The sequence below is a fragment of the Amycolatopsis kentuckyensis genome (assembly GCF_002155975.1).
Taxonomy (GTDB): Bacteria; Actinomycetota; Actinomycetes; order Mycobacteriales; family Pseudonocardiaceae; genus Amycolatopsis; species Amycolatopsis kentuckyensis.
The window spans coordinates 1-42,155 of sequence record NZ_MUMI01000268.1 but is presented as its reverse complement, the minus strand read 5'-3'; the positions used below and the strand labels follow the sequence as shown (position 1 = coordinate 42,155).

Sequence of the window (42,155 nt, the reverse complement as noted above, 5' to 3'; positions counted from 1 at the left end):
AGGGCCACCTGGGCGCCGGGGCCGACGCCGACGTCGTCGTTCTCGACCCGGACCGCATCACCGACACCGCCACCTACGCCGACCCCACCCGGCCTTCGCGAGGTGTCCGGCACCTGTACGTCGCCGGAGTTCCGGTGGTCCGGGACGGAAACCTGGACGCGGAAGCGCTGCCCGGCAAGCCGTTGCGGGGTGAGCCGCGGTGATCGACGACATCGGGACGCTCGTCCGGTGCGAGTCGCCTTCGGCCGACCACGATGCCGTCGCGCGCAGCGCCGAGGTCGTCGCCGGGATCGGCCGCCGCCTGCTCGGCGCCGAGCCCGAACGGATCGTCACCGGCGGCTGCACGCACCTGCGCTGGCGGTTCGGCGACGGCGAGCCGCGGGTCCTGCTGCTCGGCCACCACGACACCGTGTGGCCGCTGGGCTCCCTGCGCACCCACCCCTTCACCATCGAAGACGGGATCCTGCGCGGACCCGGCTGCTTCGACATGAAGGCCGGGGTCGTGATGGCCCTGCACGCCGCCGCCGCGCTGACCGACCGCGACGGCCTCTCGATCCTCGTCACCGGCGACGAAGAAATCGGCTCGCCGCTGTCCCGCACCTTGATCGAAGAGGAAGCCAAGAGCTGCGACGCGGTCTTCGTGCTCGAAGCCTCGGCCGACGGCGGCGCGCTGAAGACGCGCCGCAAAGGCGTTTCCCTGTACCGCGTCGAGGTCGAAGGCCGCGCCGCGCACGCCGGGCTCGAACCGGAAAAGGGCGTCAACGCGGGGATCGAGCTCGCCCACCAGATCCTCGCGATCGCCGCGCTCGCCGACGCGGACCTGGGCACCACCGTCGTGCCGACCGCGCTGACGGCCGGGACCACGACGAACACCGTGCCCGCCAAGGCGAGCGTCGCCGTCGACGTGCGGGTGTGGGACGCGGCCGAACAAGAGCGCGTCGACCGCGCCATCAGAAGCCTCGCACCGGTGCACGAAGAGGCCCGGATCCGCATCGTCGGCGGCATCAACCGCGCGCCGCTGGACGCGGGAGCGTCTTCGGAGCTGTTCGTGCTCGCGAACGAACTCGCGGCCGGGACACTCACCCAGGCCTCGGTCGGCGGTGCTTCGGACGGCAATTTCACCGCGGGACTGGGCATCCCGACGCTCGACGGCCTCGGCGCGGTCGGCGGGGGCGCGCACGCCGACGACGAACACGTCGTCGTCGCGGAGCTGCCCCGGCGGACCGCGCTGCTCACCGCGCTCACCGAAACCGTGCTGAGGCGGCGGAGTTCGTCCGCGCCGACGAACACCCACCGAGAATCCCGTACGGGACAACGGTGACCGGCGGCGACCGTCCGGAAAGGATGGTGGGCGTGACAGAAGTCGTGACGAACACAGCCCCGCCGCTGCGGGACGAGGCCACCGCCGCGGCGGCCGGCGCCGCCCTCGCCTCGGGCGTCCGGATCCGGACCCTGGCCGAGGTCCCCGACCTGGCCGCGGTGTCCCGGCTCTTCGAATCGATCTGGCGGCCCGCACCCGGCAACCCCCTGGTCACGGCCGAACTGCTGCGGGCCATGGTGTCGGCGGGCAACTACGTGGCCGGCGCGTTCGACGGGCCGGGACTGCTCGGCGCCTGCTTCGGGTTCTTCGGCGAACCCGCGAAGGGAGGACTGCACAGCCACATCGCCGGGGTCGCCACGGCCGGGCACGGCCGCGGCATCGGCTTCGCGCTCAAACTGCACCAGCGCGCCTGGGCCCTGCGCCAGGGCGTCGCGGAGATCTCCTGGACGTTCGACCCGCTGGTGCGCCGCAACGCCCACTTCAACCTGACCAAGCTCGCCGCCCGCCCGGCCCGCTACCTGCCGGACTTCTACGGCCCGATGCAGGACGGCATCAACGGCACCGGCGACTCCGACCGCCTCATGGTCACCTGGGACCTGGCGAGCCCGTCCGTGCGGACGGCCGCCGCCGGCCGGCCGGACCGGGTGGACGCGACGGCCTTGCGGGCCGGGGGAGCCGCGGTCGCGCTTTCGGCCGGCCCGGACGCCCGCCCGGTCACCGGTGCCGCGGACGCGCCGGTGGTGCTGGTCGCCGTCCCGCCGGACATCGAGGCGCTCCGGCGGACCGACCCGGACCTGGGCCGGGCCTGGCGGGCCGCGCTGCGGGAGGTGCTCGGCGGCCTGCTCGCCGGGGGTGCCTCGGTCACCGGATTCGATCGTGCCGGCTGGTACGTGCTGACCAAGGAGTCTCAGTGAAGCTCACCGGTGTGGAACTCCTCCGCGTGCGGATGCCCCTGGTGGCCCCGTTCCGGACGTCGTTCGGGACGCAGGCCGACCGCGAACTGCTGCTCCTGCGGGCGGTGACGTCCGAAGGCGAAGGCTGGGGCGAGTGCGGGGCGATGGCCGGCCCGCTCTACTCCTCGGAGTACATCGACGGCGTCGAGCACGTGGTGCAGGCCTTCCTCGTGCCCGCGCTCCTCGCCGCCGGAGAGCTGACGGCGAACCGGGTCGCGCCGCTGCTGGCGAAGGTCAAGGGCCACCGGATGGCCAAGGCCGCGCTGGAAATGGCCGTGCTCGACGCCGAGCTGCGAGCGCACGGCCTGTCCTTCGGCACGGCGCTCGGGTCCACATCGGACTCCGTGCCGTGCGGGGTGTCGGTCGGGATCATGGACTCGATCCCGCAGCTCCTGGACGTCGTCGGCGGCTACCTCGATGCCGGGTACCTGCGCATCAAGCTGAAGATCGAACCCGGCTGGGACGTCGAGCCGGTGCGCGCGGTCCGCGAGCGCTTCGGCGACGTCCTGCTGCAGGTCGACGCAAACACGGCGTACACGCTCTCGGACGTCCCGCAGCTGCAACGCCTCGATCCGTTCGGGCTGCTGCTGATCGAGCAGCCCCTGGAAGAGGAGGACGTGCTCGGCCACGCCGAGCTCGCCCGGCACCTCCGGACGCCGATCTGCCTGGACGAGACCATCGTGTCGGCCCGGTCGGCCGCCGCCGCGATCACGCTCGGCGCCTGCCGGATCGTCAACATCAAGCCCAGCCGGGTCGGCGGCTACCTGGAGGCCCGGCGGGTGCACGACGTCTGCGTCGCGCACGGCGTCCCGGTCTGGTGCGGCGGAATGCTCGAAACCGGACTGGGCCGGGCCGCCAACGTCGCGCTGGCGTCGCTGCCCGGGTTCACCCTGCCCGGCGACACCTCGGCGTCGGACCGGTTCTACCGCACCGACATCACCGAGCCGTTCGTGCTCGAAGCCGGACGGCTGCCGGTGCCGTCCGGGCCCGGTCTCGGCGTCACCCCGATCCCCGGGCGGCTGGCCGAGGTGACCACCGCGAAGTCCTGGCTCGCCTAGCGAAACGAGAGGTCCCCATGTCGAAACTCCCCGAACTCTCCGCCTGGCTGCACACCCGGCTCCCCGCCCTGCTGGCCGAGCACGACGTGCCCGGCGCGGCCGTCGCCGTGTACGCCGGCGGCGAGATCGTCGACCACGCCGCCGGGGTGCTCAACAAGGCCACCGGTGTCGAAGCCGACGCCGACTCGCTGTTCCAGATCGGCTCGATCACCAAGGTCTGGACGGCCACCCTCGTGCTGCAGCTCGTCGACGACGGCGGGCTCGACCTCGACCAGCCGGTCCGGAAGTACCTGCCGGAATTCGTGCTCGGCGACGCGGCCGCGGCCGCGCGGATCACCGTCCGGCAGCTGCTGTGCCACACCGCCGGGTTCGAAGGCGACATCTTCACCGACACCGGCCGCGGCGCCGACTGCATCGAGAAGTACGTCGCGACGCTCGGCGACGTCCCCCAGCTGTTCGAGCCCGGCGAGATGTTCTCCTACAACAACGCCGCCTACTGCGTGCTCGGCCGGCTCGTGGAAGTGCTGCGCGGCAAGACCTACGACGAGTGCCTCCAGGACCACCTGTTCACGCCGCTCGGCCTGACGCACGCGGCGCCGAGCCCGTACGAGGCGATCCGGTTCCGCGCCGCGCTCGGGCACCTGACGCCCTCGCCCGGCGCCGCCCCGGAACCCGCGGGCACCTGGGCGCTGGCGCCGTCCAACGCCCCGGCCGGCTCGATGCTCGCGATGCGCCCGCGGGACCTCGTCACGTTCGCCGCCATGCACCTGCGGGACGGCGAGGGCCCCGACGGCACCCGCATGCTCGGCGCGGACAGCGCCCGCGCGATGCGGGAACGCCTGGTGGAGCTGCCCGAGCTCGGCCTCTTCGGCGACGCGTGGGGGCTCGGCTGGTCGCTGTTCGACGCGCCGGGCGGAGTGGTCGTCGGCCACGACGGCGGCACGATCGGCCAGTCCGCGTTCCTGCGCGTGGCGCCGGAGCACGACGTCGCGGTGGCCCTGCTGACCAACGGCGGCGACCCGATCGCCGTCTACACCGAGGTCCTCGGGCACGTCCTGCGCGAGCTGACCGGCATCGAACTGGCCGTGCCGCCGGTGCCGGACCCGGCCGCGCCACGCGTCGACGCCTCGCGGTACGTCGGCGAGTACTCCTCGTCGGTGGCCGACATCGTGGTCAGCCAGGACGACGACGGCCGGGTCTGGGTCGAGCGCGTCCCGAAGGGGATCCTCGCGGAGCTGGCCAAGCCGGACAAGACCGAGCTGGTCGCGCTGAACGGCGACACGCTCATCCTGGCCGAGCCGATGCAGGGCATGTACGTCCCGCACGCCTTCGTCGGCGACGACGGCACCGGGCGCGCGCTGTACCTGCACACCGGCCGCGCCGACCGGCGGGTCGACGCGTGAGCGCGGTCGAGGCGGAGATCGCCGAAGTCTTCGCGGACGCGGGCGCGCGCGGGTTCCTGCACGCGCGGGAGATCGGCGGCGGCCCTTCGGTGGCCGTCGGCGCGGACGATCCGGTGGTGCTGGCGTCGGTGTTCAAGATCCTGGTCGCCGTCGCCTACGCGCGGGAAGCCGCCGCGGGACGGCTGGACGAGACCGCCCGCACCCGCGTCGGGCCGCGCTACCGCATCGGCGGCATCGGCACCGCGGGCTGCGCCGACGACGTCGAGATGAGCTGGCGCGACCTCGCGCTGGTCATGCTGACGATGAGCGACAACGCCGCCACCGACGTCGTCTACCACCGGATCGGGGCGGCGGCCGTCGACCGCGTGCCGGCCGACCTCGGCCTGCACCGCACCCGGCTGATCGGCTGCTGCGAGGACCTGTTCGCCTCGGTGCTCGCCGACGTCGGGGCGCCCGCGGACGCCGGCATCGACGCGGTGTTCGCGGGTGCGACCCCCGAGCAGACGCGGAAGCTCGCGGTGCTGGACCCCGAGCGCACCACGTCGTCGACGCCCCGGGAGATCACCGAGCTGCTCGACGCCGTGTGGACCGACCGCGCCGGCGACCCGGCGGCGTGCGAACGGGTGCGCTCGATGCTGGCCCGGCAGATCTGGCCGCACCGCCTCTCGTCCGGCTTCCCTTCGGACGTCGGGGTCGCGGCCAAGACCGGCACCTTGCCGTCGGTGCGCAACGAAGCCGGTGTCGTGTCCTATCCGGACGGTCGCCGCTTCGCCGTCGCGGTGTTCACCCGCGCGAACTCCCTGGCCGACCGGCAACCCGCCATCGACGCGGCGATCGGCCGGGCCGGCCGGCTCGCCGTCGACCACCTGCGGAAGGAAACCCCATGACCCAGACACGGACGGCGGTGGTCCTGCTCGGCGCGCTCGCCCTCGCGGCCACGGCCTGCGCGGGACCGGGTGACGCCGGCGCGTCCGGCGGCACCCTCGCCGACGGCAAGACCTTCACCCTCGGGCTGCCCTCCGACCCGGGCAGCCTCGACCCGCACATGTCGGTGCTGGCGGTGGCCGGCCAGGTCGGCCGGTTCCTCTACGACTCCCTGCTCGAACTCGCCCCCGACGGCAAGCCGCTCCCGGAACTCGCCGAAAAGTGGGACGCCACGACGACCACGGCGAAGTTCACCCTGCGCCCCGGCATCACCTGCGCCGACGGCAGCCCGCTGACCGCCGCCGACGCCGCCGCGAACATCGGGTTCGTCGGCGACCCGGCCAACAAGTCGCCGTTCGCCGGCCTGACGATCGCGCCCGGCACCAAGGCCGCCGCCGACGAAGCCACCCGGACGATCACCGTCACCAGCGGTGCGCCCGACGCGTTCCTGCTCCGCAACGTCGGCAGCCTGCCGATCGTCTGCGGCAAGGGGCTGGCCGACCGGAAGCTCCTGGCCGCGGGCGGCAGCGGCACCGGCATGTTCGCCGTCTCCGAGATCGTGCCGAACGACCACTACACGTTCACCCGCCGCAAGGACTACACGTGGGGACCGGGGGACTGGCGGGCGCAGCAGCCGGGCCTGCCGGACAAGGTCGTCGCCCGGGTCGTCCCGAACACCGCGACGGCGGCGAACCTGCTGCTGTCCGGCGAGCTCAACGCGAGCCAGATCAACGGGCCGGACCGCCAGCGGCTCGAAGCGCGCAAGCTCTTCCACGCCGACTTCCTCGCCCCGCTCGGGGAGATCTTCTACAACCAGGCCGCCGGGCGCCCCGGCCAGGACGAAACCGTGCGGCGCGCGCTGACCCAGGCGCTCGACCTGGCCCAGCTCGGCAAGGTGCTGACCACCGGTACCGGCAAGCCGTCGCAGAGCCTGGTCACCGCCGAGCCGAAGGCGTGCTCGGGCGACACCGTCAGCGGCCACCTGCCCACGCACGACCCGGCGGCGGCCGCGTCCGCTTTGGACGGCGCGGGCTGGAAGGCCGGCCCGGACGGCGTGCGCGTCAAGGGCGGCAAGCGGTTGACGCTCACCGTCCTCTACGGCACCCAGCTCGGCCCGACGATGGCCCCCACCGCCGAACTGGCCCAGCAGACGTGGAAGGCCCTCGGTGCCGAGGTCACGCTCAAGGCCGTCGACAGTCCCGGGCTGTCCCAGGTGCTGTTCGGCACCGGCGAGTGGGAGGTGTCGCTCGGGCCGCTCGGGCTCACCCTGCCCAGCCAGCTGGTGCCGTTCGTGTCCGGCCCGGCGGCACCGGACGGGACCAACTTCGGCCACATCGCCAACCCCGCCTACGACCAGGGCGTGAAGCAGGCGGCCGCGATGAGCGGCGAGGCCAGCTGCCCGGCCTGGCAGGCCGCCGAGACCGCGTTGGTCGAGCGTGTCGACGTGGTGCCCTACATCGACTCCGTCGTGCCGTACTACGCGAGCGGTGCGCGGTTCGAGGTCAGCCAGGGCAGCATCACCCCGTCGTCGATCCGGATGTACGCGCGATGACCACGGCGGCGGCGCCCGCGCGGCTGCGCGGCGGACCGTGGCCGGCGTTCGCCGCCCGGCGGCTGACCCGGTTCGCCGTCTCGCTGTGGGCGCTGGTCACCGCGGCCTTCCTGATGATCCACCTGGTCCCCGGTGACCCCGTGCGCGCGGCGCTCGGCATGACCGCCCCGGCCGACCTGGTGCGGGCGAAGCGGCTGGAGCTCGGCCTCGACGACCCCTTGTGGGTGCAGTACGGGCACTACCTGCGCGGCCTGGTCACCGGTGACCTCGGGACGTCGATGGCGAGCGGCCAGCCGGTCACGCAGGTGATCGGCGACCGGCTGCCGGCGACGCTGCAGCTGGCGGTCCTGGCCTTCGCGGTCGTCGTCGCCGTCGCGATCCCGGTCGGCGTGACCTTCGCGGTGCTGACCCGCGGCGGCCGCCGGCGGGGCAGCGAACTGGCCTTCACGTCGGTGAGCGCCTTCCTCGCCGCCGTCCCGGAGTTCCTGGTGGCGGTCGCGCTGGTGGCGCTGCTCGCGGTCGGCCTCGGCTGGTTCCCGGTGGCCGGCGGCGACGGCGCGAGTGCGTACGTGCTGCCGGTCGCGGCCCTGGCCACCGGGCCGTCGGCGGTGCTGGCGCGGATCGTCCGGGTGGAGCTGCTGTCCGTGCTGGGCGCCGACTTCGTCCGCACCGCGCGGGCGAAGCGGCTGCCCGCGCGGCTGGTCTACGTCCGGCACGCCCTGCCGAACGCGCTGACCGCGACCCTGACGCTGGGCGGGCTGATGCTGACCGGGATGGTCGCGGGCACGGTGCTGGTCGAGAACGTCTTCGCCTGGCCCGGCCTCGGCTCGACGATCGTGCAGTCGATCCTCCAGAAGGACTACCCGCTGGTGCAGGGGATCGTGCTCGTCTACGGCGTCGGCGTGCTGCTGGTGAACCTGCTGGTCGACGTCGTGCTCGGGCTGCTCGACCCGCGCTCGGCCATTCGGGAGGCGTGAGATGGCGCGACGCGGGACGTGGGCGGCGGCCGTGCGCACGCCGGTCGGCGCGTGCTCGGCGGTGCTGCTGGCCCTGGTCGTCGTCCTGGCCGCGCTGGCCCCGTTGCTCTGGGGCGACGGCGCGGCCGCGATCGACACCGACGCGATCGGCCAGGGACCGTCCGGGGCGCACCCGTTCGGCACCGACTCCCTCGGCCGGGACCTGCTGCTGCGCACCCTGGTCGCGACCCGGCTCTCGGTCGGGCTGGCCGTGCTCGCGACCGCGATCGGCGCCGGCACCGGTGTCGTGCTCGGGACACTGCCGTCCGTGCTGCCCCGGCGGGCGGGCCGGCTGCTCACGGCGGTCGTCGACATCGCCGTCGCGTTCCCCGGGCTGCTGCTGGCCCTGTTCCTCGCGGTGATCTTCGGTGTCGGCACGCAGGGCGCGGTGCTGGCGATCGGCTTCGCGACGGCGCCGGCGTTCGCCCGGCTCGTGCAGACGCTCTCGGCGTCGGTCAGCGGCCGTGACTTCGTGGCCGCGGCCCGGATCGCCGGTGTCGGCCGGGTCCGGCTGCTGGCCCGGCACGTGCTGCCGAACATCGGCGAGCCGCTCGTCGTGAACGCGACCATCGGGGCGGGCTCGGCGCTGCTGGCCTTCGCCGGGTTGTCGTTCCTCGGGATCGGCGTGCAGGCGCCGGACTACGACTGGGGACGGCTGCTGCGCGAAGGCCTGGACGGCATCTACGTCACCCCGGTGGCCGCGCTCGCCCCGGCCGCGGCGGTGGTGCTCGCCGGGCTGGCGTTCAACCTGGTCGGCGAGACGGTCGCCGCGGTGGTCGGGGTCCGGACGCGCGCGACCCGGCGTGGGGCGCCGCCGCTTCCCGCGGCCCGGCCCGCGCTCGGCGAGCCGCCCGCGGACGCCGTGCTCGTGGTGGAGAACCTCCGGGTGGCGTTCCCCGGGGCGGCCGGCTGGACGGTTCCGGTGCGCGGGGTCAGTTTCAGCGTCCGCGCCGGCGAAGCGATCGGCGTGGTCGGCGAGTCCGGCTCCGGCAAGAGCCTGACCGCGCTGGCCGTGTCCCGCCTGGTCGAAGCCCCCGGCGTGGTCACCGCCGACCGGCTCGAGTTCGCCGGGAAGCCCTTGCACACCGCCTCCGACCGGGAGCTCGGCACCGCGCTGGCGATGGTGTTCCAGGACCCGATGACGTCGTTCAACCCGGCCCGCCGGGTCGGCGGCCAGCTGGCGGAGGTGTCCGAGCAGCACCACGGCCTGTCGCGGCGGGCGGCGTTCGCCCGTGCGGTGGACCGGCTGGCCGCGGTGCGCGTCCCGGCCCCCGAGCTGCGCGCGCGGCAGTACCCGCACGAGTTCTCCGGCGGCATGCGGCAGCGGGCGATGATCGGCATGGGCCTGATGGGCCGGCCGAAGCTGATCGTCGCCGACGAGCCGACGACCGCGCTCGACGTCACCGTGCAGCGGCAGGTGCTGCGCCTGCTGGCCCGCACGCGCGAGGCCGAGGGCGCGGCGATCCTGCTGATCAGCCACGACATCGCCGTCGTTTCCCAGACGTGCGAACGGATGCTGGTGATGTACGCCGGCCGGATCGTCGAGGACCTGCCGACCGGCGCCCCGGCCCGGCACCCGTACACGCGGGCGCTGCTGGCCACCACCATCGACCTCGAGACCGACCGCGACCAGCCCCTCGAAGTCATCCCCGGCCGCCCGCCGGAACCGGGCCGGGTGCCCGCAGGCTGCGCGTTCGCCGCCCGGTGCCCGGTGGCCTCGGACCGCTGCCGCACCGAAGACCCGGTGCTCGAACCGGCGGCGGACGGCCACCGCGTCGCCTGCTGGCACCCCCAGGTCAGTGTCCTTTCCGGACAGTCGCACGAGGAGGGTGCCGCATGAGCGCACTGGAGTTCGACGCGGTGAGCGTCCGCTACGGCAAGCTGACCGCGGTCGACGGCGTCCGCCTGACCGTCCCTTCCGGACAGGTCGTCGGCCTGGTCGGCGAGTCCGGCTCCGGCAAGTCGACCCTCGCGCGCGCGGCCGCCGGGCTCGCCCCGGTCAGCGCGGGGCGGGTGCTGCTCGACGGCGTCGACGTGCGCCGGCTGCCCCGGCGGCGTCCGCTGCAGATGGTGTTCCAGGACCCGTATTCCTCGCTGGACCCTCGGATGGCGATCGGGGAGTCGATCGCCGAGGCGATGCCCCGCGGCGCCGGGCGCCGGGCCGAGGTGGCCCGGCTGCTCGACCTGGTGAACCTCGACCCCGAACGGGCGGACCTGCTGCCCGGGCAGCTCTCGGGCGGGCAACGGCAGCGTGTCGCGCTCGCCCGGGCGCTGGCGGGGCGGCCGAAGGTGCTGATCGCCGACGAGATCACCTCCGCGCTCGACGTCTCGGTGCAGGGCGCCGTGCTCAACCTGGTGCGGGAGGTGCAGCGGCGGCTGGCGCTGTCGATGCTGTTCATCTCGCACAACCTCGCCGTGGTGCGGTACGTCAGCGACGTCGTCGCGGTGATGTACCTGGGCCGGATCGTCGAGGCCGGGCCCGCCGGACAGGTCCTCACCGATCCGAAGCACCCCTACACGCGGGACTTGCTGGCCGCCGCGCCGTCCGCGCACCGGAGCCTGCTCGACGACCCCGGCGACGGCGCCGAACCCGGCACCGCCGCGCTCGCCGACACCGAACCCGCCGACCCGCACCACCCGCCGTCCGGGTGCCGCTACCACCCGCGCTGCCCGATCGGGCCGCTCGTGCACCCCGATCGCACCGTCTGCGTCACCGCCGACCCGGCCGGCGAGGCCGCGGGCCGGCCCCACTCCGCGGCGTGCCACTTCGCCGCCGGCCATCCCACGAGGAGATCCGCATGACCCGACGTCCCGGCATCGACGACCTCGACGCCTTCGCCTTCCCCGAGCAGCCGGCGATCTCGCCCGACGGCGCCCGGATCGCGTACGTGCTGCGCACCGCCGACCGCGACCAGGACGAGGACACCCGGTCGCTCTGGCTCGTCCCGACCGAAGCCGGCGAGCCGCGCCGGCTCACCCGCGGCCCGGCCGACCTGGCGCCGGCGTGGTCGCCGGACGGCACGCGCCTGGCGTTCCTGCGCGCCCAGGACGGCCCGGCGCAGCTGTGGCTGCTCCCGGCGGACGGCGGCGAACCCGAACGGGTCACCAGCCTGCCGCTCGGCGCGGGCACCCCCGTCTGGCGCCCGGACGGCGCCGAGATCGCCTTCGCCGCCCCGGTCGATCTCGCCGCGGACGACGGTGAGGACGCCGCTGCCCGAGCCCGCCGCGCGGGCGCTCCCGTGGTCGCCGACCGGCTGGACTTCAAGGCCGACGGCGCCGGGTTGCTGCGGATGCTGCGCAAGCACGTCCACGTCCTCGACGTCGCTTCGGGCGAGGTCCGCCAGGTGACGTCGGGGGACTGGCACGCGGGTGACCCCGCGTGGTCGCCGGACGGCTCGCTGCTGGCCTTCGCCGCGGGGCCGGACGCCGATGCCGACCTGACGTTCCGCTCCGGCGCGTACGTCGTCGAGCCCGGCGGCGAGCCGCGCCTGGCCGGCTCCGGCGACGGGATGTGCGGCACGGTCACCTGGACCGCCGACGGCACCGCGCTGCTGGTCGTCGGCCGCCGCGACACGGCTCCGGGACACCTCGGCCTGCTGCGGATCCCCCTGGACGGCGGCGAAACCACCGACCTGGCCGCCCCGCTGGACCGGAACGTCATGCCGGGGGCTCCCGGTTACCCGGGCGCGCTCCCGCAGCTCGCCGGCTCCACCGTGCTGTTCTGCGCGCGCGACCGCGGCTACACCCACCTCTACGCGGTCGACCTCGACGGGGGTGCGCCGCGGCTCGTCGTCGGCGGCACGGGGAATGCCGTGGCGGCGATGTCGGCCGCGGGCGGCACGGCGGCGATCGTGCTGGCCACGCCGACGTCCTACGGCCAGATCGCGACGGTCGCCCTCCCCGGCGGCGAGGTCGAGGTGCGCACGGCGCACGGACCCGCGGACCTCGAGCCGTTCCCCGCCGAGGAGCGGGAGTTCACCGTATCCGACGGCACGGTCGTGGCCGGCTGGCTGCTGCGCGACCCCGCCCGCACCGGCCCGCGGCCGCTGCTGCTGGACATCCACGGCGGCCCGCACAACGCCTGGAACGGCACCGCCGACGCCGTGCACCTCTACCACCAGGAGCTCGTCGCCCGCGGCTGGGCGGTGCTGCTGCTCAACCCGCGCGGCAGCGACGGCTACGGCGAAGCGTTCTACACCGCGGCGGTCGGCGCCTGGGGGGTGGCCGACGCCCGGGACTTCCTCGAGCCCCTGGACACCCTCGTCGCCGAAGGCGTGGCCGACGCCCGGCGGCTCGCCGTGGCCGGCTACAGCTACGGCGGCTTCATGACCTGCTACCTGACCAGCCGGGACGACCGCTTCGCCGCGGCGGTCGCGGGCGGGGTCGTCAGCGACGTCGTCAGCATGGCCGGCACGTCCGACAGCGGGCACTACCTCGGCGTCGCCGAGCTCGGCGCGATCCCGTCGGAGAACCGGGCCCACTACGCGGCGCTTTCCCCGCTGGCCCAGGTGGAAAAGGTGCGCACGCCGACCCTGGTGGTGCACGGCGCCGCCGACGACCGGTGCCCGGCCGGGCAGGCCGAGCAGTGGTTCACCGCGCTGCGCGGGCAGGGCGTGCCCACCCGCCTGGTGCTCTACCCCGGGGCATCGCACCTGTTCATCCTCGATGGGAAGCCGTCGCACCGGCTCGACTTCAACCGGCGCATCGTCGACTGGGTTTCGCAGTACGCGGGCGAGCCGGGCAGGCCGGCGCGGGTGCCGCTCGACGCCGCGCACTGGCGGCGGCGCCTGGCCGCGCTCGCGCGCAAGCACCGGGTGCCGGGTGCGTCGCTGGGCATCCTCCGCGGCGACGAGCGGGTGGTCGCGAGCCACGGCGTGCTGAACACCGCCACGGGGGTCGAGGTCACCGACGACTCGGTGTTCCAGATCGGCTCGATCACCAAGGTGTGGACGGCCACGGTGGCGATGCAGCTGGTCGACGAGGGCCTGGTGAAGCTGGACGCGCCGATCGCCGACGTGCTGCCCGAGCTGCGGCTGGCCGACCCCGACGTCACCAAGCAGGTGACGCTGCGGCACCTGCTCACCCACACGAGTGGCATCGACGGCGACGTCTTCACCGACACCGGCCGCGGCGACGACTGCCTCGAGAAGTTCGTCGGGCTGCTGGACGAGGTCGCCCAGGTGCACCCGCTCGGGGCGACGCTGTCCTACTGCAACTCCGGGTTCGTGCTGGTCGGCCGGGTGATCGAGCGGCTGACCGGGCAGACGTGGGACGCGGCCCTGCGCGAGCGGCTGTTCACCCCGCTGGGGCTCACCCACACGGGGACATTGCCCGAGGAGGCGCTGCTGCACCGCGCGGCGATGGGCCACGTCGCGGCCGGCGAGGGCGAGCCGCAGCCGGCCCCGGCGTGGACCCTGCCGCGGTCGGCGGGCCCGGCCGGGCTGATCACGGCGTCGGCGGCGGACGTCCTGGCCTTCGCCCGGATGCACCTGGCGGGTGGCGGCGAGGTGCTGTCGGAGGCGTCGGCGGCGGCGATGACCGAGTGGCAGGCGGACCTGCCCGACAAGCACACGCTGGGCGACTCGTGGGGCCTCGGCTGGATCCGCTTCGACTGGGACGGCCACCGCGTCATCGGCCACGACGGCAACACGATCGGGCAGTCGGCGTTCCTGCGGCTGCTGCCCTCGCACGACCTGGCCGTCACGCTGCTCGCCAACGGCGGCAACACGCGCGACCTGTACGAGGAGCTCTACCGCGAGATCTTCGCTTCGCTGGCCGGAGTGGCTCTTCCGCGGCCGATTTCGCCTCCTGCCGTGCCGCCGTCCGTGGCGGTCGCCGACTTCGTCGGGGTCTACGAGCGCGCGTCGATGCGGATCGAGGTGTTCGAAAGGGAAGCGGGCCTGCGGATGCGGCAGACGATCACCGGCCCGATCGCCGAGCTGGTCCCGGAACCGACGACGGAACACGACCTGCTCCCGCTGGGCGGCCCGCAGTTCGCCTTCCGCGAGCCGGGAACGCGGTCCTGGATCTCGGCGACGTTCTACACGCTGCCGACGGGGGAGCGGTACCTGCACAGCGGCGTCCGCGCGACTCCGAAGGCCGAGTAGCTGATCTGAGCCCCCGCTTCCGCTCGCCTTCGCCGGGCGGAAGCGGGACTCAGTGGTGGGAGGCGGGCTGCGGGGCCGGCCCGCGCCGGATGAGCCAGCTGCCGGCGAAGGCGACCAGGCCGACGATGCCGGCGACGATGAACGCCGCCCGCAGACCGGAGGCGTCCGGGCTGGCGGCCGTCGTGTCGTGGCTGCCCAGGGTGGCCACGCTGATGAACATCGCCGTGCCGAGCGCGCCCGCCACCTGTTGCAGCGTCGAGAGGATCGCGCTGCCGTGCGAATACAGGTGTTCGGGCAGCGCGCCGAGCGACTCGGTGAACAGCGGCGTCATCATCAGGCCCAGCCCGGCCATCATCAGCACGTGGATCCCGATCACCGCGATCAGCGGCGAATTCGGCCCCAGCACCGCGAACAGCCACAGCGAAGCGGCCATCGCCGCCGCGCCGGGGATGACGAGCGGGCGCCCGCCGACCTTGTCGAACAGCGCGCCGACCGGGCGGCCCAGCAGGCCCAGCACCAGGCCGCCGGGCAGCACCGCCAGCCCGCTGACGAACGTGCTCGTGTGCAGCACCGTCTGCAGGTAGAGCGGCAGCAGGATCGCCGCGGCGCCGATCAGGCACACGAACAGCAGCGCGGTCAGCACCAGCGCGACGACGAAGCTGCGGTGGGTGAACGGCCGCAGGTCGAGCAGCGCCCGGTCCCGGCGCTGCAGGCGCAGCTGCCGCCAGGTGAACACGACCAGCGCGGCGACGCCGACGACGATCGGCACCCACCCCGGCACCGCCGGCTCGGCCCCGCCCTGCTCGCCGCTCGACGACAAGCCGTACAGCACCCCGCCGAACCCGATCGCGGACAGCAGCACCGACGGCACGTCCAGCGGCACCTGACGGCGTTCGCCGTCGATGCGCAGCAGCAGCCCGCCGACGACCAGCGCGGCGATCGCCAGCGGCAGCACGATCCAGAACATCCAGCGCCAGCCGAGCGACAGCACCGCGCCGCCGATGGTCGGCCCGATCGCCGGCGCGACCGCGATGACGATCGTGATCGTGCCCATGGTCGCGCCGCGCCGCTCCGGCGGCACCAGCCGCATCACCGTCGTCATCAGCAGCGGCAGCATCACGGCGGTGCCGCACGCCTGCACGACGCGTCCGGCCATCAGCAGCCCGAACCCGGGCGCGAGCGCGCTGAGCAGGGTGCCCAGGCTGAACGCCGCCAGCGAGAACAGGAACACCTGCCGCGGCGAGAACCGTTCGAGCATGAACCCGGTCGTGGGAATGACGACGGCCATGGTCAGCAGGAACCCGCTGGTCAGCCACTGCACGGTCGTCGTCGGCACCCGCAGGTCGACGGTCAGGTCCCGCAGCGCGACGCTGAGGATGGTCTCGTTGAGGATCATCACGAACGCGGAGAGCACGAGAATCCCGATGAGGAGTCCCGAGCGCGCCGGGGCGCGGTTCACGTCGGCGGGCGGGGTGGACACGGTTTCGGTCATCGAGGTGGGACTCTCCTGGTCGGCCGGGACGGCCGTGACGAACACGGGGCGTCCCTTGCAGTGTGCCTGTTTCGGGCCTCTTCTGTCAGGCGGTTTTCGGGTCACCGGCCCCCCTGCGAGGCCGCTCGGGGCGTCCGATATGCTTCCGCCAGTACGAAGTTCCGCAGCGCGCGATTAGCTCAGCGGGAGAGCGCTTCCCTGACACGGAAGAGGTCACTGGTTCAATCCCAGTATCGCGCACCACGAGTCCACCCCCGGATTTCGTGGAAGTTCGTACCGCGGGCGATTAGCTCAGGGGGAGAGCGCTTCGTTCACACCGAAGAGGTCACTGGTTCGATCCCAGTATCGCCCACAAGACAGCCAAGAAGGCCCCGTCCGCGGACGGGGCCTTCTTCGTGCGTGCCATCCATTGCGGCCCGGATCACAGCAGGCGCCGCTGGACCACGTCGGCGATGACCGTGTGGACCATTTTCCCGAGTTCTCGGTTGTCGGGCAGGGTTCCCCGGCGACGGCCCGCGAACAGCAGGTGGGCCGCACCGATCAGCGACAGGGCCAGGGAGTCCACATCGGCGTCCGCGGCGATGCGGCCCTGTGCGCGCTCGGCGGACAGGTAGCTCGTCAGCATGTCCCGCGCCTCCGCCAGGATCGGGAGGCCGTTGCGCGTGCGGACGCGGGCGCGAAGCTCGTCGCGGAAGAAGACCAGGCTCGTCAGGGCCACCGAGATCGGGTCGAAGAGCTCGGCCAGGGCATCGATGAGGTTGTCCCCGACGGTCCGCGTTCCCGCTGAGGCCTGGAGGAGGGCGGCCTGGTCCGCCAGCCGGCTGATGCGGGCGCGGACGAGTTCGGCCAGGAAGTCGTCGAAGTCGGTGAAGTGCCGGTGCAGAACACCTTTGGCGACATCGGCTTCCGTGGTCACTGCGCGGCTGGTCAGCGCCGGGGGGCCGTCACGGAGCAGAACCCGCTCGGCGGCGTCGAACAGCTGCTTGCGCACATCGCGCAGGTGGACCCCGGTCGGCATGGTGCCCATTCTCCGGCACGCCCGCCACTTGTCCTAGTGGGCGAGCGCCCACTAAAGTGGGCACATGCCCACTCAACCTCACGAAGCCCGAGCAATGGCGGAATCCTTCGGAACGGACGCGCAACGCTACGACCGAGCGCGGCCGGCATACCCACGCGAGCTGGTGGACCGGATCGTCGAGGCGAGCCCGGGCACCGACATCCTGGATGTGGGCTGCGGAACGGGAATCGAGGCCCGCCAGTTCCGCGAGGCGGGCTGCCAGGTGCTCGGCATCGACCCGGACGCCCGCATGGCGGCTTTCGCGCGCAGCGGCGGAATCGACGTCGAGGTGGCCAAGTTCGAGGACTGGGAGCCGCGAGGCCGGACGTTCGACGCGGTGGTAGCAGGCCAGGCGTGGCACTGGGTGAACCCGGCGACGGGCCCGGCCAAGGCGGCGCGGATCCTGCGCCCAGGCGGGTTGCTGGCGGTGTTCGCGCACGTGTTCCAGCCGCCGTCGGAGGTGGCGGAAGCGTTCGCGGAGGCGTGCCGCCGAGTGATTCCCGCAGCGCCCTTCGCAGGCGACTCCCGTCCGGCGGCGGAGATCTACGACGTGATGTTCACCGGCTTCGCCAACGCGATCACGGAGGCGGAGGGCCTTGGTGTCCCGGACCGCTGGAGCTTCGAGTGGGAGCGCACGTACACGCGCGAGGAGTGGCTCGACTTCCTCCCCACAACGGGCGGCTTGACCCGCCTGCAGCCTTCGGAGCTGACAGAGATCTTGTCCGAGGTAGGGGCGGCGATCGACGAGCTCGGCGGAAGCTTCGTGCTGCCGTACACCACCTTGGCGGTGGTCGCGACCCGCTCTTGACAAAAAAAGTTGTCGGTGAGACGGTGGCAACACCCGAGGACGACCTCGACTTCATCCGGCCCAACTGGGGAGCAACCATGTCTTTTCAGGCCTACCTCGACAACGCGGAGAAGCAGACGGGCATCACCCCAAGACGCTTCCTCGAACTGGCAGAGGCAAGGAACCTCACCAAGACGGCCGAGATCGTGTCATGGCTGAAGACGGAACACGCCCTGGGCCACGGCCACGCAACGGCAATAGCCCGCTTGGTGACAAAGGGCCCGGAGTACGTAGCGGAGAACCACGCAGGAGGAGCCCTCCACCTGGACGGCCTGGCAACCCGCGCCTGAGCAAAGGTGACAACCGCACCCCGCCCCCGATAGCCACCACGGCCACCTCCCATCGGCCACCGCCACCCCACCGACCAACTGCCACCACCGGCCACACCCCCCTGCCAACCCGATACGCAGCCGCATCAGCGGCCGGCACGCCGGGTCAAGGCACGCTTTCCCGCCTTGACGCGGCGTGACGGCCGTTGAACAATCCGGCGTTCGGGTCGGCGGAGGGGTCCCACGCGAGATAGAAGCCGTGTGGTTGAAGCCGCAACTCGCGTGATTGGAGGGTCATCACCGGCGTAGCCCGAAGGGCGGGGACGCGGTCAGCGGCCGGCCGCGACGGCGGGTTCCCGAGTCGCGGCCGCCGGTGACCACCGCGGCAGGAACGCCGCAACGGCCAGCGCGATCAACGCCGCCGCCGCGCCCATGCCCAGCACCAGCCGGAACCCGTTCTGCGACGGCAAAGCCGCCGGTCCGAACGAGATCGTCAGCCGGGCGAGGATCAGCCCGGCCGTGGCGCTGGACACCGACGTCCCGATCGACCGCATCAGCGTGTTGAGGCTGTTGGCGGCCGCCGTTTCCGACACCGGCACCGCGCCCATGACGAGCGCGGGCATCGCGCCGTACGCGAGCCCGATCCCCGCGCCGATGATGCTCGAGATCAGCACCAGGTGCCAGGTCGTGCTCATCAGGACGACGCCGAGGGCGTACCCCGCGGCGACGACCACCGCGCCGAGCATCAGCGTCGTCTTCGGCCCGCGCGTGGCCGAAACGCGCGCGGACACCGGGGCCAGCGCCATCATCACCAGCCCCGACGGCGCCATCACCAGGCCCACCGCCAGCATCGACTTCCCGAGGCCGTACCCGGTGGCCGCCGGCAGCTGCAGCAGCTGGGGCAGGACCAGGGACATCGCGAACATCGCGAAGCCGAACACCGCGGAGGCGATGTTGGTCAACAGCACCTGGCGTCGCGCGGTCGTCCGCAGGTCCACCAGCGGCCGCGCCGTCCGCAGCTCCCAGCGGCCCCACAGCAGCAGGACGACGAAGGCGGCCGCGAACAGGCCCAGCGTCGCCGCGCTGCCCCAGCCCCAGTCGGCACCCTTCGAGATGGCCAGCAGCAAGCACACCAGCGCGATCGAAAGCCCCGCCGCGCCCGGCACGTCGAACCGGCCGCCCGTGCGGACCGGGGACTCCGGCACCAGCGCGACGACCAGCGCCGTGACCACCACGCCGAGCCCGGCCGCGGTCCAGAAGAGCGCGTGCCAGTCGGCGTTTTCGGCCAGCAGTGCTGCCGCGGGCAGGCCCAGTGCGCCGCCGACGCCGAGCGACGCGCTCATCAGCGCCGTGGCGGAGCCGAGCCGTTCGGCCGGCAGCTCGTCGCGCATGATGCTGATCCCGAGCGGGATGACGCCGGCGGCGAGGCCCTGCAGGGTCCGCCCGGCGACCATCGGCACCAGGCTGTCCGACAGCGCGCCGATCGTCGAGCCGGCGACCAGCGCGCCGAGGCTGATCAGCAGCATCCGCCGTTTCCCGTACATGTCGCCGAGCCGGCCCATGGTCGGGGTCGCCACCGCGCCCGCGAGCAGGGTCGCGGTGATGGCCCAGGTGGCGTCGGCCGCGGAGGCGTGCAGCAGCCCGGGCAGCGCCGGGATCAGCGGGATGACCAGCGTCTGCATCAGCGAGACGGTGATGCCGGCGAGGGCGAGGACCGCGACGACGAGGTTCGCGCGCGGCGAAGGCTCCGGCGCGGACGGGGATGGGTCGGGCACGAGCGGTCCTCCGGGGGGAGTGGGCGGCACAGCCGAATTAAATCAGTCGCTTGACTTAGCGTAGCAGTCTTCGGTTGACTGATCACGAACCGATGGCCACGGCGGAGGAACGATGACGACGACCGAAATCCCCGAGTTCCCGATGACCCGGGCCGCGGGCTGCCCGTTCGACCCGCCGCCCGCCGCTCGCGCGCTGCAGGAAGAGCGCCCGCTCGCCCGCGTCCGGCTGTGGGACGGCAGCACGCCGTGGCTGGTCACCCGCTACGCCGACCAGCGGGCGCTGCTGGCCGATCCCCGGGTCAGCGCCGACGTCACCCGCCCCGGCTACCCGAGCCCCGCGCCGCTGCCGAAGGGCGGCACCGGCATCAGCTTCATCCTGATGGACAACCCGGAGCACGCGCGGCTGCGCAAGATGGTGACGGCGCCGTTCACGATCCGCCGGGTCGCCGCGATGCGCCCGGCCGTGCAGAAGATCGTCGACGACCTGATCGACGAGCTGCTGGCCGGTCCGAAGCCGGTGGACCTCGTCGAGGCGTTCGCGCTGCCGGTGCCGTCACTGGTGATCTGCGAGCTGCTGGGCGTCCCGTACGCCGACCACGACTTCTTCCAGGAGAACAGCAAGGTCATCATCCGCCGCGACGCCGAGCCCGAGGAGCGGGCCGCGGGGCACCGGGCGCTGATCGGCTACCTCGACGAGCTGGTGGGGGCGAAGCTCGCGAACCCCGGCGACGACCTGCTGTCCGGGCTGGCCGCCCGCGTCGGGGCGGGGGAGCTGACGCGGGCCGAGGCGGCGCAGATGGGCGTCCTGCTGCTCATCGCCGGCCACGAGACGACGGCGAACATGATCGCGCTCGGCACGCTGGCCCTGCTGGAGCACCCGGACCAGCTGGCGCTGCTGCGCGAGGGCGACGACCCGGCGCTGGTCGCGTCGGCGGTCGAAGAACTGCTGCGCTACCTGAACATCACGCACAACGGGCGCCGCCGCCTCGCGCTGGAGGACATCGAGATCGCCGGCGAGACCATCCGCGCGGGCGAAGGCCTGATCATGGCGAACGACATCGCCAACCGCGACCCGGAGGTCTTCCCGGGCGGCGATCGGCTGGACCTGACCCGCGACGCCCACCGCCACGTGGCCTTCGGCTTCGGCGTCCACCAGTGCCTCGGCCAGCCGCTGGCCCGGCTGGAGCTGCAGGTCGTCTACGGCACGCTGTACCGGCGGATCCCGACGCTGGCGCTGGCCACCGAGGTCGGGAAGATCCCGTTCAAGCACGACGGGTCGGTGTACGGCGTGTACGAACTGCCCGTCACCTGGTGAGTCAGACGCTGCGCAGCACCGACACGACCGCGCCGAGGATCACCGCGCGGTCGCCGTCGATGACGTCGTAGGCCGGGTTGCGGGGCTCGAGGTACACGTGGCCGTCGCGGCGGCGGTAGACCTTGACCGTCGCCTCTTCGTCGATCATCGCCGCGACGATCTGGCCCGAGTGGGCCTCGGACTGCTGCTTGACCACGACGATGTCGCCGTCGCAGATGGCCGCGTCGATCATCGAGTCGCCGCGGACGCGCAGGCCGAACACCGTGCCGCGGCCGGTGAGGTCGCGGGGCAGCTTGAGGACGTCCTCGGTGTGCTCGACCGCCGAGATCGGCGTGCCGGCCGCGATGTCGCCGACGACGGGCACCGGCACCGAGTCGCCGTCTTCGGCGGAACCCGTGCCGGTCAGGAACGCGCGCACGTCGATCGGGCGCGACACCGTGGCGCCGCGGCGCAGGAAGCCCTTGTCTTCGAGGCTGGCCAGGTGCTTCGACACCGACGACGTCGACTGCAGGCCGACCGCCTCGCCCAGCTCGCGCGTGCTGGGGGAGTAACCGTGCTGGACCACCCAGTCCCGGATCGCGACCAGGATCCGCTGCTGCCGCTCCGGCAGGGCCGAGGGGTCGAGGTGCTCGAACGTGTCGTCGTAGGTGGTCACCGGCGTGATCCTAGAGGCACGCGTCCCGCGTCCCGCCGCCGGTCCGGCCGTCGCGGTCCCGCTCAACGGAACACCGGGTGACGGTTGGCGCCTTACCAACATCATTCGTGACTTTGCCAGCCGTTGACCTGGGTAACGATTGGACGTATGGTCTAGACCACAATTTTCCTTCGCTCGTAACCCTTCCCGTCGCGGCGGACCTCCCAGCGAGGCCGGGGCCGCGGCTTCGCCGTGCCCGGCGGCGGGAGGCGAGCCTGTCCCCGAAGGAGCTGGTATGAACCGCAAACTGGTCGCGGCCGCCGTGGGCACCCTCCTGGCCCCGGTGCTGGTGGTGCTCAACCCCGCCGGGATCGCGAGTGCGCACGGCTACGTCAGCTCGCCGGCCAGCCGGCAGGCGCAGTGCGCCCAGCACATCGTGCAGTGCGGGCAGATCCAGTACGAACCCCAGAGCGTCGAAGGCCCCAAGGGCCTGCGGTCCTGCAACGGCGGCGTGGCCCAGTTCGCCGAGCTCAACGACAACAGCAAGGGCTGGCGTGCCGCGAACGTCGGCCGCACGGTGACCTTCAACTGGACCTTCACGGCCCGCCACCGCACGTCGAACTACCAGTACTTCATCGGCGGCCAGAAAATCGCGGAGGTGAGCGGCAACAACCAGCAGCCGCCGTCGACGGTCTCGCACCCGGTGAACCTGGGCAACCGCACGGGCCGCCAGACGGTCCTGGCGGTGTGGAACATCGCCGACACGGCGAACGCGTTCTACGCCTGCATCGACCTGCAGGTGAGCTGACCCGGCGTGCGGTCCGGCCACAGTGGACGCTGTGGCCGGACCGCGCAGCCGGTCGCTTCGGTCAGCGTCGCCAGGGCTTCGTCCTGCCGGTGGTACGGGGCAGGGGGAGATCGCGCAGCCGACCCGCCGGCGGCTCGCGGAGTTCTCCGGTCAGCTCGCACTCGGGGTGCGCGGCGCCGGTACGGAGTACCGGCGGCTGCCCGCCGGGGAAGGCGAGGAGCCCGTCCGCACCGCCACCGGTCGCCCCGGCCCGAGCTGGTCGCGGCGGCGCGGATCCGGCCGAGGGGTGCACGAGCCTGCTCGTCGGTTCGCCGGGCGGGCCGGCGATCCCGGACCTCGGCTTCGCCCGCGACCTGCCCGGGCCGACGCGCCTCCGGCTGCTGCGCGGCGTGGCCGACGTGCCCGGCCTGGCGGAGCTGAGCCTGGCCACCGACTACCGCGGGCCCCTCACCCTCGCCGACCTGACGCGGTTGCGGTTGCTGACGAGCCCGGCCGTGTCCGGTGCTGTCGTGCGGGTGAGCCGCACGGCGCTGCGCACGGTCGCGTTCGCCGGGCGGACGACCTTCCGCGACGGCGACCTCGGCGCGCTGCTGGAGCTGCCCGCGGAGGAAAGTGTGGCGCTGGACCGAGGGCACCCCACCACAGCCACCGGCCCGCCGAGGGCCGGAAGCCGCAGCGCTGTCCACAAGGCAGCGCGCGTCCGGCCGCGGGCGCAGCTTCCGGGGCATCCTGGTGCCATGGCTTTGCACGAACTCGGCGCGGCGGTGCGCCGGCTGCGCGAAAACACCGATCCGGCCGCGGCCGGGCTGCCGGCCGGACGGCGGCGGACCCGGGGGTTGCGGCGGGAGGAGCTCGCCGAACTGGCCGGGGTGTCCGCCGACTACGTGCGGCGGCTGGAGCAGGGGCGCCGCCACCCGTCGGCCGGGGTGGTGACCGCCATCGCCGGTGCCCTGCGGCTCGGGCGGGCGGACTACGAGCGGCTCTGCGCGCTGGCCGGGTACGCCGCGGTCGACGGGCAGGTGCCGCGCGCGGCCGGGGCGGCGGCCGTGCGGCTGCTGGAACGGTTCGGCCACACCCCCGCGTTCCTGGCCGACGCGGCGTGGAACGTACTCGCCGTCAACGGCGCGTGGTTCGCGCTGCAGGCCGGCGGCCCGACCGGGCACGAGCGGGACTGGAACGTCGCCTGGCGCACGTTCTGCAACGCACCCCGCGGGATCAGCCGCGACGACGAGCGCGCGGCCGGGTTCCGGGCGATGCTCGCCGCGCGGCTGCGGGACACGTCCCTGCGCTACCCCGCGGACGCGTCGCTCGCCGGGCTCGTCGACGAACTGCGGACGACGAGCCGGTCGTTCGACACCTTGTGGCGCGCGCCGGAAACCGTTTCCACGTACGAGAACCGTGCGGTCTTCCGGCACCCGGACGGTGGTGACATCGCCCTCGACGGCAACCTCCTGGAGGTGCCGGGGGACGGCCTGATGGCGGTGGTCCTCACCGCGGCACCCGGGTCGCGCGACGCGGCACGGCTCGGCGAGGTCGTCGGCGCCGCCGGGCCGCCGTCCGTCGTCCGGGTGGGCCAAACCGGCCCAGGCTGATCCGGCCCGCGGCCGCGATCCTGGGGGCGAAGTGGATCACGGACGAAAGCGAGCAACCCGATGAAGGCAGTGCGGTTCCACGAGTACGGCGATCCCGGTGTCCTGCGCCTCGAGGACGTGGACCTGCCCGTCCCCGGGGCCGGGCAGGTCCGGATCCGGGTCGCGGCGACGTCGTTCAACCCGGTCGACGGCAACATCCGCGGCGGCTTCATGCAGGGCCCGATCCCGGTCGTGCTGCCCCACACGCCCGGCATCGACGTCGCCGGCACGGTCGACGCGCCGGGCGAGGGCGTGGCCGGGTTCGAGCCCGGCGCCGAGGTCGTCGGCTTCCTGCCGATGGACGCCCCCGGCGCCGCCGCGGAGTACGTGCTCGCGCCGGCCGACGTGCTGACTCCGGCGCCCAAGAGCGTCCCGCTGGCCGACGCCGCCGCGCTGCCGCTGGTGGGGCTCACCGCGCACCAGGCCCTGTTCGACCACGGCAAGCTGACGGCCGGGCAGCGCGTGCTGGTCAACGGCGCCGGGGGCGCGGTCGGTGGCTACGCCGTGCAGCTGGCCAAGAACGCCGGCGCCCACGTGATCGCCACGGCCGGCCCGCGCAGCCGCGACGCGGTCTCGGCCGCCGACGAGGTCGTCGACCACACGACCACCGACGTGGTCGCGGCGGTGACCGAGCCGGTCGACGTCGTGCTCAACCTCGCCCCGGTCGCGCCGGAACAGCTCGCGGCGCTGGTCACGGTGGTCCGCCCGGGCGGGGTGGTGGTCAACACGACGGTCTGGATGCCCGCCCCGTCCGACGAGGAGCGCGGCATCCGCGGCATCGACCTGTTCGTCCGCAGCGACGCCGGCCAGCTGGCGCAGCTGGTGGCCCAGGTCGACCGCGGCGAGCTGCGCATCGACGTCGCCGAGCGGGTGCCCCTGGCCGACCTGCCGGCCCTGCACGCGCGAGCCGCCGGGGGCGGGGTGCACGGCAAGGTCGTCGTCGTGCCGGAGACCGCCTAGCGGGTGAAGGTGAACCAGTTGACGTTGACGAAGTCCGCCGAGCTGCCGGAGAACGTCAGGTAGAGGTCGTGGACGCCGGTGGCCGGGGTGACGATGTTGGCCGGCACCGTCTGCCACTGCTGCCAGCCGCCGTTGTTCGCGAAGTCGATTTCGGCGATCACCGGGCCCGTCACGCTGTCGAGGCGGGCCCGGATGGCGCCGCTGACCCCCGCCGCCGCGCCGGAAGCGAGGCGGGCGACGAACTGGTTCGGCGAGCCGGAGCCGAAGTCGACGCGGGCGTACTTCAGCCAGTCGCCGTCGGCGATCCAGCCGACGTCCACGCCGCCGCCGGTGTCGGCGCAGGACTCGTTCTGGGTGCCGTTCTGGGCGTTGTAGGCCTCCGCCTGGATGGTCGAGTACGCGCTCGTGCCACCCGAGCCGGGCGGAGTGGTGCCGCCGCCCGCGCCCGGGCCGAGCGCGACCGTCCAGGACGTCGGGGCCGGGTCCTGGAGGTGGCCGTCGACGGGCTGGGCGCCGGTCGGGCCGACGTCGTCGTACGGGAAGGCGTAGCCGATCGACGCGTACTGGTGCACCAGGCGGGCGTAGTGGTTCGTCGTCGGGTCGCGGTAGTACTGCGCCGGTGCGACGCCGTCGGGCTGGTTGTTCCCGCCGGCCACCAGCAGGCTGCTGCGGTTCAGCGCGGCGGCCAGCCGGGCGGCGACCGCGCCGCGGGCGTCGCTGCCGGAGTTGTACAGCGGCCCGCTCGCGCAGCCGAAGATGTCCGCCGCGCTCGGCTTGGTGAACGGCACGCCGTTGGTGTTCAGGCCGGCGAACACGATCGCGTCCCCGCTGACCGTGCCGGTGTAGGAGCCGATGCCGCCCTGCCCGTTGATCGTCAGCGGGGTCGTGCGGTAGTGGTCCCAGACCGCGTCGAGGTAGCCGGACCAGTAGCCGCCGAAGTCGACGGGGGAGTGGCCGGGGGCGAGCACCCGCACCACCTGGCCGCCCGAGTCGGTGACGACCAGCCGGTCCCACGGCGCGCCGTCGGCGTTGTGCTGCGCCCGCAGGCCGTCCGCGATGCCGCCGAGGGCGCCGTCCGGCAGCGGGCTGACCGACTGGGCGCCCGCCGCGCCGGTGGTGGCCATCGACACCGGCAGCGCCACCATGTCGACGTAGCTGATGTTCGCGTACAGGTTCGCGCTGTTGTAGGTGAACTCGCAGAACGTCCAGTTGGTCTGCCAGTTCGGGTCCGCGCCGGCGAACCCGGGCTGCACCAGGCCGGGGCCGGGGTTGACGAAGAACTGGATCTTCTTGCCGACCGAGAACCACACGCGGCCGCCGATGAGGTAGTCGGTCAGCGTCACGGTGACCTGGGCGCCCTGCCCGCCGAGCGGGATCGCGTAGTCCGGGACCGGCGTCACCGGCGCCGACGGGTTGGCCAGTGGCCGGAACCGGCCGTCGGCGGTGACGAAGCCCGGACGGCCCGCGGTGTCCGCGCCGCTGATGTAGGCGTAGACGGTGCCACCGCCCGAGTTGTTCTTCAACGTCAACGGCAGGGCCGCGGCGGCGTGCGCTCGCGGCGTGGTGACGGCGGACCACAGCGGCGTGCTCGCCGCGGCGGCGACCAGGCCGGCGGTGACGAAGGTACGCCTCGACAGCATGGCACCTCCTTGGGACGGGCGGTGTCCACGCGGCCGGCCGGCCCCGCGTCCACCGGAAACGGTGTCCGGACGGTAGGTACGCGTTCCGGCGGGGTCAACATCCGGCGGCCCCGGTCGGGTACGGACGGCCCTCGACGGTGCCCTTTCGTAGCCCGGACCACGGTCCGCGGTGGTCCGGTGTTCGTCCGATGTGGACGGTGGGCTCAGCGGTCCCGCGGCGCGGGCAGCCCGGCGGCGGCCAGGGCGGCCCAGAGCGGCTTCGCGCCGTAGCGCCGGGTCTCCAGCCCGTCGACGAACTGGCAGCTGTACGCGGCGGCGGTGAGGGTCGTCGTCCGGCCCTGCGTGTCGAGGAACCGGAGTTCGAAGCTGGGCCCCAGGTCGGCGGTGCAGGCCAGGTCCGCCGGCGGTTCCGGCAGGTCGCACGCCGTGGCGGCGATCTTCCGGATGGCGGCCGCGTCGGTGGTGCGGCTCCCGGCGGGGGTGTGCCGGGAAGGGGTGGGCAACGGCTGGTACAGCGGCCCGCTGACGACGAGTTCGCGGGGTTCGTACGAGGCGGAGCACAGCGCCGACGTCGACCCGGGCCGGGCGTTGGCGCCGCAGGCCACGCCACTCAGGGCGACGAGGAGTACGCCGGAGAGAGCGGACAGCCTTCGCATGGGGGTGCCTCCTTCGGTCCGTCGACCCGTGGACGGAACCGCGCGGCCGTCGGGTTGCACGCGAACCGGATCGGTGCCGGAAGTCGTCCCGGTCCGGGCAGTCCGGCCGGCCGGCGAAGGGTCTTTGGTCCCCACCGGTCGTGACGCGCGGCCGTCGCGGCGGCCGCCGGCCACCGGTGATGCTGGCAGCGTTCGTTCCCCCGGAAACCGGAGCCGACGATGAGCCGACCACTGCCCAGCGTGTTCGACCAGGCACTCGCCTCGGCCGTGCGCGCTCCGTCGCCGCACAACACCCAGCCCTGGCGCTTCGGCGTCGGGCACGAGGCGATCGAGGTGTGGCTCGACCGCGAGCGGGTGCTCGCCGTCGCGGACCCGCATGGCCGGGAGGCGCGGCTGGCCTGCGGCGCGGCCGCCTTCAACCTGCAGATCTGCCTGCGCACCAACGGGTTCGCCACGGTCGTGCGGCTGCTGCCCGATCCGGCCGAGCCCGACCTCGTCGCGGTGATCCGGCTCGACGGCAACCAGAAGGCCACCGCGGCCGAGCGCAAGCTCGCCGAAGCCGTGTTCCGGCGGCACACGAACCGGCGGCCGCTGCTGGACACCGTGGTGCCACCGGCCGTGCGGGCCGCGCTCAAGTCGGCGGCGCTGCAGGAAGGCGGGCAGCTCGAGTACCTCGACGCCTCGGGCCGGTACACCCCGGTCGCTTCGCTGGTCCGGCAGGCGGAATCCCTCCAGGCCGCGGACGGTGCCTTCCGCGCGGAAGCCGCGTTCTGGACCCACCGCGAGCCCGGCAGCCCCGACGGCGTCCCGAAGACCGCGTCCGGCCCGCCGCCGCAGGGCTCCGGCGTCGTGTCGCTGCGCGCGTCGCACGAGAACGAGGAGTTGCCCTCCCGCGAGTACGAACAGGAACCGCTGCTCGGGGTGGTGCTGACCCGGGACCGCGGCCCGCACGCCGAGGTCCGGGCCGGGATGGCGATGCAGCGGGTGCTGCTCGCCGCGACCGCCGACGGGCTGGCGACGTCGTTCCTGTCGCAGCCGTTCGAAACCCCGTACACGCGGGACTCACTGGACCGCCTCTTCGCCGCGGCCGGGCAGCCGCACACCCTGCTGCGCATCGGCTACGGCTACCCGGCCCGGCTCACCGCCCGCCGCCCGGTCGACGAGGTGCTGACCCACCGGACCGCGGCCCGCTGATGTCCCCCGTCGAGGGCCGGGCCGCCACCCCGGGCCGCAGCGGGGAAGCTACGGGTGGACTCCTTCGGCGAGGATGACGTCGGCGAGGTTGTCCATCGCCCGCGTCATGTCGTGGCGCAGCCCCGCCGCGACGATGCGGTGCACCAGCGGGCCGAGCGGCCCGAGGCCGAGGCGGTACTGGACGGCGTAGGTCATGAGCGTGCTCTGCGAACCGTCGCCGCGGGTGATCGGCTCGAACTCGAACACGTTGGTCAGGTCCTGCAGCGGGGCGAAGCCGACGCCCGTGTCGACGCGGCGGGTCAGCGGCTCGATCTCGCGGACCGTCCAGGTGGACCGGGTGGTCAGCGGGCCGAGGGACTTGTTGCGTTCCTGGTAGGTCCGGCCGATCTCCGCGGTGCCGTGGTGGTCGGTCACCTCCAGGACGGTCGGGACCCACTCGGCGTAGCGGTGGGTCGCGGAGATCACGTCCCACACCCGCCGGACCGGGTGCGGGATGATCGCCTGCTCGGAAACGGTGTAGTCGCGCACCATCGTCCCCTTCACTCGTGGCCGAGGACGGCGCGGGCGGCGGTTTCGCCGGAGCGGACCGCGCCGTCCATGTATCCGTTCCAGTGGTCCGAGTGCTCGGCGCCCGCCCAGTGCACCCGGCCGAACGGCCGGTCGCGCCAGGGGCCGAGCCCGGTCAGCACGCCGGTCCCGGGCACGGACGTCGGTCCGCCGCGGGTCCACTCCTCGCCGACCCAGTCCTGTTCGAAGTACTCCACCGGGCTCAGCGCGGCTTTCCCGACGGCGGCGGCGAAGGCGCGCAGGACGGCGGCGCGTCGTTCGCGGGGCGGCCGGGCCGCCCAGGCGTGCCACTGCGGGCCGCCGAGGAATCCCATGAGGACACCCGGCTTGCCGTCGGGCGGGGAGTTGTCGAACATGGAGCAGATCGGGGAGCCGTGCCGGAACACGGCCTGGCCGTTGAGCCCGTCGGCGCGCCAGAACGGCTCGGGGTAGACGGCTTCGCACTTCATCAGCGCACCGAAAGCCATCCGGGAGAACAGCGCGTCCTGCTGCGGGGGCAGCAGCGGGCGCCAGGAGATCCGGGCGGCCAGCGCGGGCGGGACGGCGACGACGACGTGCCGCGCCTGCCAGGTGTCCACATCGGACGTCACGGTCACCCCGGCGTCGTCCTGCTCGATCGCCCGCACCGGGGAGCCGAGCACCACGCGTCCGTCGAGCTCCTCGCCGATGCGCTGCGAGATCAGCTGGGAGCCGCCGGTGAAGCGGGATTCCTGCGCGCCGCCGGTGACGCCGATGCCGCGTTCCACCGTCCCGGGCGTGGTTTCGTTGCCGAAGCCGGCGATGTACCAGAGGCTGTAGAGCAGCGAGGCGTCGGCGGCGCTGCCGCCGTAGGCCGAACCGAGCAGCACGTTGACCAGGTCCAGGGCGCCGGTGCCCGCCGTGGTGTGCCGGATCCAGCTTTCGAACGTCACGCTGTCCCACGCCCGCGCCTTGGGGGCGCGCCACGGCGCGTCGAGGGGGATCTTCCGGGCCAGCTGGTTGATCCGCCGCATGGCGATGCCGAGGTCGGGCAGGGCCAGCGGGTCGGGCGGGATGTCGCCGCGGTACCGGCGGGCCCGGTCACCGTTGACGTAGACCGACGCTCCCTCGGTGTAGGCGGGGAACGTCTCGACGCCGACCTGCTTGGCCAGGGCGAGGATGTGGTCCTGGGTGGGGCCGACGAACTGCCCGCCCGCCTCCACCACCTTGCCGTCGCCGAGGTCGTGGTTCACGGTGCGGCCGCCGACCCGGTCGCGGGCTTCCAGGACGACCACGTCCCGGCCGGCCGCGGTCAGCTCGCGGGCGGTGGTGAGCCCGGCCAGGCCCGCGCCGACCACGACGACGTCAGTGCGGCGCATCGGCGTCCTCCAGCGTGGGCGCGGTGGCGGCGAAGGCGTCGGCGGCGGCCAGGTCGAACTCGCCGTGGTCGCTGCCCAGGCCCTGGGCGACCAGGGCCGCGGCGGCGGAACCGAGCACCGCGGCCTCCCGCGGGGACCGGCCGAGGCCGATGCCGCGGAGGAAACCGGCGGAGAAGGCGTCACCGCAGCCGGTGGTGTCGACGACGTCGACCGCGAACGCGGGCACCGCGAGCACCTCGTCGGCCGTGATCACCAGGGCCCCGCGGGCGTCCCGGGTGACGGCGACGCAGCCGACGCCCTGGCCGATCAGCGCGCGTGCGCCGTCCTCGAGGGTTTCGGCACCGGTGAGCCCGAGGACCTGCTGCTCGTTGGGCAGCAGGTAGTCCAGAAAGGACAGTGCGGGGGCGATCCAGGCCAGGATGCCGGGATCGCCCGGGGCGAGCAGGTCGGCCGAGGTCACCACGCCGGCCGCCCGGGCGGGGGCGAGGATCTTCGCCGCGTTGTCCCCGCCCATCAGCTCGGGCGCGCCGAGGTGCAGGTGGGTCGCCCGCGCGACTTCGGCTTCGGCGATGTCGCCGGGGCCGTAGGTGAGGTTCGCGCCGGGGACGTGGAAGGCGGGCCGGCTGCCGTCGGGGCGGATCGGCAGCACCGACGCCGAGGTCTGCACGGCTTCGCGGCGGACGACCAGCGAGGTGTCGATGCCGTACTTGGCCAGCATGGCCAGCAGCAGGTCGCCGATCGGGTCGGTGCCGATCGCGCCGGCCGTGCGGACGGCCGCGCCGAGCTTGGCCAGCGTCAGCGCGGTACCGGCAGCGGTTCCGGCCGGGCCGAAGCGGATCTGCTCGACCAGGGCCGCGCCCTGCCCGTCCGGGATCGCTTCCACGGGCCGGACCTGCACGTCGAACACGTGCGCGCCGAGCGTGATCACCGTTTGCGTCACAGATCCTCCTCGATCCGTCGGGTGCTGCCGTAACCGCGTCGCAACGCGGCTTCGATCACCGCGGTCTGCTGGGCGGCGTCCAGGGTCCGGGGGGTGCCGAGCGAGGCGGCGTTCCGGTAGAGCTCGCAGGCCCACTCGAGCAGCAGCGCGTTGTCCACCGCGGCCGGCAGCGTCGGGCCGTGCACCACGGCACCGTGGTTGGCCATCAGCGCGGCCGTCTTGCCGTCCAGCGCGGCCCACACGTACTCGGCCAGCTCGTCGCTGCCGAAGACGGCGAACGGCGCGACCCGGACGGCCCCGCCGAGCAGGAGCTGCTGGTAGTGCACGCAGGGGAGTTCGTCGAGCACCAGGGACACCGCGGTGGCCTGCGGCGAGTGGGTGTGCACGACCGCGCCGGCACCGGAGCGCCGGTAGATCCCGAGGTGCAGCTCCAGTTCCGAGGTCGGCGCGAGGTCCCCGGCGACCACGGCTCCGTCGAGGTCGACGACGGTGACCTGCTCCGGCGTGGCCCGCGCGAGCACCACGCCGGTCGCGGTCACCGCGACGTGGTCACCCGCGCGCACGCTGACGTTGCCGGCGGTGCCGATCAGCAGCCCGGCGCCGGCGAGCTCGTGGCAAGCCGCGACAACGGCCTGCCGCTCGGCCTGCAGAAGCGCTGTGCCCTGAGTCATCGGCTCAGCGTAGGCTAAACATGAAACAAAGTCACGTTCAGGTTCGTTGAGGTCGACAAGGCGATGCGTAGGCTCGCCGGCGAAGGATCGATGCGGCCCCGACGGCGCGGCCCCGGACGGCGAGGAGCCACGATGAAGAAATGGGCGATCCTGGTCGCCGCGATCGTGCTGGAGGTGGCGGCGACCCTGGCCCTGCGGGCGGCGATCGACGCTCCCTGGTGGGCGGTGCTGACCGTCGCGGGGTACGCCGGTGCGTTCGTGGCGCTGTCCGCGCTGCTGCGGCTGGGTGCTCCGATCGGGGTCGTCTACGGCACCTGGGCGGCCGCCGGGGTCGCACTGACCGCGGTCCTGGGCACCGTGCTGTTCGCCGAGCCGTTCACGCCGCTGATCGGGATCGGGATCGCGGCGGTCATCGCGGGCGTCGTGCTGGTGGAGACCGGCCATTCCGCCGAGCGCTCATGACGTGGCTGTTGCTGGCCGGGGCGATCCTGGCCGAGGTGGCGGCGACGCTGTCGCTGCGGGCGTCGGAAGGCTTGAAGAAGAAGCGCTGGATCGCGCCCGTCGCGGCCGGCTACCTCGGCGCCTTCGGGTTGCTGACCGTCGCGCTCGCCCACGGCATGCCGGTCGGGATCGCCTACGGCGTCTGGGCGGCGTGCGGGGTCGCGTTGACGGCGATCGGGGCGCGGGTGTTCTTCAAGGACGCGCTCACCAGGCGGATGGCGGCCGGCGTCGGGCTGATCGCCGCGGGCGTGCTGCTCATCGAACTCGGCGCGGCGGCGCACTGAGATGGCCACACTGGTGAACCGGACGATCCTGATCGTCGGGGCGTCCTCCGGGATCGGCGCCCAGGTGGCCCGCGACGTCGCCGGCCACGGCAACCGGCTGGTCGTGGTCGCCCGCCGGGCGCCGGAGCTCGCGGCCGTGGCGGCCGACGTCCGCGCGGCGGGCAGTGCGTGCCTCGACCTCGTGGCGGACGCGCTCGATCCCGACGCGGCGGCCGCGGTGGTGGCGCGGACGGTGGCCGAGTTCGGTGCGGTGGACGTCGCACTGCTGAACGTGGGCCAGGGCCCGGACATGGCGATGGCCGAGGCCGGGGTCGGCGACATCGCCCGGATGATGGCGCTGAACTACGACGTCACGGTGAACTACCTGGTCCCGCTGATCGCGCAGCTGCGCCGGCAGGGCGGCGGGCTGATCGCCCAGACGAATTCGCTCGCGGGGCTGCTGGGCCTCCCGCGCCAGGGCCCGTATTCGGCCGCGAAGGCCGCGGTCCGCATCCTGATCGACGCGGCCCGGGTCGAGCTCGCCCCGGAGGGAATCCGGTTCACGTCGCTGTACCCCGGTTTCGTGGCGACCGCCCGCGTCAGCGCGGACGGGCTGCCGAAACCGTTTCAGATCAGCGAAAAACAGGCGGCCCGGCACGTGGTCCGGGCGCTGCGGCGGGAACCGGCGGACGCGTCGTTCCCGTGGACGACGTCCGCGCTGGTCCGCCTGCTGCGGGCGCTGCCGGTCCCGGTTTCCGGGCCGCTGCTGCGGAAACTGGCTCGCGATCGAGATCGCGGAGGCGGGGTTCGCCCCGCCTGAGCGAGCGGGCCCGGGAAGAGTGGCTTCCCGGGCCCGCCTCGATCAGCTCACCGTCAGCGCGGTGTCGTCCAGGCAGAAGGACGTCTGCAACGACGAGTCCTCCACCCCGGTGAACGTCAGCGTCACGGTCTGCCCGGCGAACGCCGAGACGTCGACCGTCCGCTGCTGGTAGCCGGTTCCCTTGTCCAGGTTGGAATACGTCGCCAGCGTCGTCGAGCCCGCCTTGACCGTCAGCTTGTCGTACTGCGTCGACGTCGTGGTCTCGGCCGTGTCGACGTGCAGGAAGTAGCTGAGCGACGCGTGGCAGCCCGCCGGGATCGTCACCGGCTGCGACAGCGTGTCCGTGTGCGCGCTGCCGTAGCCGTCGAGGTAGGCGAGGTACGTCCCGGAACGCGGGGTTTCGCTGCCGGTCGCCGTGGTGATCACGCCGCTGGACGCGGTCCATGCCGCGGCGCCGCTTTCGAAGCCGGGGTTGGCCAGCTTCTGGCCCGCGCAGCCACTCGTGGACGTGACGGTCCACGAGAACGTCGTGCTGCCGGTGGCGCCCGAGGAATCCTTGGCGGTTGCGGTCACCGAGTACGTTCCCGCTGTGGCCGGCGTCCCGGAGATCAGGCCGGACGTGCTGATCGACAGTCCGCCGGGCAGGCCGGTGGCCGTCCACGTGTAACCGCCGCTGCCGCCGGACGCGGACAGCTGGAGGCTCACCGCGGTCCCCGGTGCGCCGCTCTGGCCGCCCGGGTTCGCCACCGTCACACCGCTCGACGTCGTGCCGGCGGTGAACGCCGCGGTGCCGTTCGGGGTGCCGAGCCCGGTCGGGCCGTCCCAGCCCGCGCCCGCCTTGCACTGCACCGCCGTCGAGCAGCTGCCGTTGCTGCCGGAGGTGACGTCGTTGAGGTTCCCGGCGTGGGCGTACGGGTAGGCCGCGGGCGTGTCGGACGCGCCGGGCGAACCGGCGAGCGCGTAGACCGAGGCGATGATCGGCGACGACGCGCTGGTCCCGCCGTACACGGCCCAGCCGCTGCCGCCGTAGGTCTGGTAGACCGCGACACCGGTCTGCGGGTCGGCGACCGCCGAGACGTCCGCGTTGGCGCGCTTGGCGCAGCCCGTCGTCACGTTCTGGAACGACGGCTTGGCGACACTGGCCGAACAGCCGCTGCCCGCGCCGCTCCAGGCGGTTTCGGTCCAGCCGCGGGTGCCGCCGCCCTGCGTGAGCGACGTGCCGCCGACCGCCGTGACGTACTGCGACGACGCCGGGTAGCTGATCCCGTAGCCGTTGTCGCCGGTGCTCGCGGTGATCGCGACGCCGGGGTGGCGGAAGTAGCTGGAGTCGTAACCCGGTTCGCTGCCGTCCTCACCGCCGCCGTAGCTGTTGGAGACGTACTTGGCGCCCAGCGAAACGGCGGTGTTCACCGCGGTGCCGAGGTCGGCCATGCTCGCCTGGTTCGCCTCGACCAGCAGGATGTGGCAGTTGGGGCAGATCGCCGACACCATGTCGACGTCGAGGGAGATCTCGCCGGCCCAGCCGCTGTCCGCGGCCGGGAGGGGACTGGCCTGCCCGGTTTCGTTGACCTTCTTGAAGCAGCCGTTCGCCGTGGTGCAGGCGGGCAGGCCGTAGGTCGAGCGGTAGGTGGCGAGGTCGGACTCGGCGTTGGGATCGTCGTGGGCGTCCACAATGGCCACCGTCGCCGACGCGCTGCCGCTCGCGGTGAGGTTGTACGCGGAACGCAGCCCGGACGGGCCGAATCCGCTCGGCAGCGCGTCCGGGGCGAGGGCGGCGCGCATGGTGTCGGTCTGGCGTTCGGCGAAACACGTTGCCATGCCGGGTTTCACGGCCTGGGCACAGACGCGCGCGGTCGGGTGGACCGCGGCCGCGGCGGCGGGAACAGCGGTGGCGGGGACGGTCAAGGTCAAGGCCGCGAAACCGGCCACGGCGAGGACTCTTCGGCGCATGGATCACTCCTGGGGAGAAGCTGCTGCGAAGTGGTGGGGCCCCATGGGTGTCCTGTTTATACAGTCCGCCGGCCGCCGGTGGCCCGGTTCCGGAGGGGGCGAAGTGATTGGTGCCGGGCGCCCCGGCGATGATTGCGCCGAATGGCCCGCGGACCAACCGGCCAGGACGTCCCGATCACGGCGGATCGGGACGAATCGGCAGGCAGGCCCGTCCGACTTTCGTCGTGAACCGCCCCCGACTTTCGTCGGGCCGGCCGCGGGTGAACCGGACGGGCCCGCGGCCCGTGTAGACGAACGGGTGTGGAGCGGAAGTACGGGAGATCGCCGTTGACTGCCATCGAAGAACGCCGGCGCCGCCGGGATCGGGACGACCGGCCGGGCTGGAACGTCGATCCGGTCCTCGTCCTCACCTTGGTCCTGTTGACCGGATTCCTGGCGCAGGGCCCGGTTCGGCGCCTGTTGTCCACTCCGGTCATGCAGAGCTGGATGACGGTGTTCGTGGCGGTGGTCGTCCAGGCGCTGCCGTTCCTCGTCCTCGGCGTCCTGCTCTCCGCCGGGCTCGCGGTCTTCGTGCCGCCGTCGTTCTTCACGCGCGTGCTGCCGAAACGGCCGTCGCTGGCGGTGCCGGCCGCCGGGCTGGCCGGCGCGGTCCTGCCCGGCTGCGAATGCGCGTCGGTGCCGGTGGCCGGCGCGCTGGTGCGCGGCGGTGTGAACCCCGCGGCCGCGGTCGCGTTCCTGTTGTCGGCACCGGCGATCAACCCGGTGGTGCTGACGGCGACGGCGGTCGCGTTCCCCGGCCAGCCGCGGATGGTCGTCGCCCGGTTCGCCGCGAGCCTCGCGGTGTCGTGCGCGATGGGCTGGCTGTGGCAGCGGCTCGGCCGTCCGGACTGGCTGCGGCCCCGCGCGCACGACCACGGGGCGGCCGGGACCAGGGGAGAGGCGTTCTGGGGCTCGGTGCGGCACGACGTCATGCACGCGGGCGGGTTCCTCGTCGGCGGCGCGATGGCCGCCGCGACCCTCAAGGCCGTGGTGCCCGCGACCTGGCTGCACGCCGCGGCCGGCCACCCGGTCGTGGCGGTCCTGGCCCTGTCGGTCCTCGCGGTGCTGCTGTCGATCTGCTCGGAAGCCGACGCGTTCGTCGCTTCGTCGCTGACGCAGTTCTCGCCGACGGCGCAGCTGGCGTTCCTGGTCGTCGGCCCGATGATCGACCTCAAGCTGTTCGGCATGCAGGCCGCCACGTTCGGCCGCGCGTTCGCGCTGCGGTTCGCGCCGGTGACCTTCGCCGTGGCCGTGGCCGCCGCGGTCCTGACCGGGGCGGTGCTGCTGTGAACCGGACGGTGCAGGCGATCCTCCTGTTCCTGGTCGGCGGCGTGCTGCTCCACGCCGGTGTCACCGGGCTGTACCTGCGGTACGTCAAGGCCGGCCTGCAACCGCTGGTGCTGGCCGCGGGCGGGGTGCTGGTGGTCGCGGCCGTCGCGACCGTCTGGTACGCCCGGCGGCGCCCGGGCGGGCAGCCGGCGCCCCGGGTTTCGTGGCTGCTGGTGCTGCCGGTGTTCGCGCTGATCCTGGCCGCGCCACCGGCTTTGGGTTCCTACAGCGCGATGCGGGCCGGCACGGCGGTGACGGCGCCGCGGATCGTCACCCCGCTCCCGGACGGCAACCCCGTCCGCCTGAGCGTGATCGACTACGCCGACCGCGCGGTCTACGACCACGGCCGGTCGCTGGCCGGCCGGACCGTCACGATCACCGGGTTCGTCGCCTTCGACCGCAGCGGCACGCCGTACCTGGTCCGCATGCTCCTGAACTGCTGCGCGGCCGACGCCCAGCCGGTCAAGGTCGGCCTGACCGGCCGGGTTCCGCCGGTGCTGCAACCGGATTCGTGGCTGGAGGTCACCGGCGGGTACACCGACCGGCAGGCCACGGACCCGGTCAACGGCGGCACGATCCCGTTCGTCGACGTCGGCCGGGCCCGGCCGGTCGCGCCGCCGGCCGATCCCTACGAAAGCCTCGGCTAGCGCGGGCACCCTCGGTCATCTGCCCGCCTGCGGGCCGATCATCGAGTTCACGTCGATCGGCGACGGGATCGCGCCGAGCTGCAGCAACAGGTCCGGAACCCGTTGCAGGCGGCGGGAGTCCAGGACCGCGCCGTAGCCCGGCAGGGTGAGCAGCTTGGCGGTGTCCTCGTCGATCTTGGCGAACCGCACCAGCAGCGGCTCGACCTTGGCGCGGTCGAACAGGGCGTCGTGGGTGGCCTTCTGCATGGCCCGCTGGAACGCGGCCAGGGTCTTCGGGTTCTCCTTGACCCACTTCCGCGTCGCGCCGTAGCCGGTCAGCGGGAAGTCCTGGGTCGCGCCGCTGTTGATGTCGATCACCGGGATCGCGCCGGCCGTCTTGGCGGCCTGCGTGATGTACGGCTCCGGCAGGTACGCGGCGTCGGCCTGGCCCTGCTGCAGCGCCGCGGCGATGTTGGGCAGCGGGATCAGCACCCATTTCACCTTGCTGAAATCGACGTTGTGGTCCTGCATGATCGAACGGGTGAGAAGATCCGAAGCGGTGTTCTTGGCCGTGATGGCGATCTTCGCGGTGGCCAGGTCGGTGATTGTTTTCACCGGCGAATTCGGCACCGTGACGATCGCGTTGGACTTCGCGTTGACCGACGTCGCGTCGGCGACCAGCTGCATGTCGGCGGCGCCGGTGCTGCGTGCGGTGAAGAACGGCGGATAGGTCGAGAACGCGATGTCGACGTCGCCCGAGATCGACTTCGTCAACGAGGCCTGGCCGCTGGCCGCGATGACGGACTCGACCGTGAGTCCCTCGGCCTGGAAGTAGCCTTCGTCCTGGGCCAGCCAGAACGGGGCGAGATCCGTGGTGGGCAGGATCGAGACCTTCAGCGCCGACTTCTCCGGCCCGCCGCCGCTCGACGACGCGCTCGAACCGGTCGCGCCGAGCGCGCCGCAACCGGTTACGACCGTGACGACCGCAAGAGTGAGCGCGGCACGAACACGGGCATTGCTCCTGACTATTCCGAACAAGGTCTGCTCCTCGAAGGAGATGACAGTTGATGTACCGGCTCCAAGGAAGGTCCGTGATTCACTCCCCGGCGTCAGGCGGGCCACTGTAGGGACCCCGGCAGCCCTTGACAATGCGTGATGGCGCCGGAACCGGGAATTCACCAGAATGGCGGCACGAATACTAGATCGACGATCTTGCGCTGTCGTCGATCGCGGAGCCGTTCGGCGTGAGGATCGACGCAGGTGCGCGGTGGGTGCGAAAAACGTGGCCGGAGGGCACCCGGCAAAGCGGAAAACAACGGATCGGCCGCCATATCCCACGCCGGTGAACCCGGCGTGGCCGCCGTCTCGAAATCGCACTCGCCGGCCGGTATTCGCGCGATTGTCTGCTGAAGCAGGCAATTTTCCGGGGCTGTCGAAATCATCGACGGCGCGGGGGGTGGTGACGCAGCGTGGTCGGCGTCGGAGGCGCTCGCGGCCGTCGATGCGATGCCAGAAGCCCTGCGCCGCACCGTTTTCCGACCATCCGGGGTGGGGACGCCTCGGCTTGTCCGGGCCGGCCGCGCCGCGGGTGCCGCGCGGGCGGGCGGCCGAGAGCCACGAATGGACCTCGGGTGAATCACGTCCGGATCACGAATCGGCGCTTTTGCCGAATGGCGGGTTTCGCCGCCGGGAACAGGGGAAGACCGGCCGGCGTTCCACGCTGGCCAAGTGGACCTCTTGTTGGGGAACAGGTTTTACTTCTAAAATCCCCGGTGTGCGACCGCTTACGGACGGTACGGAGCTACTGGTCGGCCGGGACAGCGAGCTGTCCCGGCTGGCCGCGTGGATCCGGGACGTCGCCGCGGGTCGCGGCCGCGCCGTGCTGGTGGACGGCGAGCCCGGGATCGGCAAGTCCGCGCTGGTCCGGTCCGCCTGCGTGGCCGCCACGGACGCGGGCTGCCAGGTGTACTGGGGCGCCGGCGACGAGCTCGGGCAGGCACTGCCGCTGCTGCCGCTCCTGGACGCCCTCGAGATCACCCCGGCCACCCGGGATCCCCGTCGTGACGCCGTTTACGAGCTGCTGGGCGGCGGCGCCGTCGCGGGCAAGGGCGCCGACCTCGCCGCCGCGGCCGCCGAGCAGCTGATCGCGCTGGTGGACCAGCTCTGCCAGGACGGCCCGGCGGTGCTGGTCGTCGACGAGCTGCAGTGGGCCGACAGCACGACGGTGGCGGTGTGGAGCCGGCTCGCCCGCTCGGTCCGGCAGCTCCCGTTGCTGCTCATCGGCGTGCTGCGGCCGGTGCCGCGCCGCGACGACCTGCGCTCGCTCTTCCGGATCGTCCGGCAGGACGAGCGGCTGAGGCTGGGCCGGCTCGCCGAGCCGGCGGTGCTCGAGCTGGTGGCCGCGCTGGCCGGCGGCAAACCCGGTGCCCGGCTGGAGGAGCTGGCCGCCGGTGCGGCCGGGAATCCGTTGTACCTCACCGAACTCGTCGACGCGCTGACCAGGAGTTCCTGCCTGGAAGTCAACCCGGCGGGCATCGCGGAGCTGACCGGCGCGGCCACGCCGGACTCGCTGCCGGAGGCGATCGCGGACCGGCTGGGCTTCCTCACCGAACCGGCGCGGGAAGTGCTGCGGACGGCGGCGCTGCTCGGTGTCGGGTTCTCGGTCGCGGACCTGATGACCGTCACGAACTCCTCGCTCGCCGAGCTGCTGCCCGCCCTCGACGAGGCCCGCGCCGCCGGGGTGCTGGTGGCGGCGGGCGACGACCTGGAGTTCCGGCACCCGCTGATCCGCACGGCCCTCTACGACGAGATGCCGACGGCGGTCCGGGTCGCCTGGCACCAGTCCGCCGCGTGGGCGCTGGCCGAGGCGAGCGCCCCGGTCGAACGGGTGGCCCGGCAGCTGCTGCCCATGGTGTCCACAACGGACACTCGGGTGCCGGTCCCGGACTGGGCCGTCCGGTGGCTGCTGAAGGTGGCCATGCCGTTGATCGGCCAGGCGCCGGTGGTCGCCGTCGCGCTGCTGAGACGGGCGGTGCGGGACGCACCCCTCGACGACGCGGTGACCGGCGCGCTGGCCTGCCGGCTGGCCGACGCCTACTACCGGGTCGGCAACGTGGGCCAGGCGGAGCGGATCGCTTGCCGGGCCTTGGATCGCGTCCGCGACCCCGACGTGCGCGTCGACCTGCACACGACGATCGTCCAGAGCCGCGGGTCGGACGGCCGCGCCGCCGAGTCGCTCCCCGCGCTCAACGAGGCGCTGAACCAGCCGGGGCTGGAGGCCCGCCACCGGGCCCGGTTGCTGGTGCTCATCGCGCGGATCCGGCGCGTCCTCGGCGAAATCGACGCCGCCGGCCGGGCCGCTTCGGCGGCACTGGCGCAGCTCGGCCCGGCCGAAGACCGCTGGGCGACGGGGTGGGCGCTGCACGTGCTGAGCCAGTGCGCGATGACGCGGGGCGAGTGGGCCGCCGCGCTGCCGCTGTTCGAGCGCGCGATCGCCGTCGTGCGAGGCGATCCGACGCTGATCGAGCTCACCCTGCTGCTGCGCATCAACCAGTCGGTCACCTTCGGCGCGCTCGACCGCTACGCCGACGCGCTCACCGCCGCCGGGCAGGCGCGCGAGCTCGCCGACCGCACCGGCAGCGTGGCGCGGCTGACCCAGGTCCAGAGCGCGATCGGGCAGCTCATGCTGGGCGCCGGCCGGTGGGACGACGCGCTGGCCGAGGTGGACGTCGTCCCGGACGACCGCAAGGACCCCGGTGTGGTGTGCTGCGACCACGGGGTCGCCGCGATCATCCACCTGCACCGCGACGAGGCGGCCGCGGCCCGCCGCCACCTCGACGTCGCGGCCCTGCATTCGGAACGCGCCGGCGACGAAGTGGTGGAATCCCTGGTCAGGGCCCGCAGTCTCGCCTTCGAACACGCCGGTGCCCCGGAGCGTGCGCTCGCTGTGCTGACGGCCGTACCGGCCGGCGAGGACGCGGGGGAGGAGCGCCTGGGCGACGCCGCCCGCCTGGCGATGACGATCGGCGACGTGCGGACCGCGCAGGAGATCGAGGCCCGGGCACGGGGGATCGCCGCCGAGTCGGCGGTTCCGCACCGCCGCGCACTGGCCCTGTACTGCCGCGGCCTGCTCGAGCGGGACGGGACGATGCTGCTGAGAGCCGCGGACGGCTACGCCGACGCGGGCCGCCCGCTGTCCCAGGCCAAGGCCCTGGAGGCGGCCGCCATCGCCTTCGCCGACGCCGACGCCCGGGGCGAAGACCGCGGTTCGGCGCGGGCCGCCTTCACCCACGCCATCGACCTCTACACGGAGCTGGACGCCCATTGGGACGTGGCGAGGCTGCGCGCCCTGTTCCGGACGCTGGGCATCCGCCGCGGGCCGAAGGTCAAGCACCGCACGGCCACGCACGGCTGGGACAGCCTGACGCCGACCGAGGGCCGGATCGCCGCGCTGGTGGTGGAAGGCCTGTCGAACCCGCAGATCGCGGCCCGGCTCTACCT

Annotated in this window: 35 protein-coding genes, 2 tRNA genes and 1 pseudogene; 26 read left to right on the top strand and 12 right to left on the bottom strand. The window is 73.3% G+C overall.

Going from position 1 to position 42,155, the window contains the following annotated elements:
* From CCN39_RS25485 to CCN39_RS25435, 11 genes and pseudogenes are all read left to right on the top strand, one after another.
* Positions 1-203 (top strand): annotated as a pseudogene (locus CCN39_RS25485) (amidohydrolase family protein); the annotation flags it as partial.
* Positions 200-1,321 carry a M20 family metallopeptidase gene (locus tag CCN39_RS25480; protein WP_086846028.1) on the top strand — a complete coding sequence of 374 codons (1,122 nt, stop codon included), beginning with the start codon at positions 200-202 and terminating at the stop codon, positions 1,319-1,321. The pseudogene CCN39_RS25485 and the gene CCN39_RS25480, both read left to right, overlap by 4 nt.
* Positions 1,322-1,344: 23 nt before the next feature.
* Positions 1,345-2,235, top strand: a complete 891-nt coding sequence (locus CCN39_RS25475) for a GNAT family N-acetyltransferase (RefSeq protein ID WP_167455173.1) — start codon at positions 1,345-1,347, stop codon at positions 2,233-2,235.
* Entirely contained in the window at positions 2,232-3,332 is a 1,101-nt protein-coding gene (gene menC, locus CCN39_RS25470) for an o-succinylbenzoate synthase (RefSeq protein WP_086846026.1), read from the top strand. The genes CCN39_RS25475 and menC overlap by 4 nt, the downstream gene beginning before the upstream one ends.
* Positions 3,333-3,349: 17 nt before the next feature.
* Complete coding sequence (locus CCN39_RS25465; protein WP_086846024.1) at positions 3,350-4,735, top strand: serine hydrolase domain-containing protein; 1,386 nt, start codon at positions 3,350-3,352, stop codon at positions 4,733-4,735.
* Positions 4,732-5,622 (top strand): serine hydrolase, encoded by an 891-nt coding sequence (locus tag CCN39_RS25460; RefSeq protein WP_167455172.1) that lies wholly within the window; start codon positions 4,732-4,734, stop codon positions 5,620-5,622. The genes CCN39_RS25465 and CCN39_RS25460 overlap by 4 nt, the downstream gene beginning before the upstream one ends.
* Entirely contained in the window at positions 5,619-7,211 is a 1,593-nt protein-coding gene (locus CCN39_RS25455) for an ABC transporter substrate-binding protein (RefSeq protein WP_086846022.1), read from the top strand. The genes CCN39_RS25460 and CCN39_RS25455 overlap by 4 nt, the downstream gene beginning before the upstream one ends.
* Positions 7,208-8,188 (top strand): ABC transporter permease, encoded by a 981-nt coding sequence (locus tag CCN39_RS25450; protein WP_086846020.1) that lies wholly within the window; start codon positions 7,208-7,210, stop codon positions 8,186-8,188. The genes CCN39_RS25455 and CCN39_RS25450 overlap by 4 nt, the downstream gene beginning before the upstream one ends.
* A 1-nt stretch (position 8,189) precedes the next feature.
* A complete protein-coding gene (locus CCN39_RS25445; protein ID WP_086846018.1) occupies positions 8,190-10,067 on the top strand; it encodes a dipeptide/oligopeptide/nickel ABC transporter permease/ATP-binding protein in 1,878 nt (625 codons plus the stop codon).
* Complete coding sequence (locus CCN39_RS25440) at positions 10,064-11,029, top strand: ABC transporter ATP-binding protein (protein WP_086846015.1); 966 nt, start codon at positions 10,064-10,066, stop codon at positions 11,027-11,029. Before CCN39_RS25445 ends, CCN39_RS25440 begins: the two co-directional genes overlap by 4 nt.
* Positions 11,026-14,334: a serine hydrolase gene (locus tag CCN39_RS25435; protein ID WP_086846013.1), complete on the top strand. Its 3,309-nt coding sequence runs from the start codon at positions 11,026-11,028 to the stop codon at positions 14,332-14,334. The genes CCN39_RS25440 and CCN39_RS25435 overlap by 4 nt, the downstream gene beginning before the upstream one ends.
* Positions 14,335-14,383: 49 nt before the next feature.
* Here CCN39_RS25435 and CCN39_RS25430 read toward each other — a convergent pair whose 3' ends face one another.
* On the bottom strand, positions 14,384-15,826 hold the full coding sequence (locus tag CCN39_RS25430) for a DHA2 family efflux MFS transporter permease subunit (protein WP_086846038.1): 1,443 nt from the start codon (positions 15,824-15,826) through the stop codon (positions 14,384-14,386).
* A 168-nt stretch (positions 15,827-15,994) separates the two neighbouring features.
* Here CCN39_RS25430 and CCN39_RS25425 point away from each other — a divergent pair.
* Together CCN39_RS25425 and CCN39_RS25420 are read left to right on the top strand one after the other, a co-directional pair.
* Positions 15,995-16,069, top strand: a tRNA-Val gene (locus CCN39_RS25425).
* Positions 16,070-16,106: 37 nt separating this feature from the next.
* A tRNA-Val gene (locus CCN39_RS25420) sits at positions 16,107-16,178 on the top strand.
* A 69-nt stretch (positions 16,179-16,247) separates the two neighbouring features.
* Here CCN39_RS25420 and CCN39_RS25415 read toward each other — a convergent pair.
* The gene (locus CCN39_RS25415) at positions 16,248-16,844 is read right to left on the bottom strand and encodes a TetR/AcrR family transcriptional regulator (RefSeq protein ID WP_086846036.1); all 597 of its coding nucleotides are present in this window, start codon (positions 16,842-16,844) and stop codon (positions 16,248-16,250) included.
* 94 nt (positions 16,845-16,938) lie between these two features.
* On the opposite strand from CCN39_RS25415, the gene CCN39_RS25410 reads away from it, so the two are divergent.
* The gene (locus CCN39_RS25410) at positions 16,939-17,691 is read left to right on the top strand and encodes a class I SAM-dependent methyltransferase (RefSeq protein WP_086846011.1); all 753 of its coding nucleotides are present in this window, start codon (positions 16,939-16,941) and stop codon (positions 17,689-17,691) included.
* A gap of 23 nt (positions 17,692-17,714) precedes the next feature.
* Positions 17,715-18,020: a DUF4287 domain-containing protein gene (locus CCN39_RS25405; protein WP_244211000.1), complete on the top strand. Its 306-nt coding sequence runs from the start codon at positions 17,715-17,717 to the stop codon at positions 18,018-18,020.
* A 308-nt stretch (positions 18,021-18,328) separates the two neighbouring features.
* Here the strand turns inward: CCN39_RS25405 and CCN39_RS25400 are convergent, their stop codons facing one another.
* Positions 18,329-19,774: an MFS transporter gene (locus CCN39_RS25400; protein ID WP_086846007.1), complete on the bottom strand. Its 1,446-nt coding sequence runs from the start codon at positions 19,772-19,774 to the stop codon at positions 18,329-18,331.
* Between the two features lie 112 nt (positions 19,775-19,886).
* On the opposite strand from CCN39_RS25400, the gene CCN39_RS25395 reads away from it, so the two are divergent.
* Entirely contained in the window at positions 19,887-21,089 is a 1,203-nt protein-coding gene (locus CCN39_RS25395; protein ID WP_086846006.1) for a cytochrome P450, read from the top strand.
* Between the two features lies 1 nt (position 21,090).
* On the opposite strand, the gene lexA is transcribed toward CCN39_RS25395, so the two are convergent.
* Positions 21,091-21,744, bottom strand: a complete 654-nt coding sequence (lexA, locus tag CCN39_RS25390) for a transcriptional repressor LexA (protein WP_086846004.1) — start codon at positions 21,742-21,744, stop codon at positions 21,091-21,093.
* 274 nt (positions 21,745-22,018) lie between these two features.
* Between lexA and CCN39_RS25385 the strand changes: the two genes are divergently transcribed.
* From CCN39_RS25385 to CCN39_RS25375, 3 genes are all read left to right on the top strand, one after another.
* Entirely contained in the window at positions 22,019-22,531 is a 513-nt protein-coding gene (locus tag CCN39_RS25385; RefSeq protein ID WP_086846002.1) for a lytic polysaccharide monooxygenase auxiliary activity family 9 protein, read from the top strand.
* Between the two features lie 389 nt (positions 22,532-22,920).
* Positions 22,921-24,123, top strand: a complete 1,203-nt coding sequence (locus CCN39_RS25380) for a helix-turn-helix domain-containing protein (RefSeq protein WP_244210999.1) — start codon at positions 22,921-22,923, stop codon at positions 24,121-24,123.
* Positions 24,124-24,183: 60 nt separating this feature from the next.
* Positions 24,184-25,122: an NADP-dependent oxidoreductase gene (locus CCN39_RS25375; RefSeq protein ID WP_086846000.1), complete on the top strand. Its 939-nt coding sequence runs from the start codon at positions 24,184-24,186 to the stop codon at positions 25,120-25,122.
* On the opposite strand, the gene CCN39_RS25370 is transcribed toward CCN39_RS25375, so the two are convergent.
* Positions 25,119-26,762, bottom strand: a complete 1,644-nt coding sequence (locus tag CCN39_RS25370; RefSeq protein ID WP_086845998.1) for a beta-1,3-glucanase family protein — start codon at positions 26,760-26,762, stop codon at positions 25,119-25,121. The two genes, CCN39_RS25375 and CCN39_RS25370, sit on opposite strands and share 4 nt — an antisense overlap.
* 203 nt (positions 26,763-26,965) lie before the next feature.
* Positions 26,966-27,418 (bottom strand): hypothetical protein, encoded by a 453-nt coding sequence (locus tag CCN39_RS25365; RefSeq protein ID WP_086845996.1) that lies wholly within the window; start codon positions 27,416-27,418, stop codon positions 26,966-26,968.
* A 219-nt stretch (positions 27,419-27,637) separates the two neighbouring features.
* On the opposite strand from CCN39_RS25365, the gene CCN39_RS25360 reads away from it, so the two are divergent.
* Entirely contained in the window at positions 27,638-28,612 is a 975-nt protein-coding gene (locus tag CCN39_RS25360; RefSeq protein WP_086845995.1) for an Acg family FMN-binding oxidoreductase, read from the top strand.
* A gap of 48 nt (positions 28,613-28,660) precedes the next feature.
* Here CCN39_RS25360 and CCN39_RS25355 read toward each other — a convergent pair whose 3' ends face one another.
* The 4 genes from CCN39_RS25355 to CCN39_RS25340 are packed head-to-tail and all read right to left on the bottom strand — an operon-like array spanning position 28,661 to position 32,127.
* On the bottom strand, positions 28,661-29,143 hold the full coding sequence (locus tag CCN39_RS25355) for an SRPBCC family protein (RefSeq protein ID WP_244210998.1): 483 nt from the start codon (positions 29,141-29,143) through the stop codon (positions 28,661-28,663).
* An 8-nt stretch (positions 29,144-29,151) separates the two neighbouring features.
* Positions 29,152-30,516, bottom strand: a complete 1,365-nt coding sequence (locus tag CCN39_RS25350) for a flavin monoamine oxidase family protein (protein ID WP_086845993.1) — start codon at positions 30,514-30,516, stop codon at positions 29,152-29,154.
* On the bottom strand, positions 30,503-31,456 hold the full coding sequence (locus CCN39_RS25345) for a carbohydrate kinase family protein (RefSeq protein ID WP_086845991.1): 954 nt from the start codon (positions 31,454-31,456) through the stop codon (positions 30,503-30,505). The genes CCN39_RS25350 and CCN39_RS25345 overlap by 14 nt, the downstream gene beginning before the upstream one ends.
* Positions 31,453-32,127, bottom strand: coding sequence for a class II aldolase/adducin family protein (locus tag CCN39_RS25340; protein WP_086845990.1), 675 nt, complete (start codon positions 32,125-32,127; stop codon positions 31,453-31,455). Before CCN39_RS25340 ends, CCN39_RS25345 begins: the two co-directional genes overlap by 4 nt.
* 132 nt (positions 32,128-32,259) lie before the next feature.
* On the opposite strand from CCN39_RS25340, the gene CCN39_RS25335 reads away from it, so the two are divergent.
* Genes CCN39_RS25335 through CCN39_RS25325 form a run of 3 tightly spaced genes read left to right on the top strand, consistent with a single transcriptional unit; the run spans position 32,260 to position 33,711 of the window.
* A complete protein-coding gene (locus CCN39_RS25335) occupies positions 32,260-32,589 on the top strand; it encodes a DMT family transporter (protein ID WP_086845989.1) in 330 nt (109 codons plus the stop codon).
* Positions 32,586-32,912 carry a DMT family transporter gene (locus CCN39_RS25330; protein WP_086845987.1) on the top strand — a complete coding sequence of 109 codons (327 nt, stop codon included), beginning with the start codon at positions 32,586-32,588 and terminating at the stop codon, positions 32,910-32,912. Before CCN39_RS25335 ends, CCN39_RS25330 begins: the two co-directional genes overlap by 4 nt.
* Before the next feature lies 1 nt (position 32,913).
* Positions 32,914-33,711 (top strand): SDR family NAD(P)-dependent oxidoreductase, encoded by a 798-nt coding sequence (locus tag CCN39_RS25325; protein WP_086845985.1) that lies wholly within the window; start codon positions 32,914-32,916, stop codon positions 33,709-33,711.
* A 42-nt stretch (positions 33,712-33,753) separates the two neighbouring features.
* Here the strand turns inward: CCN39_RS25325 and CCN39_RS25320 are convergent, their stop codons facing one another.
* Positions 33,754-35,661 (bottom strand): putative Ig domain-containing protein, encoded by a 1,908-nt coding sequence (locus CCN39_RS25320; protein ID WP_086845983.1) that lies wholly within the window; start codon positions 35,659-35,661, stop codon positions 33,754-33,756.
* 327 nt (positions 35,662-35,988) lie between these two features.
* Here CCN39_RS25320 and CCN39_RS25315 point away from each other — a divergent pair, with 327 nt between their 5' ends.
* Positions 35,989-36,990 (top strand): permease, encoded by a 1,002-nt coding sequence (locus CCN39_RS25315; protein WP_086846030.1) that lies wholly within the window; start codon positions 35,989-35,991, stop codon positions 36,988-36,990.
* Complete coding sequence (locus CCN39_RS25310; RefSeq protein WP_086845981.1) at positions 36,987-37,676, top strand: TIGR03943 family putative permease subunit; 690 nt, start codon at positions 36,987-36,989, stop codon at positions 37,674-37,676. The genes CCN39_RS25315 and CCN39_RS25310 overlap by 4 nt, the downstream gene beginning before the upstream one ends.
* Positions 37,677-37,691: 15 nt before the next feature.
* Here the strand turns inward: CCN39_RS25310 and CCN39_RS25305 are convergent, their stop codons facing one another.
* Positions 37,692-38,693: an ABC transporter substrate-binding protein gene (locus CCN39_RS25305; RefSeq protein WP_086845979.1), complete on the bottom strand. Its 1,002-nt coding sequence runs from the start codon at positions 38,691-38,693 to the stop codon at positions 37,692-37,694.
* 736 nt (positions 38,694-39,429) lie between these two features.
* Between CCN39_RS25305 and CCN39_RS25300 the strand changes: the two genes are divergently transcribed.
* On the top strand, positions 39,430-42,155 hold a 2,726-nt coding region (locus CCN39_RS25300), incomplete at its 3' end, for a helix-turn-helix transcriptional regulator (RefSeq protein ID WP_086845977.1).

What these genes read in the sequence shown, in the direction of transcription:
- CCN39_RS25475 (WP_167455173.1), top strand. Translation starts at nt 1,345, where the DNA reads ATGGTGGGCGTGACAGAAGTCGTGACGAACACAGCCCCGCCGCTGCGG.
- CCN39_RS25465 (WP_086846024.1), top strand. Translation starts at nt 3,350, where the DNA reads ATGTCGAAACTCCCCGAACTCTCCGCCTGGCTGCACACCCGGCTCCCC.
- CCN39_RS25455 (WP_086846022.1), top strand. Translation starts at nt 5,619, where the DNA reads ATGACCCAGACACGGACGGCGGTGGTCCTGCTCGGCGCGCTCGCCCTC.
- CCN39_RS25450 (WP_086846020.1), top strand. Translation starts at nt 7,208, where the DNA reads ATGACCACGGCGGCGGCGCCCGCGCGGCTGCGCGGCGGACCGTGGCCG.
- CCN39_RS25445 (WP_086846018.1), top strand. Translation starts at nt 8,190, where the DNA reads ATGGCGCGACGCGGGACGTGGGCGGCGGCCGTGCGCACGCCGGTCGGC.
- CCN39_RS25440 (WP_086846015.1), top strand. Translation starts at nt 10,064, where the DNA reads ATGAGCGCACTGGAGTTCGACGCGGTGAGCGTCCGCTACGGCAAGCTG.
- CCN39_RS25435 (WP_086846013.1), top strand. Translation starts at nt 11,026, where the DNA reads ATGACCCGACGTCCCGGCATCGACGACCTCGACGCCTTCGCCTTCCCC.
- CCN39_RS25430 (WP_086846038.1), bottom strand. Translation starts at nt 15,826, where the DNA reads ATGACCGAAACCGTGTCCACCCCGCCCGCCGACGTGAACCGCGCCCCG.
- CCN39_RS25415 (WP_086846036.1), bottom strand. Translation starts at nt 16,844, where the DNA reads ATGCCGACCGGGGTCCACCTGCGCGATGTGCGCAAGCAGCTGTTCGAC.
- CCN39_RS25410 (WP_086846011.1), top strand. Translation starts at nt 16,939, where the DNA reads ATGGCGGAATCCTTCGGAACGGACGCGCAACGCTACGACCGAGCGCGG.
- CCN39_RS25395 (WP_086846006.1), top strand. Translation starts at nt 19,887, where the DNA reads ATGACGACGACCGAAATCCCCGAGTTCCCGATGACCCGGGCCGCGGGC.
- CCN39_RS25385 (WP_086846002.1), top strand. Translation starts at nt 22,019, where the DNA reads ATGAACCGCAAACTGGTCGCGGCCGCCGTGGGCACCCTCCTGGCCCCG.
- CCN39_RS25375 (WP_086846000.1), top strand. Translation starts at nt 24,184, where the DNA reads ATGAAGGCAGTGCGGTTCCACGAGTACGGCGATCCCGGTGTCCTGCGC.
- CCN39_RS25370 (WP_086845998.1), bottom strand. Translation starts at nt 26,762, where the DNA reads ATGCTGTCGAGGCGTACCTTCGTCACCGCCGGCCTGGTCGCCGCCGCG.
- CCN39_RS25365 (WP_086845996.1), bottom strand. Translation starts at nt 27,418, where the DNA reads ATGCGAAGGCTGTCCGCTCTCTCCGGCGTACTCCTCGTCGCCCTGAGT.
- CCN39_RS25360 (WP_086845995.1), top strand. Translation starts at nt 27,638, where the DNA reads ATGAGCCGACCACTGCCCAGCGTGTTCGACCAGGCACTCGCCTCGGCC.
- CCN39_RS25355 (WP_244210998.1), bottom strand. Translation starts at nt 29,143, where the DNA reads ATGGTGCGCGACTACACCGTTTCCGAGCAGGCGATCATCCCGCACCCG.
- CCN39_RS25350 (WP_086845993.1), bottom strand. Translation starts at nt 30,516, where the DNA reads ATGCGCCGCACTGACGTCGTCGTGGTCGGCGCGGGCCTGGCCGGGCTC.
- CCN39_RS25340 (WP_086845990.1), bottom strand. Translation starts at nt 32,127, where the DNA reads ATGACTCAGGGCACAGCGCTTCTGCAGGCCGAGCGGCAGGCCGTTGTC.
- CCN39_RS25335 (WP_086845989.1), top strand. Translation starts at nt 32,260, where the DNA reads ATGAAGAAATGGGCGATCCTGGTCGCCGCGATCGTGCTGGAGGTGGCG.
- CCN39_RS25330 (WP_086845987.1), top strand. Translation starts at nt 32,586, where the DNA reads ATGACGTGGCTGTTGCTGGCCGGGGCGATCCTGGCCGAGGTGGCGGCG.
- CCN39_RS25325 (WP_086845985.1), top strand. Translation starts at nt 32,914, where the DNA reads ATGGCCACACTGGTGAACCGGACGATCCTGATCGTCGGGGCGTCCTCC.
- CCN39_RS25320 (WP_086845983.1), bottom strand. Translation starts at nt 35,661, where the DNA reads ATGCGCCGAAGAGTCCTCGCCGTGGCCGGTTTCGCGGCCTTGACCTTG.